Raw genomic sequence first — 57,671 nt, forward strand, 5'->3', positions numbered from 1 at the left:
TACAAGAAACTATGCTTTAAATAAGCATAACACAATAATTTAAAATAGAAAGGAAAATACGCTTTGATAACTGTAAATAACGTAAGTTTAAGATATGGCGATAGAAAGCTTTTTGAAGATGTAAATTTAAAATTCACACCTGGAAACTGCTATGGTGTTATAGGTGCAAATGGAGCTGGAAAAAGTACATTTTTAAAAATTTTATCTGGCGAAATAGAACCAAATACAGGTGAAGTTATTATACCTCCAAACACTAGAATGTCCGTTTTAAAACAGGATCACTTTCAGTATGATGATTATGAAGTTTTAGAAACAGTAATCATGGGAAATGAAAGACTTTATACTATAATGAAAGAAAAAGATGCTCTATATGCAAAACCAGATTTTAATGATGAGGATGGAATAAAAGCCTCTCAGCTTGAAGGTGAATTTGCAGAGCTAAACGGTTGGGAAGCCGAAGCAGAAGCAGCTACTTTACTTCAAGGGCTTGGTATAGATACCTCTTATCATGCAAAAAAAATGTCTGAACTTACAGGTTCTGAAAAGGTAAAGGTACTTCTTGCACAGGCTCTTTTCGGAAATCCTGGAATATTACTTTTAGACGAGCCTACAAACCATCTTGACATAAAATCAATAAACTGGCTTGAAGAATTTTTAATAAATTTTGAAGGTACAGTAATTGTTGTATCCCATGATAGACACTTTTTAAACAAAGTTTGTACTACTATGGCTGATGTTGATTTTGGAAAGATAAAATTATACGTTGGAAACTATGATTTCTGGTATGAATCAAGCCAATTAGCACTTCAAATGGCAAAGGATCAAAACAAAAAGAAGGAAGAAAAAATAAAAGAGCTTCAGGACTTTATCGCGCGTTTTAGTGCTAATGCTTCAAAGTCTAAGCAGGCAACTTCACGTAAAAAGATGCTTGATAAAATTTCTCTTGAAGATATACAGCCTTCCAGCAGAAAATATCCTTTTGTTGGCTTCAAACCAGAAAGAGAAGCAGGAAATGACATACTCACCGTTGATAGCATAAGCAAAACAATAGATGGAGTAAAGGTTCTTGATAATGTAAGTTTCATAGCTTCGAAGGGCGATAAAATTGCCTTTGTTGGTGATAACGAAATTGCAATAACTACACTGTTTAAAATATTAAGCGGAGAAATGGAACCAGACAGCGGAAGCTTTAAATGGGGAATCACCATTACCACCGCTTACTTTCCTAAGGATAACTCAGAATTCTTTAACAATGTTAATTTAAGCCTTGTTGATTGGCTTCGTCAGTATTCAGATGAAAAATCTGAAACTTATTTGAGAGGTTTTCTTGGAAGAATGTTATTCTCTGGTGAAGAAGCTTTAAAAGAGGCAAGTGTACTATCTGGAGGAGAAAAAGTAAGATGCATGCTTGCAAAAATGATGCTTAGCAGTGCAAATGTTCTTATTTTTGACCAGCCTACAAACCACCTTGACCTAGAGTCTATAACAGCATTAAACAACGGTCTTTGTGACTACAAGGGAAATCTTCTTTTCACTTCACACGACCATCAGTTTATTCAAACTATTGCTGATAGAATTATAGAAATAACTGACAGTGGAATAATTGATAAGAAAATGTCTTATGACGAATACCTTGAAGCTATGGAAAGAAACTAAACCATTATAAAAAGTGCGATTAATATTCGCACTTTTATTTTAATTAGAAATCAGCTTTTCATATCAATCATTTAATTTATAAAAAATACATTGATCCTGCCACTCTCCATTAATAAATAAATATTTCTCACTTACTCCAATTTCTTTAAAACCACAAGCTTTTAATACAGCTTTAGATTTTACATTATAAGCTAAAGTGGCTGCTTGTAATCTATGAAGTTTTAATATATTAAAGGCATAGCTGCTTACAAGCTTAACAGCCTCCTTCATATAACCTTTTCCCTGCTCCTTTTCATCAATAGAATATCCAATAGTTCCATCCTTAAACATTCCTCCAAGGATATTATATAAATTAATAACTCCAATTAAATTTCCAGCTTTAAATATACCAAAGTACGCAAGGTTTCCATTTAAAAATTGAATATACTGATGTCTTATAATTATCATTTGTCTTTTTAAAGTGTAAAAGCCTTCATCCTTTACTTCTTCAAATTCTCTCAAATAATCCTTATTGTTTTTATAATATTTTAATACTTTGTCTGCATCATTAACCGTTAAGATTTTAAGACATATATTTTCTCCTTTTAACTTAAGTGCGGTTACCCTCTTTAAATTTCTATATATATCATAATCTATCCCTAATAATATCTCATTTCCATGCCTATCGCCAATTAGACTATTATTTGTTAGTATTCCTTCCATATGAAAATTCAAATCAACAAAAGCTTGAATATTCACTCCTTCTCCAACTAATATATTAATTTTAAATAAATTTGCAGTATCAAACAGCATGTCTATAAAATTTTTAATAATATATGTAGTATATTCATAGATATCTTCTTTTATATAAAAATGTAATCTAAAAGTACAGCTTTTATTTTTTTGAGAATATTCTACGATTTCTATTTTCCCAATAATCATCTTATTTTTATCCATAATTATATAACCATTTTTATCTTGAACAAACTCAATTTTTACAAGATCATTACTGAACATAGAAAGCCTCCCCTACTTTCATTATACTTAAACTATAAAAGCACTAAATTAATTTATAAATTTTTATGCATGAACATCTTACTGCGTTAATGTGTTTGTAAATTGACGATTTAATTAAAACAATGTTAACAATAAATTAAAAATTAATAAAAAAAAATAGAAAGAATAAAAAATTTCTTTCTATTTTATAAAATATATCTAAAATTTAAAGCTTACATGTAATTTAAATTTTCTGTGAGCGAACTTAACTCTTCTATACTTTTCCTAGTTTTCCACCTCATGTATTTCAGCACTTCTGTCCTCAATATCCATGTTATAAAAGCTTTCATTCTCTGGAAGTTCCATTCTAAAACAAAAGCAATCTTGAAAGCATACACTTGCTTTTTTTACAGAGCACTCAATAACATGTCCTCCAAATTTTCTATCTTCACTTATAAAATGAAAATGATAACCAGGCACATTAAGTCCTTCAACATAATCCGGGCATCTAAAGCCTATTATGTACCCTTTTGTATTTTTATACTCAAATATAGGTTGATCCTTAACCACTTCTGCCATTGGCCTATATGGCTTTTTTTGCTTTACAACGGTTCTCGTTTTTACATATTCAAAGGTTCCTTCTATTTTAAAAGCATAAAAAATATTTTTACTTTCAATTTTGCTGTCCAGTTTCTCTTTTATTTTTTCATATGAACTGCAGCCCTTCATTTCAAAATTGCTATAATTCTTAAATTCCGTTACCACTGCAAATGGAATTGATTCATTTTTATCACAAGTATATACCGTACCATCAGGTCTTGTCCTATAAAATGTTCCATTTAAAAGAGTAAGCTCTCCATCTAAATCTTTAAAGGTTCCTATACCAACATCACCTTTTTTTAAAAGTTTATCAAGAGATATATAACCATCATACAAACCTGATACCAGTGCATTTATAGTTGACATTTGATATATATGATTAGGTATTTTATTTTTTTCCATTGGTTTCACCATCCTAAAGTTCTATTGTCTTTCCTTTATTTCAAGCTGAGATTTATCTACAGTAAAATATCCATCACCCCATATTTCTTTAAATTCTTCAAAGGGGTAATCTACTTTAAACTGTTCCTTCATTATATTATAGAATATATTTAAGAATTTTTCTTCCTCTTCCTTGTGAACCACTTCTAAAATATAATATTCATCGCCTATTTCCTCAGCCAAAACCTCTATTCCATTAATGTTTCTACCGAAAGCTCCATAATCTATGTTTTTCAATATCCCTTTTACAATCATAAATTGCACCTCTATACTTTTTCAATTTACAATAGATGCCTTAATTATAACTAGGCTTTGCGTATTGTGAGCTGATTATACCTATATTATTGCTATATTTTATTCTTTATAAACCGTGATAATGCAATTGATTGGCTAAAATTATATAAAATAAATATCTACATAAAAGAATGTAAAAAAATAAAGCCTAATTAATTCTAGGCTTTAAATAATATATAGATTTATAGTTTTAAAATATAATATGCTTAACACAGATCTGATAATGTATAGCTATACTCAAACCAATCTTAAATAATCATCTTCTCCTTTTCCATCTAAGTCATAAATAGCTTCATACTCTGCAAACGTTGTTTCTTCATATTCCAATCTTACTTTGGCAGATATATACTTACGCTCATCCTCTCCATCCATATGCCATGAGTTTATCACATAAGCTACACTATGGAATTCATATTTAACATCTCCAAAAACAACATCTTTAAAAAAATCATTAAAATCTTCTTCATCGTCCTTTTTATACTCATCTAAATAAAACTTTAGATTCTTCATAACCATTTTTTTTATATCATGCTTTTTTAACCATTGCTCCAACTCCATTATTTAAACCTCCAAATTAAATTCCATAATTTATAGTTTACTATGTAACCCAAAAAAGAAAAAATGATATAATGCAATAAATTCATATTACACTATATATCATTTTTTAATAACAAAAATCATCATAATTAATTTTTTCTATTTTGGTTTTAAGTTTCTTACTACTCTTTTCTATATTTAGATATCATCTTTTTTATCATTTCATGCATTTGTTCATATTGCCAAATAAAATCAGAATATACTAAATGCAAATCTATTAATTTTTTCATTATCTCATTTTCATCATTTTTATCAATATTATTTAAGCATTCTATGGTCATTTTAAATCTTTTTTCTATATCATCAATATCATCTATATTATCATTTTGCTCTTCTAATTCATCTTGCGAATATACAATTTCTTTTTTAAATTCATTAAGTTCTTTTAACACATTTATTGTATCCTGAAATTTTATTTTCATTTAAATCCCCCTAATTAATTTTTAATTTTCTTTTTTCACTTAACACTTTTTCTGTCTTTTCATAATTCAACGTTCCATCTAAATTCAAAACTGCTTTTGCGTTTCCTTTCTTATCAAAAACTTCTAGATGATCTTTATGTAGATTGTCTAAATATATTTTATCACCCTTCTTTAAATACTGATTATCAACTTTTTTAGTAACTTCATATATCGGCTGACCTTGAAATTTGTTTTTGGTTTTTACAATATCATTTTTAACACTACTTCCAAAAGAAGTTTCGAAAAACTCATTCATATTATTTATTTTAGTAGCCTCGCCCTTATCCGCAAACTGAAATGTACTATCTAAGTCATCACCAAGTCCTGCTAATGATCTAGTCGTTATTTCACCACCTACTGCTACCTCTGTTGCTCCTACTGCCTCTAATGGCACCGTTACTGTTCCAGCTGTTGGTACCGCGAGAACCACTCCTTCAGCATCAGTTGTAAACCCTGCTGATGTTATTGTTCCTCCTAGCAGTGCAGTTAATATATCTCCACCTGATTGGCCTGCTTTTATAGCTGTTAATCCTTCATAATCCTTATTACTTTCTAAATTAAATTCCATGGTTTCTAGTTTACCATCTAATCCAAATACACCCTTGTAAGTTAAATTATCTGGTATTGAAACGCCCGCTCCAACCATAAAATCAATTGGATTATCGCAAACACTCTTAAATACATACTTTATATCTTTCCATGCCATCTCTAATTTATTTGGAAGTTCATCAACTAAGTCTTCTGCTTCCTTATCAAAATTATGAAAAGTATCAAAAATACTTTTTTTATGCTTTTCAATATCCTTTATTAATTCATCAGAAGATTCTCCATCACTTTTATTTACCGCTGATAAAAATGCTTCATTTAATTCTTCAGACTCTTCATCTAACTCCTCATCATCACCAACTTTTTCACCGCCATAAAACATCTTACTATTTTCAGATACATAGGCAGAACTTGTCCCCAAAATCTCTGCCATGCTTTTTAGCTCTGTAAGAGTTCTTATTCTTAAATCCCATAATACTCTTAGTTCTGCTGATTCCTTCTCTACTTCTATTTCAGCTTTTTCATATCTATCCATGGAACTACTTATGAACTTTTCTAACTGAACTAATTTCTTTGCTATTTTAATAGATTCATCATATGCATTTTTTAATCTTTGTCCTATATTCCTTCTAGCTTGTATGCTTGCATCAACATTACACATAGATTGAAATATGTCACAAGAAATGCTTGACAATTTAAAATTGTTTTGCCTTAACTCTTCATCACTTCTTCTAATGCTGCTAATATCAATTTCAATTTTAGACAAATCCTACGTCCCCTTCAATTATACTATCTTTTAATATATAAATTAAGGTATATATTATAAGCTAGTAACTCATTAATCAAAATTGTAATTTATATACTTTACTGCTATAATTATATTGCTTTTTGATTTAATATTCAATATTATTAAATCTTATATTAAACTCGTTTTTATATGTATAACTATGAAAAATATTAAAACCTTAATCAAAGTTAGTTAATATAAATCAAAAGCACTAAAATATACAATTTTTATTATAGTGTCACTTATATATATGTCTATTATTTCTAACTTTTAGCCAATTTATAAAAAAAGTGCCTATGAAATACTTTCATTCAAAAGTAAATCATAGACACTTTTTTATATCTAAATCATTGTGCTAGCTACGTATAATCATTGGTGTTACTTATCTCAGGCCTATTCCCACTCTATCAATATAAATAAACACGTAGTGTCAAACGCTGATACTACGCGTTTTTATTATACATATTATTTAAAAAATATTATGTTTTTGTTGTTTTGAAAAAATTCTAGTACGTTTTTAGTACACTTTAGAACTCAATACTATTGCCTAAAATGAAGCATTAATCACAATTAATTTACTTTAATTCCATTTGCGTTTTTGCTTGTACTTTGCCATCTTGAAAAGTTACATTCATATTAGGACCACCAGCATTAATCCACTCATATATTTCGCCCTTAGTCCCCAATAAATCCGTTTGAGAAACAAGCTGTCCTTCACCTAATACAGCTTTTACTTGATCATACGTCATTCCATTATTAATCTTATTGTACTTTTCCATAGTAACCTTTGCGTCCATACTTTGTAACATAGCCTGTGCTTTATTAACTACTTTTCCTCCCTGTATTTCAACTGAGATATTAGTTCCGTCATAATTCTTCCATGCATAAGTTATAGTTTTTGTGTCTCCATCACCTGTGGAAGACTGTTCTGTCCCTTCACCTAAAATGCCTTTAACCTGGTCATAAGTCATTCCCATGGTAATTTGCATAAATTTAGAATAACTATACTTTTTATCATCTTTAGGTTTACTTTCTGTTTTTGTACTTTTAGAAGATACAGCAGTACTTGCTTCTTTCTTAGTATCAGAAGATGTATTACTTCCATTACCAGCTAATGCTTTACCTACAATGCACAATATAATTATAATTCCTATAACTGATATAATCTTATGCTGCATAAAAAAGTTTCTTTGGTCTTTGCCACAATGCGGACACTTTTTAACGCCTTTGGCTATTTCTTTACCACACGTCTTACATGTTGTCATGTTATCATTCATTTAAGATCCCCCTAAAATATGTATTTTCCTATATTGTAACAAATTGTTAACAAAATATCAATAATTAATACAAAACATGGGTTTTATGGTAAATAAAAAATAAAGCCTAGAGCATAACACCCTAGGCTTAAAATTATTTTGTTTGTGCTGCTATGTTAGCAAGCTTTTCGTTTAAGGTTTGGTTCTCTTGTACAAGTTTACTATTTTCCTTTTGTATGTTCTCAAACTGTGCTGCTTTTTCTGCTTCTGTAGGTAACTTATGCCCTAATGCAAGTACTTCTGTCTCGATAGCTCCATCAATTATTTTTTCTATTTCCGGTGTAACTACAATATTCGCTGCTGTTAATGCTGCATATATTGTTTCTTTGGCTTTTGCATTTCGCTGATCCACAGGAAATTGAGACGTTAGATATAACTGCTCTGCTTGATTAACACCTACATGAGCGTACTTGTCTACTATTTTTAAAGCATTTACTATAGGATTACTTGGTAATAACTCGCTTGCGACACTTAGTACACCATCTGACGCAGTAAGTCCCTTATCTACATTCGAAATGGTGCTTTGTACATTTATGCCCTTCTTAGTTAAATAAGGAATAGCACCTATTACTGTTCCTACAACTCCAAAAGTAGCTCCTATAGTAGCGATTATCATTAAAATATTATTTGATACCATTTTACATTACCTCTTCCTTTATATTTTTATAATAAAAAAAGGTACACGCATTTACGTATACCTTATGGATCAATATTCAAACATACATCTCCAAGTTTCTTTACCTACTATCCCATCAACTGAAAGCTTTTCGCCATGATCACTATTAACCTTTTGCTGAAACTCTTTTACCTTTGCTTCTGTACCACTTCCAAAAATTCCATCTATTCCAGTACCAACTCTCCATTGTATCCATCTTGTTGCATACTCATAGTGAGGATAATTAACGCCATCTGCTAAATAACTTCTTATTTGATTTATAGCATTCCAGGTATTGTCTCCTGCAATACCATCAGCCTGAAGTCCCATAAGATTTTGAAAGTTTTCAACTGCTGCTGTTGTTGCCAGTCCACTAATTCCATCTACAACAAGATTTGCATTTATCATACTATTTAACTCACTTTGTAGTGAAGTTATAGAACCAGAACTTTCTTGCACAGCAGCTGAATTTTCATTTTGCTTAAAATTGAAATTAGGTCCACTAACATTTAAATCCACATTTCCACTAACACCAGGTACACTTCCATATTCTGAATACTGCCATATTGCATAACTTCCCCATTTAGGAACACTTGGACTTGATACCCCATAGTGAGCTATCCATAAAGGATATTTTGTTATACGAAAATTTAAATATAAATTTATATAGTTTGGATTACAGTATATTAACGCTGGAGCTATTGAAGATATAATATCCAAAAACGCCAGACATGCATCAGTCATATCACCATGACACTGCTGCTCAAAATCTAAAACCACAAAATCAACATTTGATGGGCAATTTGCTTTAAAAAATTCAGCTTCTTCAATTGCCCTATCCTTATCCATAAATCTAGCAAAATGATATGCTCCTGCAATAAGACCATTAGACTTTGTATTAGCTACGTTTTGCCTTCCATACTTGTCTATAAAAGTACATCCCTCTGTTATTTTAGAAATTATAAAGCCATAGCCAGCGCTTTTTACGCTGGCTATATTTACAGTTTCATTTAAATTACTTATATCTATTCCTTTCATTTCAATACTTCCCTTCTTATATTTTTGAAAAAACAAACCCCAATATCGCTCCAACTATACTGGAGCATACTGAAGTTATAACTGCTATTTTAGTTTTTGAGTAATCCTCTACAGGCTTAAATCTTATTTCCTCTATTTCCTTTTCAAGTTCTTCAACTTTTGCGGTATTTACAGCATTTTTATCTATGTTTTCAAGCTTATCGCCTATTTTATCAAGGCTTCCTTTGATTTCATTTAGCATTTTAAAAATCATCTTTATCTGTTCGCCTCCGCTAGAAGAGAACTTTTCAACTTCTCGAAGTCTTTCGTAAATATCTTTTATATCTGCTTTTATGTTTTCGACTTGTACACAGTCTTTGCAGTTTTCACCCATACAGCACCTCCTATTTAAAAGTTATTAGCTTCTTAAAGTAACTTAATAAGCTTGGTGGCTTTTCCTCTTCGTAGAAATAGCAACTTAAGGCATCATCCAGCCAAATTATTATTGTCGGAAGTACATACCACCATATGCAGTTTTTAAGCTCTATTTGCCCCATGAAATTGAATTTATCGCCACTGTAATCCCATAGATATAAGCCTAAATAAATATTAAAAAAGATACCTGAAAATAACTCTGCTAAAGTTATTACGGTACCTCCAATTAAAACCTGCTGCCACATTTTTAAATTACAATATTTTTGATGATCGTTAAGCGCTCCTATGATCACACCACATAACCCGCCTACAAGAAACATCCATAAGCTTGTAAAACCCATAATCGATAATGGCTTTATCCCTTCATATCCTACAAGTTCTCTTCCTACTGCTCTGGCCAAAATTTCTATATTCATGTAGATGCTGCCAAAGACTAAGAAATGAATTATTTTATTTTTTATATATTTCAAAATAAATACCTCCTATGCTGTAGTTGTGTTACTTGGTATTACTGTATTCCACGTAACTTTCTGTACATCTTCGACAGTATTTAAAGTAGAAACATATGCCTGTAACTCTTTATTTTTTATAAGCTGCTGCTCTTTAAAGCTTTTGAAGTCTCTTGCTAATTGGAGACATTCCTCTGCTGTCCATTCTGTAAAATCTTCACTTCTTGCATGGTAGTAAAACTTATCATTTGCACATGCTGCTACTCCAGAAATTTTAGAAACTGCACTAAGAGCATTTCCTGTTATGTTTGCTTGGTCTTCTAAAGTACTGTCATACATTTTTGCTGTATTTTGATATGCTGTAGAAGTAAAACCACCTGTAATAGCATTTTGACAGGCTTGGCTTAATTCTGTATACTTCGCCTGTTTTACTTGGTCAAGTGTTGCCTCTGGAGTGGTAAAACTAAATACAATAGCATTTGCATCTATTGGATTTTTAGTTATATCTATATAGTAACCAGTACAATCATTAAATTTATCGGCAAGTTGTCCATATTCTAATTGAAAAACTCCAACTGCACTTTGTTCTAATCCTTTTAATGCCATATACATTTTAAAATCTTCATCTATAGATGTTTCCCTTACATCGCCTTGGCATTCTCCTGTACTAATTAAAATATTGCCATTAGTCTTTAAATAGTATATTTTTCTACCTATTTTCATTTTAAATCATCTCCTATTCAAACGCGGTCCAAGTTCCAGCAGAAAGACTTGAACGAGTGTCGCCTATACTACCTGTTATTTCTTTGATAAAACCATTGTTTAAAAAACGGTCTGCTTCTATTTGAACAGTATCAAACATATAATATTCATTTCCACTACCAATAACTCCTCCAATGGATGCACCACTACCCAACAAATATAACGGAAAGATTTTCCATTGAAATTGATAAGCAGTAACTACAATAACAAGCGATGGTGTGAATGATAATGATGAAATTTCAAGAAGTACATGCTGACCATCCCATACTAATTCTCCTGTATTAAAATTACCACTAGCAAACTTTTTTCCTGTACTTATATTACCTATAGCACTAACTAAATCACTAAAATTTTTACTTGCTGGTGTTGTACCTTTGGCACTAATAGCATTGTATATATCATTTTTACCATTAGTGCCAGACGTAAAAAGTTCTGCTAATACATTCTCCACATTCTTTGGATTGGAACTAAAATGCCCTGATGAATCTGAAACTATTATATCTGAAGCTCCTAAGCTTACACTTCCTGTTTCACCATTTACACTTTGCACTGGTACACTTGGAATTGCAGTTTTTAATTCATTTAAAGCATTTACTATTGTATCTTTAGCTGATGTTTTAAGTTGAGTGCGGTCACCAATGCCATGAACTGTAAGTGCATTTACATGACTACTAAAATCAGTTTGATTAGTTTTTACAGAAATAGCATTTGAAAGTGTAGTTTTAAAATCAGGATCATCACCCATTGCACTAGATAACTTTTTTAGTTGTCCATCAATCGTATCCATATTCCCATTAATCACATCAATATCAACGGTATCATTTCCTTCTGGCTTCTTTAAACCATAATTTGCTGTTGTTTGCATAAATTTTTTCCTCCTTTATATGTTAATCTAGTTTATCCTAATCATCATAAATTTTTAATTTGTCCCAGCTGCTCCCTTTTGCTTGAGACCAGGTTAGTTTTTTATCTTCAAGAAAACTCCAAACTGTGTAAGTGTACTTAAAATCATAAGCCAAATGAGCTGGCTTTATAGTTTCTAAGGTTTCCTTAAAAGCTTCAAGGTTTTTAGGGATGCCTAGGATTCCAACAAACTGGATGGTAAAAGAATAATTTTCTGGATGCTCTATTACATTTACCTCTCCGCCAGAAAAAGCTTCTGAAACATTTTTTATCATGCTAATGGTGGTTGTTCCTGAGCCTCTCATCTTAGCTTTTATAATTTCACGCCTATCTTCATAGGTTTTATTTAAATCTGTTGGAATTCCATATTCATTTTCAAAATACGAAAGACCAAAGGTGGCTGTATCCACAAAGAATTCCTTTAAAAGGGCTTCTCCTTCAAAGGCTATAACTCCAAGTTCATAAGACACAGATTCATCTAAGTTTTTAAATACTGAGGCTTCTCTCAAAAATGGGGAAATGTATTTTAAAAGATCTGGTTTATACGGCTTAAGCTCCTCATCTGGTATTTTAATTTCTTCTGAGTACTCATTTGTGCCATAACGTTCTGTACCATACACTTACTTCACCCCCTTGAGATAATTCCAGGTCACTCCAGCTAAACCGCCAACTTTATTTAAATCATCCTTGGTTGCAAATTTACTGTTACTTTCAGCTTCCGTGTAATAACGACCATCATGAGTATGGTTACTGTCTGCCTTACTGCTAACTGTATTCCACAAAGTCTTTTCATCATCAGTTGTCCACCTATGAGTTGAATCCTCTGTGATCATAGCTGCTGGATGCGAAGTTGGATGAACGTAATTATTTGCATTATCCTGCACCCCTGCAAGTTTAGCTTTTTCAGCTGTTGTATAATCTTCGGTGCTAAGCTGCTTACCAGTTACCTTATCAACCTTTTGAGCTAATTCTGTCGTAACCGTACTTGCATAATTGGCATCATTGTCTAATGCCTTTGCTAATTCCTGAAGGGTATCCAAATTTGAAGGAGCTGTTCCAATAATATTTTGAATTCTTCCATCTGTTTCTTCCTTTGTATAAGTGTCACTCTTATCTGCCTTAGTTAAAAGTTCAATATCTACATAAGTTTTTTCTGCTTTGCTGCCTTCAATGTTTGATACTCTTAAATCATTAGCGCCTTTGTACCTTTCAACTTCATTTTCTATATTCACAAGGCCGTCTTGAACTTTGTTTATGTCATCAGCTTCCACAGTATCACCTGTAGTTTCGTAGGTGATGTAAACAGGACTTACCTCTGAAAATATTTTAATATTTCTTTTCCAGGGTGCTGCACTTGGAGTGGAAACTATAACATCTTTAACCTTTGTACCTGTAAGCTTGGAGCCTGTATATACATTTATAGAGGTTAAGCTTACATTGTCATGCTGAAGCTCACCTTCATATACACCCTCCTTTAAAGCTGCTGTTTCTTCTATTACATAAGTGTTGTCATCAAGCTTGTTTAGTTTATTTGTAAAATTATCCATATTTTGAGGATATGCCATAACCTACACCCCCAAACTTATAGTGCCTAAAACAGGTATTTCTTCATCTTTAAAGCCAACATTTGAAGTTGAACCATTAAGGGTTAAGCCGCTATAATCCAAAACTCCAGCAGTATTTAAAAGAATGTCTCCCACCTTAGCATTTGAAATATAACTGTTTGTAAAGGCAATGGCTTTTATATATGCATTTAAAGAAGCGCTAAAATTATCCTTAACACTTTGAAGAGTATATCCACTAGAAAGCACAACCTTTGCACTCACATCTATATTTAAAGCTTCAGCAGCTTTGTAAGTTACTGCAGCTCCTATAGGTCTTACACCTTCAATATAATTTTGAACTGCTGCAACCAAAGTCTCAGAAGCCGGTTCTTTATTGCTGTCAACTATACAAACCTTCACGGTTCCATTTCCATTCCAGAGAGGAAAAACCTTTGCCCCTCCAACACCATTTACGGACTCTGCCCACTCTACATAGTCAGATACATTTCCAGAGGAAGCTGGATTTTGAACCTTAGCTAAATACCTTTTAAGAAAGCTTTCATCATCCTCTACATCTGTTCCTCCAGAAGTTGGATTAGCATTTGTAACCTTTGTAATTCCCATAACCTGAACTGGAAGCTGAACTATAGTACTAGCTGGAACATTGTATTTATCTCCGACTAGAGTAGAGGCTATGTTAACTGAAGCAAAGCCGCCATTTATTACTGCTGCCTCTGTGGTTTCGTATTGAAGACCTCCTAGTGTCTCAACTACAGTACCTTCTGGCACAACTGTGTTTTCTGAACCTGTAAAAGTTACTTGTCCTGTTGAGGAAGTTCCACTTTTTCTTATAACTCCCTGCTCTGCGCACCTGTTGTCAAGCTCAGTACTGTAACCATTTTCCGCAGCAGTTATGGCAAAGGCTCTCTTTAAAATTTCATCTAAATTTATCTCCTGTTTAGCTATTTCCTGTGATACTGGAGACAAGGCATCGTGTATAAAAGAACCCTCCGACGTATCTATATCAGAGGGGACTCCTTTTTTCATTCTGTTTAAAATTGTTTTATCATCTTCACTATACATTCATTTTCACCTCACCGTATACTGAACTCACATTAAATTCTATAGTGATGCTGCTGCCAGACGTATCTATTGAAATATTCCCTACTGCTTTAATGTACGGACTTATCAAAAGTGCTTCCTTTAGATATCTTTCTATTTCACTTTTCATAATGGCTTTTGTATAAGCCTTTCCAGTTAAAGTATCAATTTCACTTCCATAGTCAAAGGAATATGCTGGGTATCTATATCTTTCAGTTTTAAGTGCCTTCCATATCCATATTTTGAGAGCTTCTATTCCAGAAACTATTTGAAATTTACCATCCTTTAATAAAAAATCATCCTTATCAAAATCCCAGGCATATTCCTTAAGCAGGGTAAGTTCATCTGACACCTCCGAGGTTTTAAAAGCTATGCTTGGAAATATCATGGCAGCACCACCTTGCATAGTATAAGAAAAGTTGAACTGTTTATTTTCATAAGTGCCAGGGTATCATTAACTGCAATATCGCCTCTAAAGTTATAAGAGTTTTCTGTACCATTTAAAGCTATTGTCCTTTGGTATCCCTCTTTAAGATAATCAGCTAAAAGCAAATTATTTTGGGTAAGCTGCAGATCTCCTATGGAAACCGTCAAAGGAGAAGCACTTATGACCTTTCCAAGCTGAACTCCCTCTGAACTATTTATTGAACCTTGATTTCTTATGGTACTTACTAAAAAACTGTACGGATTTCCTATATTCACTTTATTCCTCCTCCTGCAAATCCATCAAATTGCTGCTGTGCAAAACAAGCTCCATGGTATGTTTTCCTGTTTCCACATCAAAGGTGTGATTGTCAGAATCTATATACCAAACGGCATCGCTAAGCACATCCATATAAAAAATTTTTGTCCTTACCCCAAAGCCCGTTATGCAGTTCATATTTCCAATTGCCTCCACAGTTGTTTCTGTTTCAGCTCCTTTAAGCATAAGGTTTGCTTCTGCATTTGGATTTTTTCCTTCCTCCACGGTATAAGTATCCTGAAGAACTCCAAATTCAGTTATATGCTCTGCATCTTCCACCACTCCAAGGTAATTATTTTTATCATCATATATCTTTACTCTGTTTATCATGTCTTCTATGTTGTCACTGTAGTCGCAGCTATTCATATTCAAATCTGGCCTAAGCTCAAAATTTGGAACTACCTTTCCTTTTTCTATAATCTCAAGCTTTTCACCCACTATCCTTGGAAAATACTGTAGCTTTCCATTTGATGCTTTGCTAACTTTTGTGTATGCCTTCATTATTATGTTGTAAAAAGCTTCGTTTTGGCTTAAAAAGCTCACTTTAACCCCTGTGTTTTCTATATTTCCGGTTTCAACTCCAGCATCAGAGCATACCTTTTCAGCTATATCCTCCGGCAGCATATTTTGAAAGTTATAGGTTCCCTTGGATTTTAGAAAATATATAAGATAATCATATGCAGTAAAGGTGACTTCCTCAGAGGAATTTAATTCTCTGTCAAAGACTATTCCCCTAAAGAATTCACCTATTTCATCATCAACAAGCCAAATTAAAGTTCCTGGTCCAATTTGAACATGGGGCTGATTCTTATCAAATATAGAATAAGCCAAGGTGCCTTCTATTTTTCTTGCACATTGGCTCAAATCTCCACTCCATTCAATTGTCTTTAAATAACCCGTAATATCTGTTACAAGCCATCTGTCGTATAAACTATATGCATGTATCATAAATTAAGCACCTGCCCAACATAAATTTGATTTGGATTTTTTATGCCATTTTTATCAGCTATGCTTTCATAATTCATGCCGCTGCCTGTAAATTTTTTAGCTATATCCCAAAGCGTATCCCCACTTTTCACTGTGTAGGTTTTAGGAACCGTTTTTGTAACTGGCCTTACAGTATTAATTATGCTATTTGCCGCACCCACGGAAACCTTGTCATAGCTGTAACCCCATTTGCCTACTGCCTCAGAGGCTGCCTCTATTCTTCTATACTCCTTTAAATCAAGCTGAAAATTAACATCACCAGTTCCATCATTTTCGCCGTATTCAAATCTTTCAATGCTGCATTCCATATTTATAGTGGTTTCTGAAATTATAAGCCTTATAGGCTCCCCGCTGTCCTGCCACTTTGAAATCAAATTAACACAATCATAAGGCTCAGGGAAATCGGTATACTGGCAAAAGTAATAAGCCTCTTTCGGAAAAAAACTGCTTATTCCTATAGTTTGAAGCTTCCTTTTTCCTATAAAATTAATTTCTCCATAGCCTTCAACATTAAAAGCTGAAGAATTTATCTCTCTTGGTATAGTAAACTCTGAAGGCGGAACTGGAAGCCAGAGACTATCTTCCTTTTGTTTTAGTAAAAACTCCATATCACACCTCCTCACATATTAAGTGCTGCTGCATTGATTTTTCTTGCTAAGGCATTTGCTATTCTGTCTATATCTGCCTGCTCTCGTACTACTATGGTATCTGCAAGCTTAGCTATGGACACTCCTCCAGATCCATTTGCCATACTTCTATTTTGCTGCGCCGTTAATACTCTTTCACCTTCATGAAGCTCAGCTACATATCCATTATAAGGTACATATGAAAGACCTGTGGCGTGGCTGCCATCAGCTTTACCTCCAAAAATCCCCTTAAAGAAGTTTATACTTGCTTTTATTGGATGAGCTAAAAAATCCGTAAGCCCTTTCCAAATCTTTTTAATTTCATCAACAACTGCCTTGGTCTTATCTCTTATTCCGCCCCAATTGTGTTTCCAGGCTTCATATAAAAGTACACAAGCAGCTACTATAGCAGTTATTGCTAAAACAATAGGATTAGTTTGAAATAATGCAAAAACACCTCTAGCTGCACTTTGAATTACAGTTGATGAGGTTGTAACTATTTTAAGTAGTCTATTTTTTAGTGCTGATCCTATAGAATCCATAAAACCTTTAACATCATCGCTGAATTTTTTAACGGTTTTAGATCTTTTACCTAAATCATCAATTATACTTTTAACTTCACTAAAACCTTTTTTTAACTCAGAGCCTAGTTTAGGTACAGACTTCATTACCGATGCTAGCGTGAACTTCTTAGACATTAAAGTCGAAACTTCCTTTATGGCTTTTGAGAATGGAGTTACAACCTTTCCAAGCCTTTTAAAAGCTTGTTCTATTTTTTTAGGATGTTTTTCTATTTCTTTAAACATATTAATTATTTTCTTAGCTGAACCTGAATTTAAGGAATCTAATTGCTTTTTTAATTTGCTAAAAGCTTTAGTTTTTTCTAGTTTCTTTAAAACAGGCTCAATTACTTTTATGTTCTTTTTAAGCTCTGCAAAATCTTTTCCTAATTTTGCACCATCAAGCTTGTTCAAAGCAGGTATATTAATACCAATAGCTTTCACACCATTTTTTAAGCTGTCTACTATAGCCTTAACCTTACCAGCATCTTTATCAGAAGCCTTCATTGACTGACTGTTTTTCACAACCTGCATTATAGTATTTAGCGCTTCTTTAGGTGCACCTTTTATTTTTGAAGACTTGCTAAGCTTTTCTAATGCATCCTGCCAGCCTTTTCCTCCTACTTTTAAAGTATCTATATTCTTTAAAGCTTCCCCCATATTGCCTTTTTTTATGGAACTTGCAACCTTTTGAATGTCATTTATAGTTTTATCTTTGTCCGCAGCTATCTTACTAATTGGTTCTAATATTTTTTTGTATTTTGATTTATCTCCTACTAATTTAGAAATATCCTTAATTACTTTTTCAAAATCAAAAGAGCTACTTTCGCTGGGACTTCCCTCCGCAGCCTTTAAATTCTTCACCCCATGCTGGCTGCTTTTTGCTTGTTCACCAACTTCTGAAGTTTTTAAGTTATCATTTATAGACTTTGTGCTACCCCTTAATTTTTTACTTACAGGTGAATTATTTATCCTCGAAATATTATCTTTTACCGTATCCGCATTTTTCTTTGTATTGTAAACTGCATCTAAAACTATTTTCTTAGGCTTTTTAGAAAACTCATTTATCCTCTTTACTGTATCTAAAAACTTAGTCTTTGCCATATCCTTAGCTTCTATTTTTATTTTTTTATTACTACCTACCTGTACTAAATTATTTTTGATAAGACTTGTTTCCTCAATAAATTCTCTACTATCTGCCCTTATTTTTACTGATAAATTGATATTTCGCTGACTTTCAATGACTCTCATGGTTTCATTTAAAATACCCTTAAATTGCTTTGTTTTGTCGATAACTTGCCTTATATTATCCATATAGTCATCGGTATTAAGGGTCATATTAACTTGTAAATCATCATCTTCCACTTTTTCACCTCCTTGCATTGACTTTTCTCATAAATATTAATTTTCATCAACATTCTTTTAAATCACAGCACTTCTACCTCCATAACAGGTATCTTTTTATTTTCAATTTCATGCCATTTTTTGTTTTTATCCAAGATTTCTCTTTCAATAAATGCTCTTAAAACAATCTTGTCTCCCAACTTCATATTCCAGTATTCTGACGGTGTGCTTATCCTTTTAGTTTTAAAAAGATAGTACATTAAGTTAACTTCACCGTCAGAATTTATGAGTTTTTTATTTCTTCAATTGTACCTTTGTCAAAGCCACATAAGCTGTTTATGTGATTATATAAATTTGTTATTTCTCCTGGTCTTCCAGCAAACATTTTTTCAATTAATTCCACAGGACTATGTGCATTAAAATGCTCTAAAAGCTGTTTATCCTTTAAATTCGGTTCCTTTACTCCTTCTAGAACAGTAAGTATTTGAATTTTGTTTACATCAATGTCACTTAGTTCATTATTTACAAGACTATAAGAACTTTCTTGAATTGCACTGTATTCCTTCATAGAAAGTGCTTCTATTGTAAATACTACTTCCTCTCCTAAACTCTCACTTAAGCTTTGTATTTTAACCTTCTTAACCGGTTTTTTTATTTTACTTGTATCTGCCTTTAACAATAAATCCATAACATTATTACTCATTTTTATTCCTCCCGTATAATATAGTAGTAACAATAAATTGACTACTGTAATACTAATTAATTTTTCGCCAAAAATATTGCGAAGCAAATACAGAGTAGAGAGTAAGGAGTAGAGAGTAGAGTGAATGATGATTTTCTGCTTTTGCAGAAAATCTAAAACTTATTGCTAATGCAATTTCAACATAATACTGTGTTTTTATATAATTTTAGATTTATCTGACGAGAGGAAGATAAATCATCCTTCACTCTACTCTTTACTCTCTACTCTCTACTCTGTTTTAATGTTCACAATTTATTACATAACCTCTATTAATCCTTATAACACTGGAACAGTGTCATATATTTCGTAATCTGAAAAAGTAAATGGTATGCTTTCTGTGACCATCTTCTTTGCTTCCCAATCACTTAATGGAAGCTCATCAAAGGTTGCATCCTTTATTGCTATTCTTTCTGTGCCCTCACTATCTGGGTCATCCAGTTTGGATATTATAGTGCAGGTAATAGTATGTCCTGCTTTTATAGCATCTCCAAATTTTATAAGCATTCTAGAATTTACTTTGTTTAATTTAAGGGTACCCTTTCCTTCATAACCTGTTACCTTGTATTTCTTTCCTCTTGCCTTACACATTTTTACTTCTTCTTTTGTAAGGGTTACTTTGGCTTGAAGTGCTGTAACCTCACTTATATAATCTCCATCAATCCAAACTTCGCCCTCTGTACCTGATATTGTTTTTTGTGAATCATATGCCATAATAAAATTCCTCCTTATATAATAACGTTAATGTTAAAGTCTTCCATTGCATCTGTCCATTTTAAATTTGACATTAAGAAAACTTTATCTTTCGTATTTGCTTCTTTAATTTGCTGCTCTTTCATGCTGCCGGTGTCTTCTCCTATTGATTTTAAATAATCTTCCTGAGCACTTATATCAATTGATACTTTGTTATAGTCAGCCAATGAGCCGTCCAGTAATCCTTCTAAAACAAGCTGATCATTGTAAGCTTGAATTGCAGATATAAGCAGTATTTTGTTATCATAATTATTAGGATATTTTCCTAAGTAAAAATCGCCTACAGTTCTTTTTACATCATCATGCCACATATCACTTTTATCTACTATTAAAATCTTTTTAAAGTCTTCTCCCTTATTTGTATCAATAGTTGTAAGGGAATTTACAGCTCTGCCTATTTTACACTTTTCACCATCATTAATTATTATCAGTTTACCTTCCGAAACTGCTTTATCTCCATCATCCTTTGTTAAATGCGGAACATCCTCTACCTCACTTAATACAGAATAAGTTGCAGACATTTTTAATGGTGTTCCTGCAAGCAAGCCTGCTATTCTAGAACAGTATTTAGCCGTCGTATATGTTTTTCCAAAAGCAGCTATGTTATCAGTGTCAAAATTTATTACTCCTTCATAATCTGCAGCCGTGTGTGGAAGAACTACTTTTACTTTTATGTCTTTATCATCTCTTAACTGCTTTATCCAGGTTACAATTGCATCGGTTTTGTCTACATCTGGTATTGCCAAATAATCAAATTTAACTGTTTCTAAATAGTTAAGTGCTGTAGAAAAATCTGCCGCATCGGCTGGCACTACATAAACTATTACTTTTTTAGGTGGATTTTCTCCTCCAATAAGTGCAAGCTTAATCTGTTCTTTGTTAGCATCCGCAAGACCATCTATAATATCATTTTCATTTTTTACTACAAATGGATTAGTACTAGGTACTGCATCCTTTAAAACCAAGGCTACAATTCCTCTTTCTCCACGTTCTATTGCCGTATTGGCTTTGTTTTTAAAAATTATATTAATACTAGGTAATTCCATTTTTTATACTCCCTTCACTATAACCTCTGAAGCCGTTTGTCCAGTAGGTTCCTCTCTTATTAATTCAAAATAATTTATAAACACTTCAAAGTGCAGCACAATTCCAGTGCCATCGTATTCTGTTTCATATTGCGTATAATCAATTCTTAAGCTTCTGCCATTCACATCAATGGAGGTTTTAAATATATTCTCTAGATTATCCGCAGTATCAAAAGCATCCTCAGGAGAATTATCCTTAGGAAAATACTGTATATCCACCATAATAAGTCTGGATTTTGAATTTTTATTCTCCTTCTGACCATTTATAGGAATTAGCTGCATAAAAAAAGCAGGCTCTTTAAATCCCTGCTGTATGCTTTCATCATATATTGGTATATCCTTATAATTTTCAGTTATTAAAGTTTTAAATGCATTCCTAATCTCGTTATAAGTTGCCATCAAACTCTCCCTTCCAAAAATTTTTAAGCCATGTTACTACTTCTGAGTTCAAGTCGTTATTAAATTCTTCAAGGCTTATTCTCATCATATGATTTCCAGGTACAAATAACGTAATATTTTGAGAAACGTCAGTAGTTCTATAGCCATATTCCATACTCTTTGCCAATTTGCTGGTATTATATACTTGAATATGCCAGCCTTCTTCATCTCTTACAATTGGACCTATAATCCAGCTTTCTCTTACTTCTTCTCCATTTCTAATTGAAGTTCTTTCAACCAGTTTTTCTAGAAATTCATAAGCCAGTTTAGATAACTCATCTTCAAACTTTTCCTCAAAATCTTCATCTGAATTTTCAAGTCCTTCTATAAGTTCATCAATATTATTTAGTTCTATCAATTATCTACCCCCTTCCTTTTTTAGATAACTTTGAAACTTAAAATTACAAATTTCAGGGTTATCCTGACAAACTGAAATTTGAAGAAGAGTAGAGAGTAAGGAGTAGAGAGTAGAGTGAATGTGGATTTGCCTTTCGCTTCTCTCAGGTAAATCTTAGAACTTAATAGTGTCAACTGCGCCAAGCACTATATTTTAAGCATCTTTAGCGCAATAAGTTTTAGATTTTTCGAAGCATAGCAGAGAAAAATCATCCTTCACTCTACTCTCTACTCTTTCTTTCAAATTTTAGTTTGTCTATCTCTAGAATAAAAAAGCAGCCAGAAGTTATTACCTTCTCAACCGCTTTTTTTATTCTATGCTACTAGTATACTATGGTCTGTATGTATTTTCATCCTCAATCCGTCTTCAATTTTTCCAATAAAAATCCAAAGTAATTTATCAGCATTTACTGGATTAATGACTCACAAATTATGTATAATAAAATATATAAACTAAGGAACATTTTAGTTGAATTTTATTTAACTAATATTACAATAGAAAAGGAGAATTATTATGCTTGAATATAAATTTGATACACAGTTATTAATTGCTGGAAAGAATCTTTCAGAAAATGAGATTAGAGAATATATTACTCAAAACATCGAAGGCGATTGTTTAATTGCAGTTGGAGATGAGGAACTGATAAAGATACATTTTCATACAAATACTCCATGGAAGGTACTTGAATATTGTGCTTCGTTAGGTGATATTCATGATATTGTTATAGAAAATATGGAACGTCAAACTAATGGTCTTCAAGGTTAAGCAATAAATATAAATCCATACTGACAAGGAAGATTGTAAAGTAAAGTGTGTAAGTTTTTTTCTAACTTACACACTTTATTTTACAATCTCAAAAGTTCAAAATGATGCTATACTCTATATTTATATAGTATTTTTTTCATATCACATTGATTTCTCTCTATCCATTCATAAAAATCTTGATTTTTTTCTTTAACTTCTAATGCAATTTTATATAAAAATTCTGGCAGCTTTTCTCTTAGTATATCTCCATGATAATCAGCAAGTCTTGCTTTAGCTATACCAAGTTTTCCTCCTAAATACACCTCAAATACTTCCTTAATCTGTCCATCAACATTTTTCTTCTTTCCACAAAAACCTATTCCACCTATTTCATGAGCACTGCAGGAATTTGGGCATCCTGATATATATAATTTAGGAAGAACATCTTCAACAAAATTCCTTTCTCTAAAATAAGTTATGATTTCTCTTAACACGTTTTGACTATCTAAAATACCCACTTGGCAGGTAGGCACTCCAATACAAGCTATGGATTGTTCTAATCTATTTTCTCCTCCAATATGCTCCGTAATATCTAGCATTCTTTCAGCTTCTTTTCCATCCAAATTTCTAATGTAAAGTCCTTCTGCCATAGAAAGTCTTATTTCTGAAGCTTGGATATTTTTCGTTTCGTCTAGAATGAGCTTAAAATCATCTATTGATAGTTGACCGCCTATTGGATGAACATAGACACTATACAGACCTTTTTGCTTTTGCTCAACCAATCTTTTACTTTCTACTAAAGTTTTAACTCCAAGCTTATCATATACTTTTTCCTCAACACTAATTTTTAGTTCATTAGATTCTTTAACTTCCCCGAGATGCTTTTTATAACATGCTATAAATTTTTCTTTTCCCATTCTTTCAACTATATATCTTATACGAGCTTTATTTTTGTTTTTGTAATCTCCTTCATTTATAAAAAGCTGTGTCATCGCTTCTACATGATATAAAACATCTTCTGGTATTATAAGTTCTGGAAATTCTATACCAACCCTTGAATTTCTACCAAGACCTCCTCCAAGATACGCTTTAAAATATTCTTTGCCATCTTCTCTTACTGCAAAGAAACCTAAATCAACAGCTCCTGCATGTGGAAAGTCTTTACTATTATTTGAAAAGGCAACCTTTAGTTTTCTAGGAAGTTTATACATGTATACTTTATTTAGAAAGTAATTGCCAACTGCCAAGGCATAGGGTGATACATCAAAGGCTTCATCTTTATCAACTCCTGACAATGGAGAAATAGCAACATTTCTAGGAAAATTTCCACCTGACCCTCTTGAATATAATCCTTTATTTATTCCTTCTTCCATAGAATCACAAACTTCATCTATATTAATTCCATGGAGTTGAATTGATTGACGTGTTGTAAGATGTATCCACTTCAATTCGTATCTTTTAGCAAAATCATAAATTAATTCTAAATCCTTTCTATTTGCTATTCCAGATGGTATTCTAAATCTTATCATAAACTCTTTACCACTTCTATGAGCATATACTCCCATTCCTCCAGAAGCGCCCTTAAAATCCATCTTACTTACTTCACCGTTTAAAAACTTATGTCCGAGTTTTCTAAAACTTTTAACCTCTTCTAGTAAAATTTCATTTAAATTTTCCACTATATATCACACTCATTTCTAACACTTATTCCAGCACTGCTATAAATACAGTATACCTTTTTACGCTTAAATAGTAAAATTAACAAGACGTTCAAGTTTTCCCCAAATTGCACAATTTATTTTATACTCTTGAATAAACTTAAAGCTACATAAAATAAATGCATCCCAGAAGTCCTTAAGCTCCTGGAATGCATATCCAACTATATATTTCATTTATAATTTTATCTCTTCTTATATATGCAGAAGATCTGGACATATTAAGTTCATTTGAAACCTCCTCAACACTTAACTTTGGTTTAAATTTATATTTAAGCTCTATAAATTCTAAATCCAATTTTGAAAGCCTATGCATATTGCATTCAATTTCAGAAGCTTCCTCCTCTACCTTTCGCAGTTCTGCTTTTAATTCTCCTATTCTAGCAAGCTTAAATACTTTTTCTCTTTCCAATCTTTCTATAGCTTTTACAAATTCTCTTTCAGCATAGCTTGTATAATTTAAACTTGTCTGAACCTTTTCACCATATGTAACTGCTCTTGATTCTTCTTCTATAATAACATTATTATTCTTAATATCTTCCTCTATCTGAGTAATTTGTTCTTCTAATTTACTTATTTTTAATTTAATTCCCTTTACTGTATACTCCCGTTCAAAATAACTATACAATCTCTTTTCAACTTCTTTTAATATTTCTTTATTCATTTTATTTACCTCACAATCCCCTTTATTGTTATATAAGAAACAAAAATGTTTTTTGTTAGTATTATAGAAACTTTATATTTATAATATATGCCTTTTTTAGAGCACAGCTTTAATATAAAGCTTTTTTGTTTCCATGTCAATAACATTTTTCATTTTTGTTTACATTTAGAAACAATTGTACTATAATTTCATTATAAGATATCAAAGGAGATTTAATGATAATGGGTGAACTTAGTGGTAGATTAAAAAAATTAAGGGAAAACAAAGGCATCTCTATGGATAAGATGTGCAGTGATTTATATAAGCTTTACGGAGTAAATCTAGCAAAAAGTACTATATCAAAATGGGAAAACGGAAAGATGGAACCTACTTTATCTTATGCTAGAATTCTTTCAAAGTATTTCAACGTCACCTTAGATTATATAACCGGAATTTCAGAGAATAAGGAAATTAAGGATAGCTCAAATGGTCTTGAAACAATAGCTGCTCATTTTGATGGAGAAGAATTTTCCGAAGCTGACAAGGAAGATATTGAAAACTTTATAAGGTTTGTATTGTCCAAGAAGAAAAAATGAGTACAGACATTTTAGGAGGAATTATATGATTAAGGCTTTAAAAGATGAAATAGAAAAACAAAACTTAGAAATAATTGAAGTTAATTTCAAAGGAAACTTAAAGGGACTTTACTCTGATAATACTATAGCTCTTGATTCAAAAATTGAAACAGAAAACGAGAGAAATTGCGTTCTTGCTGAGGAAATAGGCCATTATTATACTTCTTATGGAGATATAACAGATCAAAAAAATATAAAAAGCATAAAGCAGGAAAAACGAGCTAGAAATTGGGGATATGAAAAATTAGTTAATTTATTAGATTTAATATGCGCTTTTGAAAAAGGACTTAGAAGTAAAACTGAGCTTGCAGACTATTTAAATATAACCGAAGAATTTTTAGAAAAAGCTATTAAGCATTACAAAGAAAAATATGGGGTTTATCATGAAATAAATAACTATATCATATACTTTGAACCTAATTTAATAATTTTAAAAATGTTTTAAAAAACAGCACCAGTATTTTACCAGTGCTGCTCTATTTATGCTCCTAAACCTTCAAACTGCATGTTATAATAATAAGCGTAAAGGCCTTGCTTTTCAATTAACTGTTCGTGATTTCCTCTTTCTTGTATACCTTCGTTGTTTATAACTATAATTTCATCTGCATTCCTAATAGTACTCAATCTATGAGCTATAACTATAGTTGTTCTGTTTTTCGAAAGCTCTTCAAGAGATTTTTGTATAAATCTTTCACTTTCATTATCAAGTGCTGAGGTAGCTTCATCTAATATTAATATTGGAGGATTTTTAAGGAAAACTCTAGCTATTGAAATTCTCTGCTTCTGTCCTCCAGAAAGCTTAACGCCTCTTTCTCCAACATAAGTATCATATCCATCCTCAAGACTCATTATATAATCGTGAATATTTGCTCTCTTGGCAGCTTCTATAATTTCTTCATCCGTAGCCTCAGGTTTTCCGTAACCTATGTTTTCTTTAATTGTACCAGAGAACATATAAACATCCTGCTGAACTACTCCGATGCAGCTTCTTAAGGATTCAAGAGTTATATCTCTTATATCTTTTCCATCAATTGTAATAGCTCCTTCTGTAACATCATAAAATCTAGGAAGCAGAGAACATAAAGTAGTTTTTCCTCCTCCAGATGGACCAACAAGAGCAATGTTTTTTCCTGCCTTTATATTAATACTTAAATCTTTTAAAACATAAGCCTCGTCATCGTAGCTAAAGGACACATTTTTATATTCTATATTTCCTTTTACATCCTTTATGACTTCTGCATTTTCCCTATTTTCTATTTCTGTTTCAGCTTCCATAACATCTATAAATCTCTTAAAGCTTGCATATCCCTTTTGGAACTGCTCTGTAAAGTTTATAAGTACATCAATAGGATTTATAAGTATATTTATATACAAAGCATATGTTGCTAAATCAGTAGCTTTTACAGTACCTTGAGTTATAAATATTGCGCCAGATACTATTACTGATACATATAAAACACCTTGAAAAAACGAGTTTCCAGCCATAAATTTTCCCATAGCTACATAGCTGCTAACTTTAGAATCAAGATAATTTTTATTTGCTCTTCCAAACTTTCTTTTTTCAAGCTTTTCATTGGCAAAGGATTTTACAACTCTTATTCCAAGAAGACTGTCCTGAACCATTGAGTTTACATTAGCTATCTTTTTTCTATTATCCATAAATATTCTCTGCATTTTACTATTTTGAACAAAAGAAAAAACAACCATAACAGCAGTAACAGCACACAGTATCAAGGTCATCTTAACATTTATTGTAAGAAGTATCGCAAAGGAACCTAATATTTTAAGTGCTGATATAAAAATATTTTCAGGTCCATGATGAGCAAGCTCTGAAATATCAAATAAATCTGATACAAGCTTTGACATCATCTCGCCAGTATTATTTTCATCATAATAAGAAAATGGAAGCATTTGAAGATGATCAAATAAATCCCTTCTCATGTTAGTTTCCATTTTCGCTCCCATAATATGTCCCCAGGAAGCTATAAAATACTGGCAAAAATACTTTACCACATACATAATTAAGAGACCAATTCCTATATAAGTTATAGTTTTCATTATGTAAATTTTGTCCATTATGAAAAAGTGCTTTACAAGATAATTAAGTATAACCGGAAAGGATAAGTCAATTAAAGAAACAACAAGTGCACAGAACATATCTGCAAAAAAAAGAAACCTATACGGCTCATAATATTTTATGAATTTTTTCCACACCTTCATATATTTAGTATTCCCCCTTATTTAGAGTTACCACATCAAAAGCAAACTTATGCATAGTTAAAACTTTTGTTGATAAATCTACAATATATCAAATATATAATGCAAAAAATAAATAACCCGTACTAGTCCAGTAAAAATATTGTAATATTATCAATTTCTAGCTTTATTACTCATAAATTCAGCAAAATATATTGATTCATTTTATCATATGAATAATTATAACATAATAATTTTAAAATTCCAATTATCCTTAAAACAGAACTTTATAAAATAATTTTAAAAATTAATATAAATTTATGAATTTAAAGCTTTACTTTTTTTATTTAACCGTTTACCATTGTATGTGTAAAGTAAAATAATACAAAAATTTATATAGTATGATTTTAAGGAGGACTTTGACATGTCTATAATTAAAGATAAGTTTGGCAAAACAAAGGATGGTAAGGATGTTGAGATATATACTCTCACTAATTGTAATAATTCAAAAGCAAAAATAATGACTTATGGTGCTACCATAGTTTCATTAATTGTTCCCGATAAAGATGGACATTTTGCAGATGTTGTGCATGGATATGAAAATATAGAATCCTATGAAAAAGGTGATAAATTCTTTGGAGCAGCTATTGGAAGATGTGGCAACAGAATAGCCTTTGGTAAATTTACAATCGACGGAAAAGAATATTCAGTAGCTCAAAATGATGGCAAAAATCACTTACACGGGGGCATAAAAGGCTTTGATAAGGTTGTTTGGGATGCTAAAATAATTGACAGTGAAAAGAATGTACTTGCCCTTTCATATTTAAGCAAGGATGGTGAAGAAGGATATCCTGGAAATCTTAATGTAACTATTACTTACACCTTCACTGATGACAATGCTATAGAAATAAACTACAAAGCAGTTAGTGATAAAGACACAGTAGTAAATCTTACAAACCACTCTTACTTTAATTTAACTGGTAATCAAGCATCAACAGCTTTAGATCACAAATTAATGATAAATTCTGATGAATTTACAGAAGCTGATGAGTTCTCTATTCCAACTGGTAAATTTGTAAAAGTAAGTGGAACTCCAATGGACTTTAGAAAATTAAAAACTGTTGGTGCTGAAATAAATGAAGATTATTATGAACTTAAATTTGGCGGTGGCTATGATCACAACTGGATGTTAAATACTAAAGGAAACATAAACGAAGTTGCTGCTAAATTAGTTGATGAATCTACAGGCAGAGTTATGGAAGTACATACTACTAATCCAGCTGTGCAGTTTTACAGTGCAAACTTCCTTGATGGCTCTGATATTGGTAAAGGCGGCGCTGTATATCAAAAGAGAACAGCAATTTGCCTTGAAACTCAATATGTTCCAAATGCTATAAACGATAGCCACTTTGAGTCTCCACTTTTAAAAGCTGGCGAAGAGTACAATCACACTACAATATATAAATTTTCAACAATTGCGAAGTAACAATGCTTCATCCCATACACGGGGTTTGGGATGTAATCCCATTATCCTTCTAGAATAAGATAAAAGTACCTTCAATAATAAATTCTATAAATCTAAGTGGTGAATTTAAGCGAGTACCTGCTCAAGGTATGGAAGGATAATGGGCAAAGCCCATACCCCGTGCATGTTTACTCGCTGAAAATGCTCAAACAGATTGAAATATCTAAGTATTTTATGATTTTTAAGTTAAGATTTATTAGGATTTTTTAGGCATCTGAAATAAAATAACAAGTTCATATTGTGAGATGATTTTGTGTAATACGAGGAAACTGGTTCCGTTAATACTAGGTAGTCTTAGCGGGTTCAGTTGACGAAATATTACGCAAAATTAGCCACTAGATGAACTTGTTATTTTTTTGAAGATGCCGTGAACTGTTCCTTCAGCATTGTTACTTCGCTCCCACCGTAGTGCAAGGAAAAAATTCCTCCGTACCTACGGAATTTTAGATGTAAACAAATTATCTTTTGAACAATATAAAAATCACATTATATACTGCTTTTTATTCTAAATCAGCATGCCTTGAAAACATCTCATCTGAAGTTTCACCAATTTCATTCATTATCTGCAATACAATTGCATCATAAGTAAGGAAAGATATCTGTTCAAAGGCAGAACCCATAGGTTGAATGGATTTTATATACATTCTTTCATTTTTTAGTTTTGGTGAAACCCCTGGCAGTACTATTATAATATCAGCAATTTTAGCTATTGAAGACTCAACGTCCATTGTAATCAAAGCTATTTTCAGTCCAATTTTTTTTGCCTTCTTTGCCAAGGATACTAAACTTTCCGTTTCTCCAGAGCCAGAGCCTATTATTAATAAATCATTTTCCTTTGTGTGAGGCGTTGTAACCTCCCCAATTAAACTCACTTTAAAGCCTAAATGCATGAGCCTATTGGCAAAAGCAGAAATAGCAAGTCCAGATCTCCCCTTTCCTGATAAATATATACGATTTGCCTTTTTAATTTCATCCACCAAACAATTCAAATCACCATAATTTATGTATTGACAATTTTGAGTCAGTTCTTTAAGAATATCTTTTATATAATTTTTATCGTTCATACTTAGCACCAACCTTCAGCAAGCTTTCGATTCTACCCTCGATATCATCGCCTCCAAAAATATATCCTCCAGATACAAATACATCTGCACCAGCTTCAAGACAATATCCTATTGTTTCATCAGTTATATTACCATCAACTTCAATTTTGTATTTAAGTTCATTATCTTTTCTTCTCAAATCATCAAAATATTTAATTTTATCTAGTACAGCTGGTATAAATTTTTGTCCACTTACACCAGGATTAATTGTCATAACCAGTACCTGATCAACAAGTGGAAGTATTTCACTAACTGATCCCACTGGAGTACCAGGATTAATTGCTATACCTGCTAATAATCCACGTTCTTTAATCACTTGCATAGTACGATATATATGCCTACTTGCTTCAATGTGTACTGTAATTAAATCGGCACCTGCATCAGCAAAATTATCAATTATATTTTCCGGTTCTTCAACCATCAAATGGCAATCTAAAATTAGTTCTGTTGATCCTTTTAAGTCATGTACAATACCAGTTCCAAAGGATAAGTTAGGCACAAAGTGTCCATCCATAACATCTATATGTAAATACTCCGCTCCTGCATCTCTAACTAGACTAATAGTTTTTCTCAAATCAAGTAAATTAGTATTAAATATAGACGGTGCTATGATCATATAGCATTACCTCCATTTCATATTAATTGTAAGTAAAGGTATTTAAATTTAAAACACATCTAAATTTAAATACCTTTATAAATTCTATGTGGTTAAAAAATTATTCTCCCATTATCATAATATTGCATTTTCTTTTGCGTTCACGATTTTGATCCCAATCTACAAAGTATAATCGTCCTAATGATCCAAGAAGCATTTCTCCATCTTTTATTATAATAGTTTCGCTAGCACTTCCAAAGATAGAGGCTCTAATATGTGCTTCAGTATTTAGCATTGTCCATTTTTCGGCCGGATAATCTGGATCAGAAAGACTCATTCCAAACTTAATATGTTCTGGCCCTGGACTGTTATATTGATTTTCCGTAGTACATCTTGGAGCAATTTTATCCATTATATTATTGATATCTACCTGCAAATATTCATCACCAAAATAATTAATGTCATGCATGTTTTCATCAAAATATACTGAACATGTTGTATGAGGAACTGAAACAACACATATTCCATTTTTAATTTTTGAAGCTTTAGTAAATTCTTTTAATTCTTCAGTAATATTATGATACGATGGTCTACCTAAAACAGTATTTATAGTAATTTGTTTATGAAAAATCAACATCTTAACTCCCCCAAACTATTAAAGAGCTAATCTATTTTTTAACTCATCAAATAATCCAGTAACTCCTGCTCCAGTTAACAATGGAAGTCCATTTATTACTTTATCTTTTATATTATCTGGAACAATTGTAGTACTAATTACTGCATCATAATCATCAATACGATTGAGTTCATCAGCAATCTTAGACTGATATATTTTTATATCATTAGTATATCCTTCTTTTTCAATCCACCTACTAACTTTAGCAACTGCTATAGTTGATGTTGCATGTCCTGCACCACATACGATTAAAAGTTTTTTCATAATATTATTTCCTCCTTATATTTTAGTTAGCTTTAACTCTAATTTTATTTGTATAAATTAAAAGACTTAACACTGCTATTCCAATCAAACAAATTCCGATTACTCCCAGCTTATCGACCATAGTTACAAATAAAGCAACTGGCCATAAACCACAGTTAACTGAAGAAACAGTACCACTAGTTCCAACATTATAATGAGCTAGTTTAAATACTTTAGTAATTAACGGAGCTAGCCAAGTTGATAAATACAACATTGTACACATATACATTGCACATCCTATAATGGTACGAATAATATTTCCCCTAAAGAATGGAATCATTAAGCAAATTGCAAAAGCATAAAACGCTAAGTCACCAAATGGTAACACTTGATTTCCAGGCAAAATAATTGCTAACAATAAAGATATAGGAACCATTAAAAGAGTTGCTGACATAACAGCCGGATGTCCAACAGTTAAAGCTGCATCCATACCAATGTTTACTTTTCTACCATTTAATTTTTTATCTGTAAACTCTTTAGCTGATTCACAAATTGGAAGTAAGCCCTCCATAAACATTGCAACCATCTTAGGCATCAACTTCATTATGGCTGCTGTTTCCATGCCTAATTGAGTAATCTTGGCAAAATCATATCCAGCTAAAGCACCAATGGCGATACCAATAACCAAACCTATTACAACAGTATCCCCAAAAATACCAAACTTCTTTTGAATAGTATCTGTATCAGCATCTATTTTATTTAAGCCAGGAATTCTATCAAACAACCAGTTTATTGGGATAGCAAATACAACTCCGCTAAGTGCCATCATATGGGTAATAGCAATTCCAGGATAATTAAAGAATTTGCTAATTTTTTCTTGAAATAAGTCTGCAAGCAGCCATTGAAGCATTAAACTTACTACCATTGCAGCAATACCCATCCAAAACTTTCCTGTCAAAGCATTGATAGTTAATGCAATAAATGCAGGGAACCAGAAATTCCAGATATCCACGTTTAAAGTTTTTGTCCATCCTAACATGACAAACACAAAATTTAAAATAATTGAAATTGGGATTATCAGGATTCCCATAGTCGTAGAGAATGCCAAAGGTCCACCAACACCACAGCCAATATCCATAACACTTAATGAAAACCCGTATTTTTTTCCCATCAATTGAATTGCTACACCTAAACTACTGGATAACAATCCAATAACAAGATTTAATCCAATAAAACCTATACCGACAGTAATACCAGCCATAATAGCCTTTGAAAGCTTTACTCCTAATACTAATCCAAATATGCAAATTATAACAGGCAAGAATACTGTTGATCCTAAACTAATAAACCATTTTAATACCTCTAACATTTTTTATCCCCCTAATTTTAATTCAATTGCGCTTTTTCTAATAGTTTTTTAAATTCTTCTTCAGAAGCACATTTTTTTAATTCTTCAACTGCTTTTGAATCTTGAAATAAATTAACTAAATTTTGAAGTGTTTCAAGCTGTTCATGTGGCTTACTCATTGCAAGCATAAAAACTAGTTCTACATGTATGGCATGGCTTATATCCACCATATCATTAAACTTAACTGGCTTTTTTAATGATGCAAAACAAATTTGAGACTCATTAACTCTGCTTGAATCAGTATGTGGAATAGCAAAGCCTGTTCCATTAACCATCAAACCCGTAGGATACTCTTGTTCCCTTGTTAAGATTCCCTCCAAATAACTTTCTTTTACAAAACCTTCTTCATATAGCTTGTTTGCCATTATCTCAAACAATTCTTCCTTACTCTCCACCTCTAGTTGTAGAAAGCAAATATGTTTATCAAAGTACATGTTTGTCCTCCAATCTGCAAAAATTTATTGATAAAATAAATCAGCCATTTCTTCTATGGTACTTATTTTTAATACCTCTCTTACATATTCACTTTTTTCAATTAACTGATATGTTTCAGTTATAACATCCCTAAATTGGTAAATATCGTTTTCAGAAAAACTGACCATAATAACGAGGCATACGTCAATACCTCCCCATTTAATCGGATGCTTTAATGTAACAATTGAAACACTTGATTTTTTTACTGTTGTTGGATCAGCATGCGGTAATGCTGTTCCACTATCTAAGCTTGTTACCCCCATTTTTTCACGATTAAAAATAGATTTTCTAAATCTTTCTCCAACATACTCTCTTCGCTCTAATTCTGAGATCATAAAATTTAAACATTCTTCCTTACTACTAAAGGCTACATTTAACTTAATTAATGAAGGATCAATAAACTTAGATAGACAAGGAAATGTAAAATTTTCTAACCTTTCAGAAAATATGATTCTGTTTTTCTTATCTAAAATATATTTAGAATATGCCATCATAATATTTGAGCAATCTTCACTACTCAATAAAGGTGATACTTTTACAATAGGGACTTCAATATCATTTATGTCCACAGTTGAAATTATTAAATCCACATTATCAAGATCACTTAAATACAATTTTTTAAGACTTGACACCTCAAAGTTATCCTTTGCCGGTAGAAGTTGTATGACCTTGCTATAAATAAATTGCGAAGAGGAAACTCCATAAGGACAAATTATCACAATGTTATTTGCTTTAGATATACTATCCAATGCTATTTGAAAATAAATAACAATAAGTGAAACCTCATCATCATTTAATGAAACATCATATTCCATTTCAATAATAGATAATGCATACCATACAATGCTAAACATTTTGGAATATTGATCCTTAATCATATCTAAAACTGGATTTTTTATTTCAATTCCTCTCTTAAGTCGCAAAATCATTGCTGGCAAATGGTAAAGCAGTGAACGATATAATCTTTTGTCGTTGCTTAAATCAACTTTCTCAATCTTACTCATTCTTTCAATAAGTCTTTTTATTATATCTGAATATTCAGTATTACTTCCTTTTACGTTATTAGTAATCCTATGTGCAAATAATTGCTTGCATAAAAATTCAACATCTTCCGTATGAAACTTGATATTAAACTCTTTACTAAGCAGCTCTACCATGCTATTTGATACAATATACGTTTCCATATACCTTATATTATTAAATAGGAAGGTCTCTTCTACTTCCATGTGAAACCCGTGTTTTAGCCTCTGAACCTGAATAATAATTGTTACCAATAACGACTTAATATAATATTCAGATACCTCTTCAGTTAATTCAGCATAATCTTCAAATAGTAATTTAGATACTTTAGTTATTACCTCTTCTTCGATTATCATGGTTAATTTCTGTTGTAAATCAATCATGCTGTTATTTAGTATGTTTGAAAATATAAATTGTTTAACTGATTTTTGAACAGCCAATTCCTTTCCAACCACCCTAATTCCATCATTATCAGTTAGAATATGTATTTCACAATTTATAAGTACTTTTTCTATTATTTCTAAATCTTTATATATTGATGTCTTGCTTACCATAAACTCTTTTGATAATTCTTCTAATGATGGATTTTCAGAATTTAAAAATACTCTTTTAACTATATTAAATCTCCTAAAATCAGGCGAAAAAGTATCAAATTTATTTGAATAGTCCTCCTGACCAATATGCTTAAAAAGAGATTTTACATCATCCTTAGATCCAACCAGGAGAATTCCATTTCTTGGAGCAACCTGTAAGCTTACATGAAATCGTTTTGTTAAACAATTCAATTCTTTAATGTCAGAATAAATAGTTTTTGTTGAAACTGAAAGCGCTTTGCTAAAGAAAGAAGCAGGCTTATATTCATTTTGCTTGTACAAAAGTTTCAATAATTTGATTTGTCGACCAATCAAATTGCACACCTCCTAAATTAATCTAGCTAATTACTCTTCTTTCTAGATTTAGAATAACATCGGTTTTCACTTATAGCAATTACATTTAAGTCAGTATTAATGTAGAACTAAATATTATAACTATTTCAACATAAAAAATCCGCTCGAAAAACTTCGAGCGAATTTCCTATAGATATTCTTCTATTTCCTTCTCATTTTTTAACTCTTCCACAAGATGCTTTAATTCCTGATCTCTATTTTTATCCATTATCAGCACTACATTTCCTGCATCAACTACAATTAAGTCCTTAACTCCAAAACAAATTATAAGATTTTTATCGCCAAATATGGAGCAATTTTCTGTATCTTCTAAAAAAACATTATCACTTGCAGTATTTTTACCCTCACAGCCTTTTAAAAATCTTGATAGTGAACTAAAATTGCCAAGATCATCCCAATCAAAATTTGATTTCACCACATAGCCTTTCCTAGTTTTTTGCATTATTCCAAAATCAACGGATATACCTTCCATAGTACTGTACCTTTCATTTATAATCTCATGTTCACTTTCTGTTCCAACTGCTTCATAAATTTCCATCATACCCTTATACATCTTTGGAAGATATTTATTCATTTCTCTTAAGTACGTATCTGCCCTCCAAATAAACATACCACTGTTCCAGAGGTAATTTCCTCTGCTTAAAAGATCCTTTGCGACCTCTATATTAGGTTTTTCAAGAAATCTTTCAACTTTATATATAGATTCATAATTAAGAACCTTATCTCCCATTTGAATGTATCCGTATCCTGTTTCCGGCCTCGTGGGTTCTACCCCAATTGTTACAAGTCCTCTTTTTTTATCGACAATCTCAATTCCCTGATTCAAAGTATCTATAAACTCTTTTTCATCTTCAATATAATGATCTGAAGGCAGTACTATCATTGTGGCATCGTTGTCCCTTTTTAAAAGCTTAACTGCCGAAAGGCCTATACAGGTAGCGGTTTCTTTATTCTCTGGCTCAGTAAATATATTTTCCTTTCGTATATCTGGAAGTTCTTCGTAAATCCTAGTAATGTAGTTTTCATTAGTTATAACATATATATTATCCTTACTTACTAAAGTTTTTATTCTATCAACAGTATTTCTTAAAAAACTTTTATTATTTACAATTTTTAAGAACTGTTTTGGATTTTCCCTTCTTGAAAGTGGATATAATCTTGTTCCTTTCCCCCCTGCCAGTATTAATGCGTATAACACACAAAACACCACACTATTATTGCTCTTCATTTCATAATATGAAAAACAACTAGATGTGGTGAAAATATGTTTATCTATATTGTTTTAAACATATTCATATGATGCCATTTATTATTTACACATTGAATAAAATATCGTATAGTAGAATTAAAGTAAAGCTTATTGTGGCAAAAAAAGGGGAAAAGTACAATGATTGATTTGCATATTCATACCAATAATTCTGATGGTGAATTTGATATAAAAACTATATTAAAAATGGCAGAAAGTAAACATTTAAAGCTAATCTCTTTTACTGATCACGAGACCGTAGGTGCCTACAAAAAAATTGAAGCTTTATGTCCACAAGAATACTATAGCGGACAGATAATTACAGGTGTGGAAATTGCCTTTATGTTTAATGGAATTAGTATGGACATGTTAGGTTATAATATTGACATTAATGAAATATCAAATTCAAATATATTACAAGCTAATAAACAATCAGATTGTATTTATGAGGAAAGTATAAAACTTAATTACTTATTAAAAGCCTGTGAAGAGCTTAAAATTGTACATTCCAATAATTTAAGTATAAAAAGCAAAAATGATCGCGCAAATGATGTAATTTGCGATGATATTTTGCTTTATAAAGAAAATTTTTCCATTTTACAAGAACTAGAAATTACAAATAGAACAACTTTTTATAGAAAGCACTGCCTTAATTCAAACAGCCCGTTTTTCATATCCTCACAAAACAAGCTTCCAAGCATCAATGAAGTTGTAGAAACAATTCATAAAGCTGGAGGCAAGTGCTTTTTAGCTCATCCTTATGTATATAACGTGGACAATATAAAAGATTATATTGATAATATTAGGAATTTAATTGATGGGGTTGAGTGCGTACACCGTGAACACTCTAATTCACAAATTAATATGCTAATTAACTACTGCAATAAATACAATTTATTAAAAAGTGGAGGTAGTGACTTTCATATTTCCTCTCATTGCTTAGGCTTTGGAAATAAAGGTAAACTGCCAGTAGATTATGCTTTAGTTAGCAATTGGCTTTAATAAAAAGCGCCAACTCACACTATAAGTGCAGGGTGGTGCTTTTTATTTTACCGACACATATCTATTGCCTTTTATATAAAATCTCCAAAGATAATCTTTTGCTTCTTCTGCATAATCTATTCCAACTCTTTTAGCTTCAACTATTTCAAAGGGTTCATTCTTCAATTCCTCAAAGTAAAGTTCATCACCGCACAAATCCATTTCATTTTGCTTTTTTGTAATATCCATAGCTAAGCAAAGCTTTGAAGGTCCATTAGTTAGATTTTTAACTTGATATTTATTAAGTTCACTATATGCTTTTTCAAACCTTCTCTCGCTCATGGTTTCTATTCCTTCAGTTGGTTCTATAGCTCTTATGAGAACACCCTCTGGTATATCCTTTTTCATGGCAACCACATTCATACAGTAATATAATCCATATATAAAGTACACATAAGAATATCCAGGTTCACCATATAATGCTTCATTTCTTGGGGTTCTTCTACCTCCATATGCATGTGCGCCTTTATCATTTATTCCCCTATAAGCCTCAGTTTCTACAATCTTACCAGAGGTTTTTATTCCATTTACCACATGTACAAAGTTTTTTCCTAAAAGTTCCTTAGCCACAACTATAGTATCTCTGCCATAAAACTCCTTTGGTAATTTCAAAATATCACCCTCCTAAAATCAGAGTAAAGAGTAGAGTGATAGTTAATTTTCTTCCGCTTCACTACAGAAGATTAAAAACTTAGTAAGCTATCACTCTATAAATCCACATTCATTCTACTCTTTACTCTGTTTAATTGCTTTATTAATTCTCTCGAGTCCTTCTTTTAAAATAGATCTTGGACAAGCTAAGTTAATTCTTTCAAAGCCATTTCCTTCGTCTCCAAATATATATCCTTCATCAAGCCAAACCTTAGCTTTTTTTAGAATAAACTCATGAAGCTCACGAGGATCCATCTTCAAGGCACTAAAGTCAAGCCATGCAAGATAAGTTCCTTCTGGTTCTATAACTTTTACATAAGGCATATTTTCACTTATATATTTCTTCATAAAATTTAAGTTTTCTTTTAAATAATCCATAAGTTCACTTAACCACTGTTCTCCATGATTGTAAGCTGCAACCGAAGCACACTCGCTAAAAGCATTAGGCTCTGCATTTCCAATACTCTCTATCACATTTATAACTTTTCTTCTAAGCTCTTTATTAGGAATAATAAGGCTTGAAGTTCTAAGTCCTGCTAAATTAAAAGTCTTGCTTGCAGAAATGCATACTATAGAATTATTCTCGAAATCTTTACTTATTGCTCCAAAGGTAGTATGTTCATTTTCCTTATATATTATGTCAGAATGAATTTCATCCGAAACAACAGTAACTCCGTTTTCAAGGCATAAATCACCTAATTTTTTAAGTTCCTCCTTAGTCCATACTCTTCCTACAGGATTATGTGGACTGCACAAAATTAATGTTTTGACTCTTTTATCCTTAAGCTTTTTCTCAAGGTCCTCAAAATCCATTTTATATTTTCCATTTTCAAATTTCAAAGGATTTCTAAGAACTCTAAAACCATTATTTTCAATAGCTCTAAAAAATGGATAATAAACAGGTGTCTGAATAATAATCTTGTCCCCAACTTGATTTAATGCTTTTACTATTAAATTAAGTCCTGTAACAATTCCTGGAGAGTATACAATCCATTCCTTCTTTATATTCCAGTTATGCCTTCTTTTAACCCAAGATATTACAGCATCATAGTATTTATCACTAAATCTAGTATATCCATACACGGCATGTCCAGCTCTCTTTTTTACTGCTTCTAAAATTTCTGGCAGCACTTCAAAATCCATATCTGCTACCCACATTGGAAGCACATCTTCTCCCATTGCATCCCATTTTTCACAATTTGTATTTCTTCTCTCAATCACCTTATCAAAATCGTAACTCATTAAATAGTCCCCTTTCGTACAAAGTAAAGAATAGAGAGTTGGGTAAGCGATGATACAAGTTAAAATCTGCTCCGTACTCTCTGCTCTTAATTTTCTAAATTATATAGTGAAACTTATTTGTAAAACATTATGAATCATAAATTTAAAGATTCCATACATTTTAACTTCAAAATCAAAGGGGACTTTTCACCTTTTACTGCTTTTAAAATAACTCTTTGCTAAAGTATCTGTCTCCTCTGTCTGGAAAAAGCGTTACTATATTTCCACCTGTTATTTTCTCAGATAATTTCAAAGTTCCTGCCATGGCTGCCCCAGATGACGAACCTACAACAAGTCCCTCTTTTATTCCTAAAAGCCTCACCATTTCGAAGGCTTCATCATCATTAACCTTTATAATATCATCCACTAGCTTCATGTCCATGGTATCAGGTATAAAATCATTTCCTATACCCTCTATATTATAACATAGTTCTTCTCCGCCTCCCATAGTTGAACCAACAGGATCTACTAGTATTCCTTTTATTTTGGGGTTTTTTTCTTTTAAGAATTTAACTATACCGGTATATGTTCCACCACTTCCTGCTCCTGCTACAAAGTAATCTACTTTTCCATCAAGTGCTTTATATATTTCTGGTCCTGTAGTTTCATAATGTGCAAGTGGGTTTGCAGGATTTTCAAATTGTTTAAGCGATATAGAATTCGGTATTTCCTTCAAAAGCTCCTCTGCCTTAGCTACAGCACCAAGCATACCCTTTTCTCTTGGTGTGTTTATAATTTCAGCCCCATAAAGCCTCATTATTTTTTGCTTTTCTATTGAAAACTTCATAGGAACTACAAATATAACCTTATAGCCCTTATTTAAAGCTGCCAGTGCAACACCTATTCCTGTATTTCCAGCTGTAGCTTCTATTATTGTTCCACCTTTTTTTAGCTGTCCACTTTCTTCAGCCTTTTCAATCATGTATACTCCTATTCTATCTTTAACACTTCCACCTGGGTTAAAATTTTCAAGCTTAGCAAATACGTTTATTCCTTTTGTGAATTGAATATTATTTATCTTTAAAACTGGAGTATTTCCAATAAAATCCTTAATATCATTTAAATAATTCATTTTTAACATCCCCTATCTTATATATGGATAACTGACAAATTAAAAATTTCAAATTTCAAGTTTATCCTGACAAACTGGAAGTTGTGAAGTAACAATGCTTCGTCGCGTTAAAAAAATCCTATAAATCTAAGGTTCAAAAATCATAAAATACTAAGATATTTCAATAACTCGCCATCGCTCAGACAGATTGAAATATCTAAGCATTTTACAATTTTTGAACCAAGATTTATTAGAATCTTTTTAAATCGTTCCTTCAGCATTGTTATTTCACTCCCACGGTAATACAAGGAAAAAATTCCTCCGTACCTACTGAATTTTGGTGTAAATCTTTATAATCCATCATTTAAAGAATTTATAATTGCTTTTTATTGTAAAATCTCGTCAGCGGTGTATTTTTCGTAGAGAATCGGAGAAAAATATTCCTTGCTTTTTCGGGCTAAGTGAAGCGATGTTGAATTGGGATGGTTTAAATAAAGCTTTATAAATCTTAGATGGTAAATCGTAAAAGTCTTAGAGAATTTAATCTGTTTGAGCGATAGCGAGTTATTAAATTCTCTTAGAATTTTAGGATTTATCGTCTTAGATTTATTAGCTTTATTTAATATCCCAAATCAATGTCACCTCGCTAAATTCCAGTTTATCAGCATGAATTTAATATTAGTATTCTCAATCTTTAAGCTTGCTTATCTAATAAGTTCAAAAGCCTTTTTTAAGTCTTCTATTAAGTCCTCAACATTTTCTATTCCAATAGATAATCTTATAAGGTTATCAACTATTCCAAGCTCCTGTCTCAATTCATACGGAAGAGCAGCATGTGTCATAGTTGCTGGATGGCATGCTAGTGATTCAACTCCTCCAAGACTTTCACCTAAGGTTATAAGTTCTATATTCTTCATAAACTTTTTATAATCATATTTTTTATCTATTACAAAGGATAATACTGCTCCAGCGCCTTTTGCCTGCCTCTTTTGAAGTTCATAACCGGGATGGCTTTTTAGTCCTGGATAATATACCTTATCTACTTCTTCTCTGCTTTCCAAAAACTCTGCAATTGCAGTTGCATTTTCAATATGTCTATCCATTCTAACTGGAAGTGTCTTTATTCCTCTAATGAGTAAGAAACTGTCAAAAGGTTGGAGTATGCCTCCTGTAGAGTTTTGTATAAAGTGAATTTTCTCTGCCAGTTCCTCACTATTAACTACCACAAGTCCAGCTATTAAATCGCTGTGACCTCCAAGATACTTTGTTGCACTATGAAGTACAATATCTGCACCAAGTTTTAGTGGCTTTTGAAGGTATGGTGTCATAAAAGTATTATCAACAACTGTTAAGAGTCCATTTTTCTTTGCTATGTCTGAAACAGCTTTTATATCTGTTATATCCATAAGTGGATTAGTTGGCGATTCTATAAAGATAGCCTTTACCTCTTCATCTATATTAGTTTCAATGTTTTTTATATCAGTCATATCCACCATTTTATATTTTATATTGAAATTATTAAAAACTTTATCAAGTACTCTAAAAGTACCTCCATAAACATTATTTGATATTAAAATTTTATCTCCACTTTTAAATAGCATTATGACTGCCGTAATAGCTGCCATTCCTGATGCAAATGCAAAACCTTTTTCTCCCTCCTCAAGATCAGAAATTAGTTTTTCAAGTGCAGCCCTTGTAGGATTTCCAGTCCTTGAATATTCATAACCTTTGTTCACTCCTATTTCTTCCTGCTTATAAGTTGACGTCTGATATATAGGAACATTAACTGCACCTGTCTCCTTATCTCCATCAATTCCTCCATGTATTACTAGTGATTCAAATTTCATAATATCTCCTCCATTTTATATTTTTCATATTGTTTTACTAGGTTTTTATTTATAATTTAATATTTTTTACCCTGTGCTATGAATATCCCTACTTCAGTAAACTCACCTTTACTTGAATAACCTGTGCATTTAAGTCCACTGCTTTCAACACTTATTTCCTTTAAGCCCGCTTTTTCCATAGCACTTTTTATTTGCTTATGAGAAAAACCAAGCCAAACATCATGCATTTCTTCTCTAGCCCAAGTACCATTATGCTGTTCTACATCTGATATTATTAAAGTTCCATTCTTTTTTAGTATTCTTTGCATTTCTTTAACTGCTTTTTGTATATCTTCTATGTGATGAAGCGCCATATTGATAAAAACTGCATCTACACTCTCATCGTATAGTGGCAAATCATACATATCGCCCTTCATTGGATATATATTTTTTATCCCTTTATTAAAAGTAGTTTTCTTTAATTCATGAAGCATATTTGTTGAATTATCCATTGAAAAAACTATGTCTGCCCTTTCTGACAGTCCAAGAGATATAAAACCAGTGCCACAGCCTAAGTCTGCACAAACTTTATCTTTTATATTAACTTTAGAAATAACCTTGTTTCTCAGTTCATCCTTAAAATACTCCTTCCTTATTTTGTTCCAATCTTCTGCAATCTCATTAAAATAAGCTGCTGAATTCATAATTAAACACTCCTTCTAAAAATCTTAAAAAATAAAAAAACTCCTGCCTCTATAAAAATCTTATAGAGGCAGAAGTTATATCTGCGGTCCCACTCTACTTGCTGCAATAAAAACAGCACTCGTAATTAGGTACATCTTAATACCCTAACGCTTTATCGTGCGTACACGCCGTAGTTCACCATGTATAAAATACATTTCAACCCGGTTCTCAAGGGTGCATTCAATTAAATTCTCCCAAAAATCCATTTCAGCCAATGTGGATTTATCTCTGATGTTATAAACTTAATTTACTATTCCCTATCATCGATTCACCTTTAATAACATTTTATGCAAAAATAAAATTTACGTTCATGTTATAAACATTATACAACTATATTTTAAATTTTACAACCTAATTATTTCCGTTTTTTCAATAGCTTCCTCTATTAGCTTTTCTTTGTCTAGAATGCTTTCAGATTTTCTTATTTGCTCCAAAATAGGCTTTGTCTTAGGATGCTTTGGTACAAATATAGTGCAGCAGTCCTCATATGGAAGTATAGAAGTTTCATAAGTTCCTATCTTTCTTGAAATGTCCATGATGTCTATCTTATCAAGTGCTATAAGTGGTCTAAATACAGGTCTATCGGCGCAATCATTGCTCACCACAAGCCCCTGCATTGTTTGACTTGCAACTTGACCTATGCTTTCCCCTGTAGCAACAGAATGTATTTCATTGTCCTTTGCTATTCTGCAAGCGATACTCATCATAAATCTTCTCATAATTATAGTGAGTTCGTCTTCTCTGCACTTTTCTATTATCTGCATCTGAATATCTGTAAAAGGAACCACATATAAATTAGTTCTTCCAATATATCCAGTTAATATTTCAGCCAACTTTTTAACTTTGTCTTTAGCTCTTTCACTTGTATATGGAGGACTGTGGAAATATACACAATCAACCTCTACTCCTCGTCTTGCCATCATATACCCTGCAACTGGAGAATCTATTCCACCAGAAAGCATAAGAAGTGTTTTTCCATTAGTACCATATGGCATTCCATTAAGCGCCTTTATAGGTTTTGAATAAACATAAGTATTGTCTCTGACATCTATGTGAACCATGCATTCTGGATTATGTATATCTACAGTTATATCCTGAAGATTATCTAGAACATAAGCTCCAACTTCTCTATTTATCTCCATTGAATTATATGCAAAAGTTTTGTTTGCCCTGTTAGTCTCTATTTTGAAAGTTTTAGCTCCACTTTCCTTTACTTCCTCAAGTGCCTTAGCTTTTATAGCATCATAATCTGTTTCTATCTGTGATACCACACAAATTTCAGCAATTCCAAATACCTTCATTAATCTTTCTATAATTTCATCAACATCGCTGCCCTCTAAAAACCATCTTCCAGAATCATGAACAAAAGTATATTCCAAACCCTTTAATGATCTCTTCATATTGTCTCTTAATTTTTTTTCAAATTTGCCCTTATTTAAACCCTTCAGGAAAATTTCAGAGGCATATTTAACCATTATCAGTTTTTTCATTTTTTTATTCTCCTCAAAAACTTAAGTATTTTTTCTAAATTTTCTACTGCATAATCTATTTCTTCGAATGTATTTTTAGGCGAAAAACTAAATCTCAAAGCACCATCCATATAACAATTTTCAACTCCCATTGCTGCTAGGACATGACTTATATGCTTTTTCTTTGATGAACATGCTGACCCAGTAGATACGTATATTTCTTTATCTTCAAGCGCATGTACTAGTACTTCTCCTCTTACTCCATTAAATGAAACATTAACTACATGTGGAAGAAAATCCTCGCCCATTCCACAGTTAATCTTAATATCTTCAATTTTAGAAATTTTATTTATGAAGTATTCTTTTAGACTCTTCACCTTAGAATAGTTTTCTTCCATATTCTCATGTATATTTTTTGCTGCGTAAGCAAAAGCTGCAATTGCAGCAAGGTTTTCTGTTCCACCACGTAAGCCTGCTTCCTGTCCACCGCCAGCTATAAGTGGTTCTGGCATAAGACCCTTTCTTATATATGCAAAACCTATGCCCCTTGGTCCATATATTTTATGGGCACTAGTTGAAAGCAGATCTATTCCCATTTTTTTAGGATTTATCTTTAACTTTCCATAGCTTTGAACTGCATCTACATGAAATTTTACTCTTGAACTTTTTGCTTTTATAGCTTTACTTATAGCTTCAATATCCTGAATAGTGCCTGTTTCATTATTAACATGCATAATGCTCACAAGAACAGTATCCTTTGTTATACTGTTCTCAAGCTCTTCAAGGTTTATTTTTCCTTTACTATCTACATCTATATATGTAACTTTTACTCCCCATTTTTCAAGCTGAGCAAAAGTATTCAAAACACTAGGATGCTCTATTTTAGAAGTTATAATGTGTAATCCTGGTTTTGCAAAACCTTTTATGAGAAAATTATTGCATTCACTTCCACCAGAAGTAAATATAATTTCACTTTCTTCTGCTCCTATTGTATCTGCCAAAATTTTTCTTGATTCTATTAGCTTATCCTCTGCCTTTTTACCTAAAGAATGAAGTGATGACGGGTTTCCATAATAATTATAAAAAACATCCTTCATTATTTCTGAAACTTCTTTAAGAGGCTCAGTAGTTGCACTATTATCAAAATATACCAAGTGCGAGTCCCTTCTTTCTTATTAATTCATATCAATTACCACAATAAATATAAGCCAATAGAAATTAATTGTCAACTTTTTTATTTTTTTAATTTTTTCAATCTATTTACTGCCTCTATCAAGGTCTCATCCTTTTTAGCAAAATGGAATCTAATATAATTGCTAACATCTTCCTTAAAGAAACTTGACCCAGGCACTGCTGCAACTCCTATTTCATTTGCAAGCCACTGGCAGAATTTATAGTCATTTTTTTCACCAAATTCAGATATATCAACTAAAACATAATATGCACCTTGAGGTTCAAAATATTTAAGTTTAGCTGCATCCAATCCATCCAAGAAAAGCTGTTTTTTTCTATCATAAATATTAATTAAATTATCATAATACTCTTCTCCAAGACTAAGCCCAGCACATGCAGCTTTTTGAAGTGGTGCTGCTGCCCCCACGGTCAAGAAATCATGAACTTTTTTGCAGTTATCAATTATTTTTTTGTCAGCTATAACATAACCAAGTCTCCACCCAGTTATAGAATAAGTTTTAGAAAGTGAACTACATGATATAGTTCTTTCCTTCATTCCAGGAAGTGATGCCATATAGGTATGTTTATATGGTTTATATACTATGTGTTCATAAACCTCATCTGTTATTACAAAAGTATCATATTTTTTAGCCAAGTCACTTATATACAAAAGTTCCTCTCTTGTAAATACCTTTCCAACAGGGTTAGATGGATTACATAGTATTAAAGCTTTAGGTTTCTCCTCAAATGCTTTTTTCAAAGCTTCTTTATCAAAATTAAACTTTGGTGGAATAAGTGGAATATAAATAGGTTCAGCTCCACAAAGTATTGCATCTGCTCCATAGTTTTCATAAAAAGGAGAAAATACAATTACCTTATCTCCTTTATCACAAACAGACATCATTGCTACCATCATTGCTTCAGTACTTCCACAGGTAACAACTATATTTTCATCTGGGTTTATATCAATGCCCATATATTTTCTCTGTTTTTCAGCTAGTTTTTGTCTAAATTCATTTGATCCCCAGGTAATTTCATATTGATGTGGTCCATGAATTGCTGCTTCTTTAAGAGCTTCAGTTATCTCAAGTGGAGGCTCCCAATCTGGAAATCCCTGTGATAAATTAATAGCACCACAATCATTAGCTACTCTCGTCATTTTTCTTATTATTGATTCCGTAAACCAATCAAGTTTATTGCTTAAATTAGGCATTTTATTATCATCTCCTATAAAAAAATAAAACCGCTTTTCGAGTAAGAAAAACAGTTTTTTAATTTCTAGAATATACTTTTCTCTTATCTCTCAAATAAATTTGCAGGAATTAACACCATACATTCAAATGAAAAATGCTGGTTGTTGGGTTTCACAGGGCCAGTCCCTCCACCGCTCTTGATAAGAAACAATATTAAATTTTAATTAAATTATATCATTCTTTTTATTAATGTACTAGTTTAAATTATGTTTTATGTTAAAATATTATTTTCTGATTTCAGTATAGTCAACATCTACTACATTATCTTTGTTATATGCAAATTCTTCATCTATACTTGAAAACTCTTCAGATATTTTATCTTTTTTATTAGTTTGCATTTTTCTACTACTTTTATTTTCAAACCACTTAGTTATTTTAAATACACCCCAAATAGTTACTCCTGCCACTAAAAGTACAGGAAGAATTTTTATAAATAATGATATTGCTAAAAATGCAATGACTAAACCACCTATAGTACCTAATATTCTTTTATTTGAAAAACTCATTATAATCACTCCTCAATGTAAATTTAACTTTAAAAATATTATACCACAACCTTTTAATAAATAGTATAATATAACGCTTAAAAAAGTATTAATAATCTGTTAATAGTGTTTATAATTTTAATAAATTTATTGCTTTTGGTTATACTACATTAATGTGCAAATCCTTTAAATACTTTAATTCAAACTAAGAATATCATGGAGGTTCTTTTAATATGGCTCATAAAGGTAACAAAAACAGCAAAGATAATAAAAAGGCTGGTCAAAAAACAAAAAGCACTCTTGAAAAAATGACACAGGAATTATCAAATGAAATTGGTTTAACCTATGACAGGTCTAAACGAAAAAGAAATAAAAATTCAAATACCAACAGTGATCCTAGAAGCTAAAAAAAATAATATGTACTCAAATATTATTATAATATTTGAGTACATATTATTTTTTATCAAAAGAAAAAGTGATACTACTATAACTTACTTAGTTCTTTTTCCAATATTTCTTTAACCATAGGTGGATTTGCTTTTCCCTTACTTGCTTTCATAACCTGACCCACAAGATATCCAATTGCTTGCACTTTACCTGCTTTGTAATCTGCAACTGATTTTTCGTTATTTTGAAGCACTTCCTTAACCATTCCTTCAAGAGCACTACTATCACTTATTTGTGACAATCCTTTTTCTTCAACTATAACCTTAGGCTCTTTAGAAGTCTTAAACATTTCTTCAAATACTTCCTTTGCAGCAGTATTGCTTATAACCTTTCCTTTTATCATATCAAAAAGTTCCTTCATATTTTCAGGGGATACAGGTATACTCTTAGAATCCGTCTCTGTTTCTCTCATTAATCTAAGCATATCTCCAAGCATCCAGTTCGAAGTAGTTTTGCTCTCTGCACCTAAAGCTACTACCTTTTCAAAGTAATCAGATAGTGCCTTATCCTCTACAAGTATCTCAATTTCCTTATCTGTAAGTTCATATTGTTCTTTAAATCTTTTTGTTCTATCAACTGGAAGCTCTGGCATTTCTTCATTTACACTTTTGATTAATTCATCTTTTATAACTATAGGAATTATATCTGGTTCAGGAAAATATCTATAGTCATTAGCATCTTCCTTGGTTCTCATGGTTACAGTTTTTCCCTTTCCTGCATCCCATCTTCTTGTTTCCTGCTTTATTCTGAAGCCTTCTCCAAAATCATAAAGCTCTTTCTGACGTTTTTCCTCTTTTTCAAGTGCTTTTTGAAGTTCCTTAAAGGAGTTTATGTTCTTTATTTCAACCTTAGTATTGTATTCTTCTTTTCCAAATTCTCTTAAAGATATGTTAGCATCACATCTCATTGAACCCTGGTCCATACGACAGTCTGATATATTTGCATACTGAAGTATTGCCCTTAGTGTTTTCATAAACTCAACTGCTTCTTCTGGCGAACGCATATCTGGCTCAGAAACTATTTCTATAAGAGGAACTCCAACACGGTTATAATCTATAAGTGAATAAGGTTCATACTCCATGTGTACAAGTTTACCTGCATCTTCTTCTATATGAATTCTATTAAGTCTTACTTTTCTCATTCCATCTTTTGTATGTATTTCTACATATCCTTCGCCGCATATAGGTAAATCAAATTGAGATATCTGATATGCTTTTGGAAGATCTGGATAAAAGTAATTTTTTCTATCCATTTTATTCAATTTATTTATTTTGCAGTTAAGTGCTTCCCCTGCTTTTACTGCAAGATGAACTACTTCTTCATTTAAAACAGGAAGTGTTCCTGGAAGTCCCATGCATATTGGGCAGGTATGCTCGTTAGGTTTAGCTCCAAATTCTGTTGAGCAATTACAAAATATTTTTGTTTTTGTGCTTAATTCAGCATGTATTTCAAGACCTATGACGGTTTCGTAACTCATATCTATCTCTCCTTTTCAAGTGCTCTTGCTGCTCTAAATATTTTCTTTTCTCCAAAATGAGGTCCTAAAAGCTGCAATCCTATTGGAAGTCCCTCCTTACTTACGGCGCAAGGTATTGATATTGCAGGAATTCCAGCAAGGTTTATATTTACTGTGTATATATCTGCAAGATACATTTCAAGAGGATCTGCTTTTCTCTCTCCTATTTTAAAAGGAAGTACAGGTGATACAGGACTAAGTATAAGATCATATTCTTCAAAAGCTTTTTTAAACTGAAGTTTTATTTTCTTTTTAAGCTTCAATGCTCTTTTATAGTATGCATCATAGTAGCCTGAAGAAAGAGCATATGTACCAAGCATTATTCTTCTCTTAACTTCATCTCCAAAAGCCTCTGTTCTACTGCTTTCCATTAAATCATATACATCCTCAAAATCCTTTGGTCTGTATCCATATCTTATTCCATCAAATCTTGCAAGGTTTGAACTTGCCTCGGCTGATGAGATTATATAATATGCAGAAAGTCCTTCTTCCGTTATTGGAAGACTCATTTCTTTAACTTCTGCCCCTAAGCTTTTTAATTTTTCTATAGTAGCTTCAACTGCTGCTTTTATTTCTGGATCAAGACCCTCTCCAAAAAATTCTTTTGGCATTCCTATTTTCATGCCTTTAATCCCATCGTCGATTCCATCTAGGTAATCAACTTTAGGAAGGCCTTTTACGCTTGTGTTATCTAGCTGATCTTCCCCTGCAATAACATCTAAAAGCTCTGCGCAGTCTTTTACTGTCTTTCCAAATGGTCCTATTTGATCAAGAGAAGAACCAAAGGCTATAAGTCCAAATCTTGAGACAAGTCCATAAGTTGGTTTAAGTCCTACAACTCCACAAAAAGCTGCTGGCTGCCTTATTGAACCACCTGTATCTGAGCCTAGTGATATTGGTGCCATTTTAGCAGCAACCACAGCAGCAGAACCACCAGAGGATCCTCCTGGAACCCTTGTTATATCTCTTGGATTTTTAGTAGTTTTGAAAGCTGAATTTTCGGTAGAAGAACCCATGGCAAATTCATCCATGTTTGCTTTTCCTATTATTACTGCATCCTCTTCCTTTAATTTCTTTATTACTGTAGCATCATAAGGTGGAACGAAATCATAAAGCATTTTTGATGCACAGGTAGTTTTTATTCCATCTGTACATATATTATCCTTTATTGCAATAGGAATGCCCGCAAGTTTTCCTACCTTTTCTCCTTTTGCGATTTTTTCATCTACTATTTTAGCCTGCTCCATAGCATAATCTTTACACAAAGTTACATATGCTTCTATTTCAGGTTCAGTTTTTTCTATATTATCAAAATAAGCTTTAACTATATCCTGTGATTTTAATTCTTTATTTAATATAGAAGCTTTTAATTCTTCTACAGTCATATCCAATATATCCATTTAAAAAGCCTCCTTATTCTATTATCTTTGGCACTTCAATAGCACCATCTCTTAAGGATTTTACATTTTGCATAAGTTTCTTTTTATCCTCAAAAACCGTAGGAACATCTTTTCTAAACTCAGTATTAACTTCATCAAATTCATTAATGTTTATGTCAGATAAATCAACTTTATCTATAGTTTCAAAATGTCCAAGTATAGCTTCAAATTCCTTTGCAAGCTTCTCTGCCTCTTCCTCTGTAAACTTGAGCTTTGCAAGTTTAGCAATATACTTAACTGTATCTAAATCTACATGCTTATCACTCAAAATAATCACTCCTCATTCTTTGGCAATCAATTAATTTTTAAACATCTAAAATTTTTTTAATAACCTTTAATTTTTTATTCAACCTATAATAGTTCACAATGTACAGTGCACAATTCTCAGTTAATGATGCTTTTTCTCCATTATCGCTGCAAAAATCTATAGATACATTCAAAGATTTTACGTAGCGATAGCGGAGGAAAATCCACCTTAATATTGGGTGGTAAAATGATATTATTAAAAAAACTGTTTAAAGGAAAAGTTTTTAAAACTTATATCAAAATTGTTAAAAATCTTAGAAGTTTCAATTTGTCTGAGCTTAGCGAGTTATTGAAACTTCTTAGAGTTTTAATAATTTTCATATTTAGTTTTATACTTTTCATTTAATGTTTTTTAAATAATATTATTTTACCATTATGGTGTTATTCTCTTCATATCTCTTGGAAGAAGTGAAGCTTCTCTTATATTCTCAAGCCCTAATATCTGCATTGTCATTCTTTCAAGTCCTATGGCAAAACCACCGTGAGGAGGCATACCAAATTTAAAGTTTTGAGTATAGAAATCAAATTCTTCAGCCTTAAAGCCCTTTTTCTTTATATTTTCAACTAACATCTCATAATCATGAATTCTCTGACCGCCAGTTGTTATTTCAAGCCCTCTATATATAAGGTCAAAGCTTTTTGTTCCTCCTTCTACTTCAGGATCTGGCATTGTATACATAGGTCTCTTTGATGCTGGATATTTTGTTAAATATACAAAGTCGCTGCCATATTCTTCTTTAATATATTGTGAAAATAGCCTTTCTCCCTCAGCATTTAAATCACCCTTTGGAGATCTTTTGCCATATTTCTTATATACTATTTCCTGTGCTTCAAAAAGAGGTATTCTAGGTATTTTAACTTCATCCGGAAGTTCTATGTTATACATTTCAAGTTCTCTTTTGCAAGTTTCTTTTAAATGCTTAAATAAATAGTTCATAAAGCCTTCTTCAAGATCCATTATTTCAGTTTCGTCTTCTATAAAGCCCATTTCAGCATCCAAGCTTACATATTCATTTAAATGTCTGTAGGTATTATGAAGCTCAGCCCTATATGCATGCCCAACCTCAAATACTTTTTCAAAGCCAACTCCTACCATCATTTGTTTATAAAATTGAGGGCTTTGTGCTAAAAATGCTCTGTGATCAAAATAATTAACAGTGAAAAGCTCACTTCCGCCTTCTGTACCAGAAGCTAATATTTTAGGCGTATGAATCTCTGTAAAATTATTTTGTCTTAAATAAGCTCTAAAGCATTCACATATTTCTTCTTGAACTTTAAAAACTGCCATTATCCTAGGTGCTCTCAAACTCATATTTCTGTGATCAAGTTGAACCTCAAGAGCAGCATTTATTTTTCTTCCATTTATATCAAAAGGCAATTTATCGTAGTAAGCCTTTCCTAAAATTTTAATTTCCTTTAGTTGAACTTCAATTCCACCTGGTGCTTTTTCATTTTTACTAAGTACACCAGAAGCCTCAACTGACATTTCATTTCTTAAACCTTCTAATTCTTCTTTGCTAGCAACAAGTTGTATAATACCAGTTTTATCTCTTAGCTTAATAAAATTTACATGTCCAAGGTCATATATTTTATGAATCCATCCCTTTAAAACTACTTCTTTTCCTTCTTCCATAGCAAGTGCATCTTTAACGTACAATTTTTTCATTTTACTAAACCTCCATTTTTATGAAAAATAAAAATCCGCCCCTATACTAAAAAGTATAGGGGCGGATATATTCGCGGTGCCACCCTAATTAGCCAAAGCCATCTCAAGATCAGTACAGGCAAATCCTATAACCAAAAACTATCTTTTGATTATTGTAAAAACTCACCGATACCTATTCCTTTTAACGGTGGACAGCCGTTTAAGCCTACTTTCTAAATTTCAAAGTTAGATTTGGGTTAACTACTCCAGGATGTTCTTCCAAATAACTATACTGCCGGTTTCTCAGCCCCCCGACTCTCTGAAAGTTTCGTTAAATGTACTCTTCCCTTCATCATCATTTTCTTGCATACATATACACTTATATTCAATAATATAAAAACATTATACTCTCTATTGAAATTATAATCAATATAAATCTCAATAATTTTTTGATCATTTTAAATTTTATTTGCTTCATATTTTATACTTTTACAACACCTACACCTTATAGCATTATAAATGTGCAATGGCTTAAAATTTACAAAAGGCTCTCTCTCAATATAAATATTAGCTTTAGATGTTTGCAGTGGTAAAAATTTTTTAAATTCTCTTTCTCCATTCCATACTTCTATTAAATCTATGCTACTTACAGATTCTAATCTTCCATCATTATAATTACTTTTATAGTGATAACTTGAAACTTTATTATCTGTATCCCATACTATACTATAGTTTACTAAAACATTTACTTTTATTCCATTTCCTCTTGTCCTTTCTTGAGCAAATGGAAGAAGGTCATTTGGAAAATAAGCAGATTCCGTATTTCCTATTACAAGCAATTTAGCTCCCTTTAGTATGAGATTATATGCAATTTCATCGTAAAAATCACTAAAACCATAAAAGGTAATTTCATTTATTCCTATATTAAAGCATATATCATATATTTTACATATATTCGTCAAAAGTTTTTTTCTCAAACTTACATCTTCCAAACAATTATCTATCACAATACCAATATGAGAAGGTATATTAGGCATTCTATCACTTCCTCATCCTTAAACTTACAAAATTCTCATCTTAAGTAATCTTCACTATCAAAATGAGGTAAAAAACTCTTTATATAAATTTTCTCCCTTTTATATAAAATATATATTTATATCCTATTATGTGAATTTAAAGATATATTTATTTATAAAAATAAAAACAGTAGACAATTTTTCATAAAACTATCTACTGTTATTTTCATAAAGTTATTTACATACCTTGCTCATAAGCTCATCATAATCTTTATTATCATATATATATTTTTCAGCAGTTCCATTTTCAAGATTTTCTACAAGTTCTAAATCTATAGGCATTTCTGATAAAAGTGGTAAATTTAAATATTTTGCCTGCTCCTCGGCTGATTTCTTGCTAAAAACTCTTATCTTTTCACCACATTTTTCACACTTTATATATGACATGTTTTCAACAACACCTAATATGTTCACCTTTAACTTTTGAGCCATTACAACCACTTTTTTAACAATCATAGAAACCATATCCTGAGGTGTTGAGACTATAACCATTCCATCTAAAGGAATTCCCTGCATAACAGTAAGTGCAACATCTCCAGTACCAGGAGGCATATCGATAAGTAAGTAATCTAAGTCTCCCCACTCAGCATCAACATACATTTGATTTAGCACATTGTTTATTACAGGTCCCCTCCATATAACAGGCTGATCTTCACTTTCAATCATTAAATTTAATGACATTACCTTTATTCCAAATTCCGTTTCGGCTGGTATAAACTTAACCTCTTCGCTTCCTTCTTTTTGCACTATAAGATTTCTTTTATTACTTATTCCAAGTATTCTAGGCATTGATGGTCCTGTTATATCTCCATCAAGTACCCCTACTTTATATCCTGCCTTAGCTAACTTTACAGCAATTATACCTGTAACCGTAGATTTTCCAACTCCACCCTTACCACTTATTATTCCTATAATTTTTTTAAAGTTTCCATATTTAGATTCTATTTTGTTACATCCTTTATCCTTTTTATTGCAATTACTACTACTTGCACAATTATCGCAATTACTCATAAACTGTTCCTCCTAATTATATTTAAAAATTTGCCGGCTGACTATCTGATATAGAAATATTCCAAGAATACTTACCTTTATCGTACTGGCATAAAGCATAATATACCTTTTGAACCGCAGTTTTATTGTCATAGAATGTTATCTTGCATTTATAAGCGTCAGTTTTATATCCTCTAGTTTCAACCTTTTCAGTAACATCCGTAGACACTTTATCATCAGTTACTATACTAGCATTACCTGGAAGCTTCTTTTTGAAATCTTCAATATCTGTGGAGAGCACATACTTTAATGCATTTACATCATCCTTAAAGTTAATGCCTACAGTCTTATTTTTATCAACTCCAGAGGCCTCGTATTGATTAAGCGCCTGCAAAATCATGGGATAGTATACCTTGTTAAAATTATTTGGAAGTCTTTTAGCATCTATGTCCAAAAAGTCTTTTATTATGTCGTTATCTATTCTTCCGGAAACTATATAACTCTTTTTATTATTGTATAAGTTTCCACCATCCTTTTTGTCTATTCCTGCTATATAATAAAAACTATCATATTTTACTTTATCACTTTTATACAAATCAAATATATAATCTGGCTCCAATGTTGATTTTTTAGAAGCAACCTTAGCACTTGATAAAATATCATATATTTCGCTTATTGTTTGTGAACTTGTAACAACGAATCTAAAACCTCTATCCCTTGTACTTTGTATTATTATTTTTCTTATTTTACCTTCATTCATATAATTGAAATCCTCATTTTTTAAGCCCATTTTAACTTCAACCTTCTCTACTTTTTGGCATGCTGAAATAGAGAAAACAAGTATAATAAGGGTAAAAAAAGCTACAAGTCTTTTTAACTTCAAATAAATTCCTCCTAAAAAACAAAAATAGAAGAAGCCTCAACTTCTCCTATGATTATAATACTTAAAGATTTTTTTATCAATAAAAATTGACATTAATAATTTAAGGTTTCAACTATAGCCTTAAATACAGATTTCATATTAGGGGTATAGCTTTCACTATTTGTATAAAATGAAAATCTTATAAACTTATTATCGTGATCTAAAAAATATTCAATTGCTTTATATCTTTTATTCTCTTTGTTTGTAAGAGTGTATTCTATCATATATCCCTTTCTATTTTTTATGTTTATTTCGTTTATGGTATACTGTTCAATATTATTTTGCTTTTCAGATACTTCTTTGCTCATATTAAGGAAAGTTTTTAAATCCTGTTTTTTATTCCATACCTCTATAAAGCCCCATATAGAATTATCCTCAGTTCTAAAATCATTATGATAGAGTATTTCATTCCCACCAAAATTTTCAACACTTGTCGTCCATTTAGCTGGAAGCATATAACTTATGTTTAAATTGTCAACACTATATTTTTTTAATTGTCCCATATTACTTTGGATATAAGCTGTAGATCTAATTTTACCACCTAAACTGCTTCCGACACCAAATAAAACAAGCATAAGTCCAACTACAATTACAATTCCACCTAATTTTCTGCCGTTTATAATAACAAATTTCATAACTTAATTCACTCCAGTTTTTATCTTTGAGGTACTAGTATCGCAGCATTTTTAAAATCATAAAACATAAGCCAGCAGCCTTCATCATCATAGCCTTCTTTACCTCTTTCCATTGGAACCCAGGATACAAAACCTGTCCTTCCTCCAAAAGGTTGATCAAACTTATTTTTAGTACCTAAAATTCCATATACAATATACTTCATCTTTCCGACCTTATCACATTTATATCCTACAAGATAATATCCATTTCTTTGAATATATGAATAATATGACATCATAGGATAATATAATAACGTGTACTTATTGTGTTCTTCTTTTGAATTCCTATGTTTTCTAAAGTC

At 31.7% G+C, this 57,671-nt stretch carries 63 protein-coding genes, 1 riboswitch and 1 other annotated feature (1 of these 65 only partly in view); of the genes, 7 read left to right on the forward strand and 56 right to left on the reverse strand.

What is annotated here, in order from left to right; all coding sequences use genetic code 11:
- The first annotated feature begins 63 nt into the window (after positions 1–63).
- A complete protein-coding gene (locus tag ACJDT4_RS00265; RefSeq protein ID WP_406785518.1) occupies positions 64–1,656 on the forward strand; it encodes an ABC-F family ATP-binding cassette domain-containing protein in 1,593 nt (530 codons plus the stop codon).
- A 63-nt stretch (positions 1,657–1,719) separates the two neighbouring features.
- Here the strand turns inward: ACJDT4_RS00265 and ACJDT4_RS00270 are convergent, their stop codons facing one another.
- From ACJDT4_RS00270 to ACJDT4_RS00400, 27 genes are all read right to left on the reverse strand, one after another.
- Positions 1,720–2,652 (reverse strand): GNAT family N-acetyltransferase, encoded by a 933-nt coding sequence (locus tag ACJDT4_RS00270; RefSeq protein WP_406785519.1) that lies wholly within the window; start codon positions 2,650–2,652, stop codon positions 1,720–1,722.
- A 264-nt stretch (positions 2,653–2,916) separates the two neighbouring features.
- Positions 2,917–3,633, reverse strand: a complete 717-nt coding sequence (gene budA / locus ACJDT4_RS00275; protein WP_406785520.1) for an acetolactate decarboxylase — start codon at positions 3,631–3,633, stop codon at positions 2,917–2,919.
- Positions 3,634–3,654: 21 nt separating this feature from the next.
- Positions 3,655–3,927 carry a hypothetical protein gene (locus ACJDT4_RS00280; RefSeq protein WP_406785521.1) on the reverse strand — a complete coding sequence of 91 codons (273 nt, stop codon included), beginning with the start codon at positions 3,925–3,927 and terminating at the stop codon, positions 3,655–3,657.
- Positions 3,928–4,203: 276 nt separating this feature from the next.
- Complete coding sequence (locus ACJDT4_RS00285) at positions 4,204–4,524, reverse strand: hypothetical protein (RefSeq protein ID WP_406785522.1); 321 nt, start codon at positions 4,522–4,524, stop codon at positions 4,204–4,206.
- 161 nt (positions 4,525–4,685) lie between these two features.
- On the reverse strand, positions 4,686–4,985 hold the full coding sequence (locus ACJDT4_RS00290; RefSeq protein WP_406785523.1) for a hypothetical protein: 300 nt from the start codon (positions 4,983–4,985) through the stop codon (positions 4,686–4,688).
- 10 nt (positions 4,986–4,995) lie between these two features.
- The gene (locus ACJDT4_RS00295) at positions 4,996–6,336 is read right to left on the reverse strand and encodes a hypothetical protein (protein WP_406785524.1); all 1,341 of its coding nucleotides are present in this window, start codon (positions 6,334–6,336) and stop codon (positions 4,996–4,998) included.
- Between the two features lie 596 nt (positions 6,337–6,932).
- Positions 6,933–7,634 (reverse strand): DUF3862 domain-containing protein, encoded by a 702-nt coding sequence (locus ACJDT4_RS00300; protein ID WP_406785525.1) that lies wholly within the window; start codon positions 7,632–7,634, stop codon positions 6,933–6,935.
- 133 nt (positions 7,635–7,767) lie between these two features.
- Entirely contained in the window at positions 7,768–8,310 is a 543-nt protein-coding gene (locus tag ACJDT4_RS00305; RefSeq protein WP_406785526.1) for a hypothetical protein, read from the reverse strand.
- 69 nt (positions 8,311–8,379) lie between these two features.
- Entirely contained in the window at positions 8,380–9,366 is a 987-nt protein-coding gene (locus ACJDT4_RS00310) for a GH25 family lysozyme (protein ID WP_406785527.1), read from the reverse strand.
- 16 nt (positions 9,367–9,382) lie between these two features.
- Positions 9,383–9,739 (reverse strand): hypothetical protein, encoded by a 357-nt coding sequence (locus ACJDT4_RS00315; protein WP_406785528.1) that lies wholly within the window; start codon positions 9,737–9,739, stop codon positions 9,383–9,385.
- Between the two features lie 10 nt (positions 9,740–9,749).
- Complete coding sequence (locus ACJDT4_RS00320; protein WP_406785529.1) at positions 9,750–10,250, reverse strand: putative ABC transporter permease; 501 nt, start codon at positions 10,248–10,250, stop codon at positions 9,750–9,752.
- Between the two features lie 12 nt (positions 10,251–10,262).
- Entirely contained in the window at positions 10,263–10,952 is a 690-nt protein-coding gene (locus ACJDT4_RS00325; RefSeq protein WP_406785530.1) for a DUF4376 domain-containing protein, read from the reverse strand.
- Positions 10,953–10,965: 13 nt separating this feature from the next.
- Positions 10,966–11,856, reverse strand: coding sequence for a hypothetical protein (locus ACJDT4_RS00330; protein ID WP_406785531.1), 891 nt, complete (start codon positions 11,854–11,856; stop codon positions 10,966–10,968).
- A gap of 37 nt (positions 11,857–11,893) precedes the next feature.
- A complete protein-coding gene (locus tag ACJDT4_RS00335; RefSeq protein WP_406785532.1) occupies positions 11,894–12,514 on the reverse strand; it encodes a YmfQ family protein in 621 nt (206 codons plus the stop codon).
- Positions 12,515–13,459, reverse strand: a complete 945-nt coding sequence (locus ACJDT4_RS00340) for a hypothetical protein (RefSeq protein WP_406785533.1) — start codon at positions 13,457–13,459, stop codon at positions 12,515–12,517. It lies immediately after the preceding gene.
- A 3-nt stretch (positions 13,460–13,462) separates the two neighbouring features.
- The gene (locus ACJDT4_RS00345; protein ID WP_406785534.1) at positions 13,463–14,521 is read right to left on the reverse strand and encodes a baseplate J/gp47 family protein; all 1,059 of its coding nucleotides are present in this window, start codon (positions 14,519–14,521) and stop codon (positions 13,463–13,465) included.
- Positions 14,514–14,927: a DUF2634 domain-containing protein gene (locus tag ACJDT4_RS00350; protein ID WP_406785535.1), complete on the reverse strand. Its 414-nt coding sequence runs from the start codon at positions 14,925–14,927 to the stop codon at positions 14,514–14,516. The genes ACJDT4_RS00345 and ACJDT4_RS00350 overlap by 8 nt, the downstream gene beginning before the upstream one ends.
- Positions 14,924–15,241: a DUF2577 family protein gene (locus ACJDT4_RS00355; protein WP_406785536.1), complete on the reverse strand. Its 318-nt coding sequence runs from the start codon at positions 15,239–15,241 to the stop codon at positions 14,924–14,926. Before ACJDT4_RS00355 ends, ACJDT4_RS00350 begins: the two co-directional genes overlap by 4 nt.
- A 1-nt stretch (position 15,242) precedes the next feature.
- Positions 15,243–16,229: an XkdQ/YqbQ family protein gene (locus ACJDT4_RS00360; RefSeq protein WP_406785537.1), complete on the reverse strand. Its 987-nt coding sequence runs from the start codon at positions 16,227–16,229 to the stop codon at positions 15,243–15,245.
- A complete protein-coding gene (locus ACJDT4_RS00365) occupies positions 16,226–16,876 on the reverse strand; it encodes a LysM peptidoglycan-binding domain-containing protein (protein ID WP_406785538.1) in 651 nt (216 codons plus the stop codon). Before ACJDT4_RS00365 ends, ACJDT4_RS00360 begins: the two co-directional genes overlap by 4 nt.
- Before the next feature lie 11 nt (positions 16,877–16,887).
- Entirely contained in the window at positions 16,888–18,819 is a 1,932-nt protein-coding gene (locus ACJDT4_RS00370) for a hypothetical protein (RefSeq protein WP_406785539.1), read from the reverse strand.
- A gap of 62 nt (positions 18,820–18,881) precedes the next feature.
- A complete protein-coding gene (locus ACJDT4_RS00375) occupies positions 18,882–19,058 on the reverse strand; it encodes a hypothetical protein (protein ID WP_406785540.1) in 177 nt (58 codons plus the stop codon).
- A 23-nt stretch (positions 19,059–19,081) separates the two neighbouring features.
- Positions 19,082–19,501, reverse strand: a complete 420-nt coding sequence (locus tag ACJDT4_RS00380) for a phage tail assembly chaperone (RefSeq protein ID WP_406785541.1) — start codon at positions 19,499–19,501, stop codon at positions 19,082–19,084.
- A 315-nt stretch (positions 19,502–19,816) separates the two neighbouring features.
- On the reverse strand, positions 19,817–20,251 hold the full coding sequence (locus ACJDT4_RS00385) for a phage tail tube protein (RefSeq protein ID WP_406785542.1): 435 nt from the start codon (positions 20,249–20,251) through the stop codon (positions 19,817–19,819).
- Between the two features lie 14 nt (positions 20,252–20,265).
- Positions 20,266–21,336 carry a phage tail sheath subtilisin-like domain-containing protein gene (locus ACJDT4_RS00390; RefSeq protein WP_406785543.1) on the reverse strand — a complete coding sequence of 357 codons (1,071 nt, stop codon included), beginning with the start codon at positions 21,334–21,336 and terminating at the stop codon, positions 20,266–20,268.
- Positions 21,337–21,339: 3 nt separating this feature from the next.
- Positions 21,340–21,774 carry a phage tail terminator family protein gene (locus ACJDT4_RS00395; RefSeq protein ID WP_406785544.1) on the reverse strand — a complete coding sequence of 145 codons (435 nt, stop codon included), beginning with the start codon at positions 21,772–21,774 and terminating at the stop codon, positions 21,340–21,342.
- Positions 21,761–22,171, reverse strand: a complete 411-nt coding sequence (locus tag ACJDT4_RS00400) for an HK97 gp10 family phage protein (protein ID WP_406785545.1) — start codon at positions 22,169–22,171, stop codon at positions 21,761–21,763. The genes ACJDT4_RS00395 and ACJDT4_RS00400 overlap by 14 nt, the downstream gene beginning before the upstream one ends.
- Before the next feature lie 552 nt (positions 22,172–22,723).
- On the opposite strand from ACJDT4_RS00400, the gene ACJDT4_RS00405 reads away from it, so the two are divergent.
- Positions 22,724–22,975 (forward strand): kinase to dihydroxyacetone kinase, encoded by a 252-nt coding sequence (locus ACJDT4_RS00405; RefSeq protein WP_406785546.1) that lies wholly within the window; start codon positions 22,724–22,726, stop codon positions 22,973–22,975.
- A 107-nt stretch (positions 22,976–23,082) separates the two neighbouring features.
- On the opposite strand, the gene ACJDT4_RS00410 is transcribed toward ACJDT4_RS00405, so the two are convergent.
- Together ACJDT4_RS00410 and ACJDT4_RS00415 are read right to left on the reverse strand one after the other, a co-directional pair.
- Positions 23,083–24,633, reverse strand: a complete 1,551-nt coding sequence (locus ACJDT4_RS00410) for a nitrite/sulfite reductase (protein WP_406785547.1) — start codon at positions 24,631–24,633, stop codon at positions 23,083–23,085.
- A 175-nt stretch (positions 24,634–24,808) separates the two neighbouring features.
- The gene (locus tag ACJDT4_RS00415; RefSeq protein WP_406785548.1) at positions 24,809–25,333 is read right to left on the reverse strand and encodes a sigma-70 family RNA polymerase sigma factor; all 525 of its coding nucleotides are present in this window, start codon (positions 25,331–25,333) and stop codon (positions 24,809–24,811) included.
- 221 nt (positions 25,334–25,554) lie between these two features.
- Between ACJDT4_RS00415 and ACJDT4_RS00420 the strand changes: the two genes are divergently transcribed.
- Both ACJDT4_RS00420 and ACJDT4_RS00425 read left to right on the forward strand, forming a co-directional pair.
- Positions 25,555–25,908, forward strand: a complete 354-nt coding sequence (locus tag ACJDT4_RS00420) for a helix-turn-helix domain-containing protein (protein ID WP_406785549.1) — start codon at positions 25,555–25,557, stop codon at positions 25,906–25,908.
- A gap of 25 nt (positions 25,909–25,933) precedes the next feature.
- On the forward strand, positions 25,934–26,392 hold the full coding sequence (locus ACJDT4_RS00425) for an ImmA/IrrE family metallo-endopeptidase (RefSeq protein ID WP_406785550.1): 459 nt from the start codon (positions 25,934–25,936) through the stop codon (positions 26,390–26,392).
- Positions 26,393–26,427: 35 nt separating this feature from the next.
- Here the strand turns inward: ACJDT4_RS00425 and ACJDT4_RS00430 are convergent, their stop codons facing one another.
- Positions 26,428–28,167, reverse strand: a complete 1,740-nt coding sequence (locus ACJDT4_RS00430; RefSeq protein WP_406785551.1) for an ABC transporter ATP-binding protein — start codon at positions 28,165–28,167, stop codon at positions 26,428–26,430.
- 400 nt (positions 28,168–28,567) lie between these two features.
- On the opposite strand from ACJDT4_RS00430, the gene ACJDT4_RS00435 reads away from it, so the two are divergent.
- Positions 28,568–29,629, forward strand: a complete 1,062-nt coding sequence (locus ACJDT4_RS00435) for an aldose epimerase family protein (protein ID WP_406785552.1) — start codon at positions 28,568–28,570, stop codon at positions 29,627–29,629.
- A 539-nt stretch (positions 29,630–30,168) separates the two neighbouring features.
- Here the strand turns inward: ACJDT4_RS00435 and hxlB are convergent.
- From hxlB to ACJDT4_RS00475, 8 genes are all read right to left on the reverse strand, one after another.
- Complete coding sequence (gene hxlB / locus ACJDT4_RS00440) at positions 30,169–30,732, reverse strand: 6-phospho-3-hexuloisomerase (protein ID WP_406785553.1); 564 nt, start codon at positions 30,730–30,732, stop codon at positions 30,169–30,171.
- On the reverse strand, positions 30,722–31,387 hold the full coding sequence (gene rpe / locus ACJDT4_RS00445; RefSeq protein WP_406785554.1) for a ribulose-phosphate 3-epimerase: 666 nt from the start codon (positions 31,385–31,387) through the stop codon (positions 30,722–30,724). The genes hxlB and rpe overlap by 11 nt, the downstream gene beginning before the upstream one ends.
- Positions 31,388–31,487: 100 nt before the next feature.
- On the reverse strand, positions 31,488–32,003 hold the full coding sequence (locus ACJDT4_RS00450; protein ID WP_406785555.1) for a YjbQ family protein: 516 nt from the start codon (positions 32,001–32,003) through the stop codon (positions 31,488–31,490).
- Positions 32,004–32,021: 18 nt separating this feature from the next.
- Positions 32,022–32,306, reverse strand: coding sequence for a PTS sugar transporter subunit IIB (locus ACJDT4_RS00455; protein ID WP_406785556.1), 285 nt, complete (start codon positions 32,304–32,306; stop codon positions 32,022–32,024).
- 22 nt (positions 32,307–32,328) lie between these two features.
- Positions 32,329–33,654, reverse strand: coding sequence for a PTS galactitol transporter subunit IIC (locus ACJDT4_RS00460; protein WP_406785557.1), 1,326 nt, complete (start codon positions 33,652–33,654; stop codon positions 32,329–32,331).
- 17 nt (positions 33,655–33,671) lie between these two features.
- Positions 33,672–34,127, reverse strand: a complete 456-nt coding sequence (locus tag ACJDT4_RS00465; protein ID WP_406785558.1) for a PTS sugar transporter subunit IIA — start codon at positions 34,125–34,127, stop codon at positions 33,672–33,674.
- Positions 34,128–34,151: 24 nt separating this feature from the next.
- On the reverse strand, positions 34,152–36,095 hold the full coding sequence (locus ACJDT4_RS00470; RefSeq protein ID WP_406785559.1) for a BglG family transcription antiterminator: 1,944 nt from the start codon (positions 36,093–36,095) through the stop codon (positions 34,152–34,154).
- Between the two features lie 166 nt (positions 36,096–36,261).
- Entirely contained in the window at positions 36,262–37,332 is a 1,071-nt protein-coding gene (locus ACJDT4_RS00475) for a mannose-1-phosphate guanylyltransferase (protein ID WP_406785560.1), read from the reverse strand.
- 189 nt (positions 37,333–37,521) lie between these two features.
- On the opposite strand from ACJDT4_RS00475, the gene ACJDT4_RS00480 reads away from it, so the two are divergent.
- Positions 37,522–38,382, forward strand: coding sequence for a PHP domain-containing protein (locus tag ACJDT4_RS00480; protein ID WP_406785561.1), 861 nt, complete (start codon positions 37,522–37,524; stop codon positions 38,380–38,382).
- A 42-nt stretch (positions 38,383–38,424) separates the two neighbouring features.
- Here the strand turns inward: ACJDT4_RS00480 and ACJDT4_RS00485 are convergent, their stop codons facing one another.
- The 9 genes from ACJDT4_RS00485 to ACJDT4_RS00525 all read right to left on the reverse strand — a co-directional run bounded on the left by ACJDT4_RS00485 (position 38,425) and on the right by ACJDT4_RS00525 (position 48,375).
- Positions 38,425–39,033, reverse strand: a complete 609-nt coding sequence (locus ACJDT4_RS00485) for a DNA-3-methyladenine glycosylase (protein WP_406785562.1) — start codon at positions 39,031–39,033, stop codon at positions 38,425–38,427.
- A 114-nt stretch (positions 39,034–39,147) separates the two neighbouring features.
- Positions 39,148–40,314, reverse strand: coding sequence for a MalY/PatB family protein (locus ACJDT4_RS00490; RefSeq protein ID WP_406785563.1), 1,167 nt, complete (start codon positions 40,312–40,314; stop codon positions 39,148–39,150).
- A 202-nt stretch (positions 40,315–40,516) separates the two neighbouring features.
- On the reverse strand, positions 40,517–41,425 hold the full coding sequence (locus ACJDT4_RS00495; protein ID WP_406785564.1) for a PLP-dependent cysteine synthase family protein: 909 nt from the start codon (positions 41,423–41,425) through the stop codon (positions 40,517–40,519).
- A gap of 683 nt (positions 41,426–42,108) precedes the next feature.
- The gene (locus tag ACJDT4_RS00500; RefSeq protein ID WP_406785565.1) at positions 42,109–43,251 is read right to left on the reverse strand and encodes a bifunctional cystathionine gamma-lyase/homocysteine desulfhydrase; all 1,143 of its coding nucleotides are present in this window, start codon (positions 43,249–43,251) and stop codon (positions 42,109–42,111) included.
- A 56-nt stretch (positions 43,252–43,307) separates the two neighbouring features.
- On the reverse strand, positions 43,308–43,934 hold the full coding sequence (locus tag ACJDT4_RS00505; RefSeq protein ID WP_406785566.1) for a class I SAM-dependent methyltransferase: 627 nt from the start codon (positions 43,932–43,934) through the stop codon (positions 43,308–43,310).
- Between the two features lie 384 nt (positions 43,935–44,318).
- On the reverse strand, positions 44,319–45,464 hold the full coding sequence (thiI, locus tag ACJDT4_RS00510) for a tRNA uracil 4-sulfurtransferase ThiI (RefSeq protein WP_406785567.1): 1,146 nt from the start codon (positions 45,462–45,464) through the stop codon (positions 44,319–44,321).
- Positions 45,461–46,597, reverse strand: a complete 1,137-nt coding sequence (locus ACJDT4_RS00515) for a cysteine desulfurase family protein (RefSeq protein ID WP_406785568.1) — start codon at positions 46,595–46,597, stop codon at positions 45,461–45,463. The genes thiI and ACJDT4_RS00515 overlap by 4 nt, the downstream gene beginning before the upstream one ends.
- Positions 46,598–46,677: 80 nt before the next feature.
- Positions 46,678–47,829: a pyridoxal phosphate-dependent aminotransferase gene (locus ACJDT4_RS00520; protein ID WP_406785569.1), complete on the reverse strand. Its 1,152-nt coding sequence runs from the start codon at positions 47,827–47,829 to the stop codon at positions 46,678–46,680.
- 80 nt (positions 47,830–47,909) lie between these two features.
- A riboswitch (SAM riboswitch) is annotated at positions 47,910–48,016 on the reverse strand.
- Between the two features lie 77 nt (positions 48,017–48,093).
- Positions 48,094–48,375 (reverse strand): hypothetical protein, encoded by a 282-nt coding sequence (locus ACJDT4_RS00525; RefSeq protein WP_406785570.1) that lies wholly within the window; start codon positions 48,373–48,375, stop codon positions 48,094–48,096.
- A 212-nt stretch (positions 48,376–48,587) separates the two neighbouring features.
- On the opposite strand from ACJDT4_RS00525, the gene ACJDT4_RS00530 reads away from it, so the two are divergent.
- The gene (locus tag ACJDT4_RS00530) at positions 48,588–48,761 is read left to right on the forward strand and encodes a small, acid-soluble spore protein, alpha/beta type (RefSeq protein WP_406785571.1); all 174 of its coding nucleotides are present in this window, start codon (positions 48,588–48,590) and stop codon (positions 48,759–48,761) included.
- Between the two features lie 77 nt (positions 48,762–48,838).
- Here ACJDT4_RS00530 and gatB read toward each other — a convergent pair whose 3' ends face one another.
- The 9 genes from gatB to ACJDT4_RS00575 form a co-directional block, all read right to left on the reverse strand.
- A complete protein-coding gene (gene gatB / locus ACJDT4_RS00535; RefSeq protein WP_406785572.1) occupies positions 48,839–50,278 on the reverse strand; it encodes an Asp-tRNA(Asn)/Glu-tRNA(Gln) amidotransferase subunit GatB in 1,440 nt (479 codons plus the stop codon).
- A 2-nt stretch (positions 50,279–50,280) separates the two neighbouring features.
- A complete protein-coding gene (gene gatA / locus ACJDT4_RS00540) occupies positions 50,281–51,717 on the reverse strand; it encodes an Asp-tRNA(Asn)/Glu-tRNA(Gln) amidotransferase subunit GatA (RefSeq protein WP_406785573.1) in 1,437 nt (478 codons plus the stop codon).
- A 13-nt stretch (positions 51,718–51,730) separates the two neighbouring features.
- Positions 51,731–52,024 (reverse strand): Asp-tRNA(Asn)/Glu-tRNA(Gln) amidotransferase subunit GatC, encoded by a 294-nt coding sequence (gene gatC / locus ACJDT4_RS00545; protein WP_406785574.1) that lies wholly within the window; start codon positions 52,022–52,024, stop codon positions 51,731–51,733.
- A 411-nt stretch (positions 52,025–52,435) separates the two neighbouring features.
- The gene (gene aspS, locus ACJDT4_RS00550) at positions 52,436–53,728 is read right to left on the reverse strand and encodes an aspartate--tRNA(Asn) ligase (protein WP_406785575.1); all 1,293 of its coding nucleotides are present in this window, start codon (positions 53,726–53,728) and stop codon (positions 52,436–52,438) included.
- A gap of 54 nt (positions 53,729–53,782) precedes the next feature.
- Positions 53,783–54,069 (reverse strand) — a binding site (T-box leader).
- Between the two features lie 96 nt (positions 54,070–54,165).
- Complete coding sequence (locus ACJDT4_RS00555; protein ID WP_406785576.1) at positions 54,166–54,744, reverse strand: hypothetical protein; 579 nt, start codon at positions 54,742–54,744, stop codon at positions 54,166–54,168.
- Between the two features lie 213 nt (positions 54,745–54,957).
- Entirely contained in the window at positions 54,958–55,794 is an 837-nt protein-coding gene (locus ACJDT4_RS00560; protein WP_406785577.1) for an Mrp/NBP35 family ATP-binding protein, read from the reverse strand.
- 22 nt (positions 55,795–55,816) lie between these two features.
- Positions 55,817–56,656 (reverse strand): YhfM domain-containing protein, encoded by an 840-nt coding sequence (locus ACJDT4_RS00565; RefSeq protein ID WP_406785578.1) that lies wholly within the window; start codon positions 56,654–56,656, stop codon positions 55,817–55,819.
- A 92-nt stretch (positions 56,657–56,748) separates the two neighbouring features.
- Entirely contained in the window at positions 56,749–57,330 is a 582-nt protein-coding gene (locus ACJDT4_RS00570; protein WP_406785579.1) for a PsbP-related protein, read from the reverse strand.
- Between the two features lie 20 nt (positions 57,331–57,350).
- Positions 57,351–57,671, reverse strand: partial view of a DUF7922 domain-containing protein gene (locus ACJDT4_RS00575; protein ID WP_406785580.1) — the 3' portion only. Its footprint extends 1,086 nt past the window's final position; only the last 321 of its 1,407 coding nucleotides appear in the window; its start codon lies off the right edge, out of view; it ends in the stop codon at positions 57,351–57,353.

Source organism: Clostridium neuense, from assembly GCF_045310695.1.
Taxonomy (GTDB): Bacteria; Bacillota; Clostridia; order Clostridiales; family Clostridiaceae; genus Clostridium_S; species Clostridium_S neuense.

Excerpts from the sequence above, each read along its gene's own strand:
- ACJDT4_RS00350 (WP_406785535.1), bottom strand. The coding sequence starts at position 14,927 with ATGATATTTCCAAGCATAGCTTTTAAAACCTCGGAGGTGTCAGATGAA.
- ACJDT4_RS00380 (WP_406785541.1), bottom strand. The coding sequence starts at position 19,501 with ATGAGTAATAATGTTATGGATTTATTGTTAAAGGCAGATACAAGTAAA.
- ACJDT4_RS00415 (WP_406785548.1), bottom strand. The coding sequence starts at position 25,333 with ATGAATAAAGAAATATTAAAAGAAGTTGAAAAGAGATTGTATAGTTAT.
- ACJDT4_RS00430 (WP_406785551.1), bottom strand. The coding sequence starts at position 28,167 with ATGAAGGTGTGGAAAAAATTCATAAAATATTATGAGCCGTATAGGTTT.
- ACJDT4_RS00330 (WP_406785531.1), bottom strand. The coding sequence starts at position 11,856 with ATGCAAACAACAGCAAATTATGGTTTAAAGAAGCCAGAAGGAAATGAT.
- ACJDT4_RS00505 (WP_406785566.1), bottom strand. The coding sequence starts at position 43,934 with ATGAATTCAGCAGCTTATTTTAATGAGATTGCAGAAGATTGGAACAAA.
- ACJDT4_RS00375 (WP_406785540.1), bottom strand. The coding sequence starts at position 19,058 with ATGTACTATCTTTTTAAAACTAAAAGGATAAGCACACCGTCAGAATAC.
- ACJDT4_RS00390 (WP_406785543.1), bottom strand. The coding sequence starts at position 21,336 with ATGGAATTACCTAGTATTAATATAATTTTTAAAAACAAAGCCAATACG.
- ACJDT4_RS00310 (WP_406785527.1), bottom strand. The coding sequence starts at position 9,366 with ATGAAAGGAATAGATATAAGTAATTTAAATGAAACTGTAAATATAGCC.
- ACJDT4_RS00395 (WP_406785544.1), bottom strand. The coding sequence starts at position 21,774 with ATGGCAACTTATAACGAGATTAGGAATGCATTTAAAACTTTAATAACT.
- ACJDT4_RS00385 (WP_406785542.1), bottom strand. The coding sequence starts at position 20,251 with ATGGCATATGATTCACAAAAAACAATATCAGGTACAGAGGGCGAAGTT.
- rpe (WP_406785554.1), bottom strand. The coding sequence starts at position 31,387 with ATGATCATAGCACCGTCTATATTTAATACTAATTTACTTGATTTGAGA.
- ACJDT4_RS00315 (WP_406785528.1), bottom strand. The coding sequence starts at position 9,739 with ATGGGTGAAAACTGCAAAGACTGTGTACAAGTCGAAAACATAAAAGCA.
- ACJDT4_RS00300 (WP_406785525.1), bottom strand. The coding sequence starts at position 7,634 with ATGAATGATAACATGACAACATGTAAGACGTGTGGTAAAGAAATAGCC.
- ACJDT4_RS00425 (WP_406785550.1), top strand. The coding sequence starts at position 25,934 with ATGATTAAGGCTTTAAAAGATGAAATAGAAAAACAAAACTTAGAAATA.
- aspS (WP_406785575.1), bottom strand. The coding sequence starts at position 53,728 with ATGAAAAAATTGTACGTTAAAGATGCACTTGCTATGGAAGAAGGAAAA.
- ACJDT4_RS00305 (WP_406785526.1), bottom strand. The coding sequence starts at position 8,310 with ATGGTATCAAATAATATTTTAATGATAATCGCTACTATAGGAGCTACT.
- ACJDT4_RS00285 (WP_406785522.1), bottom strand. The coding sequence starts at position 4,524 with ATGGAGTTGGAGCAATGGTTAAAAAAGCATGATATAAAAAAAATGGTT.
- ACJDT4_RS00280 (WP_406785521.1), bottom strand. The coding sequence starts at position 3,927 with ATGATTGTAAAAGGGATATTGAAAAACATAGATTATGGAGCTTTCGGT.
- ACJDT4_RS00495 (WP_406785564.1), bottom strand. The coding sequence starts at position 41,425 with ATGAATTATTTAAATGATATTAAGGATTTTATTGGAAATACTCCAGTT.
- ACJDT4_RS00480 (WP_406785561.1), top strand. The coding sequence starts at position 37,522 with ATGATTGATTTGCATATTCATACCAATAATTCTGATGGTGAATTTGAT.
- gatA (WP_406785573.1), bottom strand. The coding sequence starts at position 51,717 with ATGGATATATTGGATATGACTGTAGAAGAATTAAAAGCTTCTATATTA.
- ACJDT4_RS00420 (WP_406785549.1), top strand. The coding sequence starts at position 25,555 with ATGGGTGAACTTAGTGGTAGATTAAAAAAATTAAGGGAAAACAAAGGC.
- ACJDT4_RS00290 (WP_406785523.1), bottom strand. The coding sequence starts at position 4,985 with ATGAAAATAAAATTTCAGGATACAATAAATGTGTTAAAAGAACTTAAT.
- ACJDT4_RS00360 (WP_406785537.1), bottom strand. The coding sequence starts at position 16,229 with ATGATACATGCATATAGTTTATACGACAGATGGCTTGTAACAGATATT.
- ACJDT4_RS00450 (WP_406785555.1), bottom strand. The coding sequence starts at position 32,003 with ATGTTGATTTTTCATAAACAAATTACTATAAATACTGTTTTAGGTAGA.
- ACJDT4_RS00340 (WP_406785533.1), bottom strand. The coding sequence starts at position 13,459 with ATGGCATATCCTCAAAATATGGATAATTTTACAAATAAACTAAACAAG.
- ACJDT4_RS00555 (WP_406785576.1), bottom strand. The coding sequence starts at position 54,744 with ATGCCTAATATACCTTCTCATATTGGTATTGTGATAGATAATTGTTTG.
- ACJDT4_RS00560 (WP_406785577.1), bottom strand. The coding sequence starts at position 55,794 with ATGAGTAATTGCGATAATTGTGCAAGTAGTAGTAATTGCAATAAAAAG.
- ACJDT4_RS00435 (WP_406785552.1), top strand. The coding sequence starts at position 28,568 with ATGTCTATAATTAAAGATAAGTTTGGCAAAACAAAGGATGGTAAGGAT.
- ACJDT4_RS00345 (WP_406785534.1), bottom strand. The coding sequence starts at position 14,521 with ATGTATAGTGAAGATGATAAAACAATTTTAAACAGAATGAAAAAAGGA.
- ACJDT4_RS00325 (WP_406785530.1), bottom strand. The coding sequence starts at position 10,952 with ATGAAAATAGGTAGAAAAATATACTATTTAAAGACTAATGGCAATATT.
- hxlB (WP_406785553.1), bottom strand. The coding sequence starts at position 30,732 with ATGAACGATAAAAATTATATAAAAGATATTCTTAAAGAACTGACTCAA.
- ACJDT4_RS00530 (WP_406785571.1), top strand. The coding sequence starts at position 48,588 with ATGGCTCATAAAGGTAACAAAAACAGCAAAGATAATAAAAAGGCTGGT.
- ACJDT4_RS00460 (WP_406785557.1), bottom strand. The coding sequence starts at position 33,654 with ATGTTAGAGGTATTAAAATGGTTTATTAGTTTAGGATCAACAGTATTC.
- budA (WP_406785520.1), bottom strand. The coding sequence starts at position 3,633 with ATGGAAAAAAATAAAATACCTAATCATATATATCAAATGTCAACTATA.
- ACJDT4_RS00500 (WP_406785565.1), bottom strand. The coding sequence starts at position 43,251 with ATGAAATTTGAATCACTAGTAATACATGGAGGAATTGATGGAGATAAG.
- ACJDT4_RS00570 (WP_406785579.1), bottom strand. The coding sequence starts at position 57,330 with ATGAAATTTGTTATTATAAACGGCAGAAAATTAGGTGGAATTGTAATT.
- gatB (WP_406785572.1), bottom strand. The coding sequence starts at position 50,278 with ATGAGTTACGAAACCGTCATAGGTCTTGAAATACATGCTGAATTAAGC.
- ACJDT4_RS00455 (WP_406785556.1), bottom strand. The coding sequence starts at position 32,306 with ATGAAAAAACTTTTAATCGTATGTGGTGCAGGACATGCAACATCAACT.
- ACJDT4_RS00465 (WP_406785558.1), bottom strand. The coding sequence starts at position 34,127 with ATGTACTTTGATAAACATATTTGCTTTCTACAACTAGAGGTGGAGAGT.
- ACJDT4_RS00490 (WP_406785563.1), bottom strand. The coding sequence starts at position 40,314 with ATGAGTTACGATTTTGATAAGGTGATTGAGAGAAGAAATACAAATTGT.
- ACJDT4_RS00270 (WP_406785519.1), bottom strand. The coding sequence starts at position 2,652 with ATGTTCAGTAATGATCTTGTAAAAATTGAGTTTGTTCAAGATAAAAAT.
- ACJDT4_RS00525 (WP_406785570.1), bottom strand. The coding sequence starts at position 48,375 with ATGAGTTTTTCAAATAAAAGAATATTAGGTACTATAGGTGGTTTAGTC.
- ACJDT4_RS00520 (WP_406785569.1), bottom strand. The coding sequence starts at position 47,829 with ATGCCTAATTTAAGCAATAAACTTGATTGGTTTACGGAATCAATAATA.
- thiI (WP_406785567.1), bottom strand. The coding sequence starts at position 45,464 with ATGAAAAAACTGATAATGGTTAAATATGCCTCTGAAATTTTCCTGAAG.
- ACJDT4_RS00365 (WP_406785538.1), bottom strand. The coding sequence starts at position 16,876 with ATGGAGTTTTTACTAAAACAAAAGGAAGATAGTCTCTGGCTTCCAGTT.
- ACJDT4_RS00405 (WP_406785546.1), top strand. The coding sequence starts at position 22,724 with ATGCTTGAATATAAATTTGATACACAGTTATTAATTGCTGGAAAGAAT.